We start from the raw sequence: 55,300 nt of genomic DNA, 5'->3' as shown, positions 1-55,300 counted from the left end.
GTCCTTATCTGTATTTTGTACAAAAGGCTTGTACATAATTCGTTGAAAACAAAATTAATATCCATACTTTTCTTTTTCCCTCTCATTTAGTACAATAAATTTGTACATCCTCACAGGAAGGACTGGCACGCTCATGCTATCTCAGCGCTTACGCACAGCTCGTAAGACAAAAGGTCTGACCCAGGAAGAGTTGGCAGAGCATGTCTGCACGACCAAGGGGACGATCAGTAACTACGAGAACAACCACAGCACACCCCCGAATGACATGCTGCGGCAATTGGCTGATGTGCTGGACGTCACGACCGATTGGTTGTTGGGCCGCACAGATGAAGTCACGGCCTATATTCTCCCAGCAACTGAGCAGACAAATCAACGTTCGTTGGACGAGCTCTTGCAGGAAAAGATCGATGACCCGGACGACTACTATTTCCTAGACGGGTATCTGGACGCTTCAGAAGAGGAGAAAAAAGAAATTCGCCGCTACTGGTACGACTTGAAGAAACAGTGGAAAGTCCGTAAAGTACGCGAGGAAAGACCTCCGTCTTTGTTTGACATCACGGAAGACATCAAAAAAAAATAGCCCCTGTGCGGGGTTTTCTTTTCAACGACAAACAGAACATACGTTCCTCACCATTCATTTAGGAGGTCCTTGATGCTTCACTCCCTTTTGAAAGAAATCTGCGAACCGCAAACATGGCTCGAGAGTCGCGTGTACTTGCTGCTTCAGCATCACGGCTTCGATTCGCCCGAACAAATCGATCTGCATCTGCTATGCGAGACATACGGCATCGAGGTCCATCGTATTTGCGGCAGGAGTCGTGCTCACGCGCATCCCTTTTTGCCGGGACGTTATGTCATTGCGGTGGATGAGCGACTCGATTTGGCTACCCAGCGGGTTAAAATCGCGCACGAACTCGGACATTTGCTCCTTCATGAAGGCATTCAACCCCAGAGCAGCGAATGGATGATTGACTGGCAAGAATCGCAAGCGAATCATTTTGCCGAGCACTTGCTGCTTCCCATTTACATGATGAGCCCCCTGCTTGCTGATTGTTCTCGATACAACGCTCCGGCTATGTTGGCTCAGCGCTTTCAGGTGCCGATGCCTCTTGCTCGTGCCCGTTTTGAGCGCATACTGAGTCGTCTGTATGCAAAAGGCTTTCCCGTCTATGAGTAATTTACGACGCTATTATGTAGGAGGTGATACCTGATGAAACGAGTCTTTATTGCCGGAGATGCATACACGACTCATTTTTTTGATCTTGCCTTGGACCAAGACGAGGAGCTGTCGCTGTTACCCTCCTTGCAGGTAGCCAGCTATCATGTGGCCCGCTTTGCTCTCATCATGCGAGATGACGGCCTTCGTGGTCTCGGCATATTTCCAGGAGACGCCCTCTTAATCTCAGACTTTTCGATGGAACCTGTAAAAGACAGACCTGTGTTGATCCGACAGGAGGGGCAGTTCCTTGTGCGCATCGCAGCAGACGTCAATCCATTGGAATGTCTGTTTACAACCACACGCGAGCAAGACACCCCCATGCTACTCCCCTCGGAAAACATTCGCATTACTGGTGTTGTATCTGGTATTATTCCACGTTCCTCATCGTAACCTCATTAAGCAGCCAATCCTTGATTGCTGCCACCGTTTGCTGCCACTGCTCCTGCGGGGTAATGGCAGCAGGCTGGTCGCCCTCCTGCGATCCATAGCTTCCGAACTGGGAGTGATTCCCCCCTTCTATGGACATGTACACGGTACGCTCCGGCAAATATTGCTTGCTCTCCTCAAACTTTTCCATATTGATCACACCATCTCGAGACCCGAGCAAAGACAGCACAGGCAAATTCACGTTCTTTAAGTTCCCCTCGCTGTCCGGATAAGCTCCCAGTAAAAACACACCATTGATTCGATCCGGGTGGTTTACTGCGAATTCAGCTGCCATTGTACCACCAAGCGAATGCCCTCCGATGACAAACGTTTTATTCGGGTACGCCTTTAATACTTGTGTGGCTCGCTGCATATCACCTATAGCCAAGTTCAGCGGCATTCGTGCGAGAAAAACATGGTAGCCGTAGCCAGCAAGGGCACGGGCAATCGGTGCATAGCTCTCCGGTTTGACCAGTGCTCCTGGATATAAGATGAGTCCCGGTTCACGTGACTCCCCGCCTTGGAAAATAATCCAGTCATTCGTATCCATGACCGTAATCCCTTCACCGCCTTGCATGGCTGTTAACGCTGCCTGATCGGGCTGATAGGGTTGCAAATACCATATAGCCAGACAAATTGCTCCAAGTGTCACCAATACGAGTGCCTGAAACCATTTTTTGCGCGCTTGACTCATCCTACCCACCTCGTTTCCGTTCCCATGTATAGTTCTATATATTATGTCTCAAACCTAGAAAAAAACCGTCAGAGACAAAATCCCGACGGTCGTTGGTAATGGCTCCTTCAGCCTTTTTCCTTCTGTCGCTCACGAAAGCGGCGCACCTTCATCAGGTTTCCGCACATTTTGTCATCACACCAGCGGCGCACCCGGTTGCGGCTTTCATCATAAAACACCCAGCGGCAATCCTCGTTGTCACATATTTTGATTCGCTCCAGATGCTCCGGGACAAGCAACTCCGCGAAAGAAGCTGCAATTTGTGCCATGACGAGGGGCCAGCCCTCTGTTGAGCTTGATTGCCTTTGCCTGTAGCCGCCCTTCTCATCTACATACAACACCTGCATATGAAAAGGAGCCAGAGCCAAAGCTCTGTTCAATTCTGCAAGGTCCCCCTCTTGGATTCGGTCTCCACGGACAACGGCTTCCAGCATACGTCTCAATCGTTCGCGCAGCTGCAAAAGTGACGCGGCACACTCCTCATTCATCGGCAATGGAGCAGTTAGCTTGTATGTTTGCAAAAAGGATGCCAGCCATTCCTGGTTCTCCAAGCGATTTTCCCAACGACCAGAACCACGCCAATCCCGCCAATCACTATTTAAAAAATCGATACAAAGCCAGTCCATGCAATCATCTCTCCTGACGAAACCCTTCATTTTCTCTCTTGTATGACCATACAGGATATGGTAATCTCTATTTGTAACTATCGTAATAGAATTAACTGGTTACACCTTCATTTCTTACTGCTATTATAGCGTTTCATCAATCTGTTTCACAGACGAGGGGGAAGCGTATGAATCGGAAGGATTTGCTTTTGCACGGATGGGAATGTACGTATGACAAGGAAGACTGGTATCCACCCTTAAAAGAAGCGCTTTCCGGAGTATCAGCAGCGGAAGCTAGCTGGCGCCCTGTGGGAGAAGCAGCCAACACAATCTGGGAAAACGTCAGCCACCTTCTTTATTACAAAGAGCGCCTGTTACATCGTCTATTGGGCACCGAATTTCCTGGCTCTGCTGAGACGAACGATGATACCTTCATCCCGTCCGGCGGTCCGGATGACGAAGACGCTTGGCAAGCTACCATCATGCAAATGGAAAGCGTCCATCGCAACATTCGTGAAAAGCTTTCCTTGCTGACGGATGAGGAGTTAAACCAGACGGCTACCTATACACCCATTTACCAAACCGTGATGAGTCTCGTTCTGCACGATGCGTTTCACACAGGCCAAATCGTCCAAATTCGCAAGCTGCACGGCTCTTGGCCTGCCAGACGATCATATGAATAACAAAAATTCACATTGATTAATCACAGACAATCCTTTATATTTGATGAATCACATAATTTCATACATGTTATCCTCATCTTTCACGGTGAGGATAGAGGTCGCGGCTTTTATATCATCCTGTACGAGATTCAGAGAAAATCAATGACTCCAGGTAAGGAAAATCCGCCGAAGCTCATATCGCGTCTCTGTGCGATTGGGTTGGGGCTGTACTCGAAAGGGACAGAACTGTCACGTTTGCATGCCAAGCAAGCGTGGTGAGCTATCTTCAGTGAAGGCTTGGTGGGGATTGGATGATACCGCCCTATGCCATTTTTTTGGCTATGGCGGTTTTTTCGTTTCCGACCTTCCTTCTCAAAAATCTAGAAAGGTCGTGCAAGCAGCTTATGTCACAAAATCAATTGCAACGTGGTTTAAAAGCCCGACACCTGACGATGATCGCCATCGGCGGCTCGATTGGGACGGGATTGTTTCTAGCGAGCGGAGGCTCGATTCATTCGGCCGGACCTGGTGGAGCTTTAGTCGCCTATCTCGCCATTAGTATCATGGTTTACTTTTTAATGACCAGCTTGGGGGAAATGGCGGCCTTCATGCCTGTTTCCGGTTCGTTTTCGACGTATGCCACACGGTTCGTCGATCCATCTCTCGGCTTTGCTCTCGGCTGGAACTACTGGTACAACTGGGCCATTACCATTGCCGTCGAGCTTTCAGCTTCCGCACTCATTATGAAATATTGGTTCCCGGATACCCCAGCGATAGTGTGGAGCGCTTTGTTCCTCGGATTGCTGTTTGCCTTGAATCTCCTGTCTGTGAAAGCCTATGGAGAATCTGAATATTGGTTCGCCTTGATTAAAGTAGTAACGGTAATCGTCTTTATTATTGTGGGTGTGTTGATGATTTTTGGCATTATGGGCGGCCAAGCAGTCGGCCTCCAAAACTTCACCAAAGGCGACGCACCATTCAATGGCGGCTTCATGGCCCTGCTCGGTGTCTTTATGATTGCCGGATTCTCTTTCCAAGGGACAGAGCTGGTTGGTGTCGCAGCTGGGGAGAGCGAAGACCCTGCCCGCAACATTCCGAAGGCCATCCGTCAAATTTTTTGGCGCATCTTGCTCTTCTACATCCTCGCTATTTTGATCATCGGGTTGTTGGTTCCATACGATAATCCAAATCTGATCAGTGGCGATATTACGGATATTGCGATCAGCCCGTTTACGATTGTATTTGAAAATGCCGGATTTGCTTTTGCAGCATCCGTCATGAATGCCGTTATTCTCACGTCTGTATTGTCTGCTGGTAACTCCGGCATGTACGCCTCTACACGCATGCTGTGGAACTTGGCCAAAGATGGAAACGCACCAAAATGGTTCGCAAAAGTAACAGGTAACGGCGTACCGATCAATGCCTTGATCTTGACTGCGCTCATCGGCGCCCTTGCTTTTCTGTCCTCTCTGTTTGGGGAAGGCGAAGTGTATGTCTGGCTTTTGAATGCTTCCGGTATGTCAGGCTTCATCGCTTGGCTGGGAATTGCCATCAGTCACTACCGTTTCCGCAAAGCTTTTATCGCTCAGGGCCGTGACTTAAGTGAATTGCCTTATCGGGCAAAGTGGTTCCCGTTTGGACCGATTTTTGCCTTCATCATTTGCTGTATCGTTATTTTGGGGCAAAACTACTCCGCATTTATGGGTGGAACGATCGACTGGTATGGCGTCATGGTCTCTTACATTGGTCTGCCACTCTTCTTAATCATTTGGCTCGCTTATAAAATTACCCAAAAGACCAAGCTCGTCCCTCTAGAACAGGTAGACTTCAGCATGGATGAACACACGAAATAATCGAAGAAAAAATTACGGACTTCCGTTATCTGAACGGGAGTCCTTTTTCATATTTTCCAGCATATAAAAAACTGACCAAAAACAGCCGATAGTATAGACAGAAGCAATTGAGATCCGTTTCCTTCCGTTCTCACAACTCATCCCAGTCATCTGATATAAGGTAACCAGATCTCCTGCCATCACGACTGAACATGAATCCATGTGAGGAGAGTAGAACATGCATATCCAATCGAATACCCGCTACCTAACCCCCCAGCTTCCAGCGAACCAACTTGCACCCAAAATGGTGACAGGAACTCGTCTAGGATTGCCCCGATTGCCAGAGCACGATACAGTTGACCTTCGTTCTCACAAGGCACGCGAGCTACCTGCTGGTGTCATCGAACATCACAGCGTCCAATTTTTCTTTAGCACAGAGATTAATGAGCGTTTGGATAAAATTTTCGCAGATAAACCACCCGAGGCTCGGAAAGCCTTTGACCACATCCTGGAGCAAAATTTTTTCAACGCCCAATCCACCTACACCGCTGAAGAAAGATCTGCTCTGGTAGAAGTCGGTTTAACGCAAGGCAAATATTTGGCAGACCAATTCATGGGTAAGGAAAATGCTGCTGAGTTTTTGGATACCCTCCATCTGCTCGCTGGCGTTGCCAAAACGCGAAAGGTTGACCCTGCAACTGGCAGTGTCAGTTACGTAGAGCTTCCGCAAAAACCACATGGGGCGCCGAACGACTATGTTAATCCGTCCAAGCTGATGGAACGGTACGACCCGGAAGCCTACAAAAAAATGCAAGCGGCCTCAACCAATCAAACTGAGAAAGTAAGCATGCTGATTCAATTTGTCAAAAAGCTGCAACATCGTCCAGACTGGATCGCACAATACCGGAACGAACAAGCCACACTTCTGTCCGATTTAAAAAATATGAAAATCGCTAACCGCTTTGAGAATGTGAATACAAAGGACACCACTGAATTTGTTCGTCAAATAAATACGCTTGCTGAAAATGCTTCCTTTCCTGCCTTCACACCATTGCTTCAAACGAATCTTGCCTCTTTTATGAAGATCTTGACCAAGAAAACGAGTTAACTGCACAAAGATGATGGTTACAGCCTCCACCCTGACTTCCCTGGGACTGGGGCTGTTTTTTCGTATGTCGTACAAGTCTCTCTCCTTCTCTGTTAAGGAAATTGACAAGCAGTTGATGGACATACTAACCCGTAAAGGAGGAGACGAACATGGATGACAATCGCGAAAACGACCTGCCTGATTTCAAACAACTGGATGACAGACTGATCGCTCAACCTCCGACTAGCCCAATATTCGCAATCCGTACCAATCTAGACAAGGAACCAAATGACGTCGACAATCCGTATGTTCAGCAAGACTCTAAACCCACTGGACAAAATAAGGGGGAAGCAAATGACTGATCGCATCTCAAAGGAAAAGCCGGACATGGGTTATAACGGAAGCAATATGCATGGTTATTCTCTTACACCAAAGGGAGGGACATTGGACCAAACTGCCAAGGCGGCTGCGGAAAACAAAGAAAACAGGGACAAAGAATAGTTCTTTTCCCATGACGACGAAAAAATCCCCTTTGGGGAAACAGGCAGATGCTCACTTTGCCTTTTTCCTGAAGGGGATTCCTTATGGATTTTTGACAAAGAACATATGAAAAAACATTTTTTTATTGACGAAATTCTATTGGAAATATATACTTTTCATGGATTTGATAATGAGAATCGTTATCAAATTCTTGTATATATGATCAGGAGGTTGCCCCATGAAATCCAGGCTCTTCAAACACATTTACAGCACAACATTAGCTACTTCTCTACTCACAGGTGGCGCCCATTTGGCTCTGGCCGCTCCATTCGTGGCCACTGCTGAACAGACGGATGTTTCCCCTTTGTCAATTAATTTTGCAGTTGAACAGGCACTTAAGAACAGCGTTGATCTGGAGCTGCTTCGGCTTGAATTAGATATTACAAAGTACGAAACATCCATCACACTAAGAGAAAAAGAAGAAATCAAAAAAGCCGACATCATGTCGCTGGCTGATGCCAAAAAGAAATTCGAAGACGCTGCCAAAGCGGTCAAAGAAGTGGTTGTCGATGAAGTCGCCCTGAATACGCAAAAAAACACCATTCAATTGCAAGTGCAAAAAGCATTCTTCGAAGTCCAATCATTAGACGCCAAAATCAAAGCGCAAAAGAAAAGCTTGCAAAGACAGTACTGGTTGGACTCCCAAGAAACAGAAGCTCACAAAAATCTTGCTGCCCTTGAAGCCAGCTACAAGCAATCATTGGCCAAGCTCAACGATTTATTGAATGAAAAAGCGGACAGACAATGGAAAATGATCGCCACTGATCTGACTCAGCACGAGCTGCTCTCCCTGGAACAATTGCAAGCAAAAGCTTATGAAAAACGTCCTGAAATGCTCAAAGCACAAGCAGAAATAGACTTTGCCCAAGTAAGAATTGATTACACGGCAGAGTATTCCGCACTCAGTACACATAAAGGTACAATCGCAAAAAATGAGCACAAAAAAGCGGAACTGCAAAAACAAAAAACCCAAAAGAAAATCGGTCAAGAAGTAAGTGACAACTATACGAAGGTACTGGCAGCGCAAAAGGCATTAGAGGAAAGTACAACAAAGAAAGAAAACGCATTGGAGCGCTATCAGGCAACCATCGATCAATATAGATTAGGAAAAGCATCGATGAAAGAACTGATGGAAGACGAAGCAAACCTGTTTGACTCTGAAACAAAAGCAATCGAATCGGTTTATCAATACAATCTCGCTGCTACCACCTTGAATCAGTCGACTGGCTATTAATATTTCGCATCACGAAGGATATTATTTATTCATTTCAAATAAAGAAGGCTTCATCCCACAGGGTGAAGCCTTACTCATTGATTAGCCTCTCAAAAACTCCCGGCATCCCCAAACGACCACCATCTATACCAAAATCCTCTATGAACCACCAAGCCGATAGCACACTGTGGCAATACGCCCACGCCAACACTCTCTCTTTTTGCAAAGACAGCGCCTTCGTCAGCCCATCGACCCGCTGTTTCGTTATTTCTTCTACCTCATCCTCTGGCAAATGGTTCAGCAAAAACGGAATCACCTCATAAGCCGTCTCCCCAATCAGCCCCTTTGGATCAATTGCCAACCACGACTCTCTTTCTGCGCGCAAAATATTTTCATGATGAAGATCACCATGCAGCAGACACTGTTCTTTTTGTGTGGAGAGAAGCTTTTTGTACCATTTCATGGCCCGCTCCACCATTTGCTCGGGAATCGGTCCTGTCCCCCCTTGGTAATGAGGGCGAATCTTTTCCAGTCCTACAGCCCAATCCGCGATCGTCGGAAACGTAGACGCAAGCTTGCCAGCTCTCGAAACGGGTGTATACATTCTTTTGATCACGTCCGCCAAGCATTGAATTCGCTCGTCTTCGCTACTCAGCTTGTCCAGTGTCTCTCCTGGCATGATGCGCTCCAAAAGCATGATGCCTTTTTCCTCGTCAGCATCGAGTAGCTGCACCATTCCCCGCCCTGCAAAAGCCCGAATCGCCGTCAGCTCTCTCTGCCATTCCAGTCCAGGCACGCCCAGCTTCAGCACTGCGTTTCTCCCATCCTGGAACACAACAGGTGCGACAAAGTTATAGGAGAGTGGAAATGGCTCTAGTACCTTTAGAGACCACCGTACTTCGCAATCGGCAATTAGCTCATCAAAGGAATCGAGCCAGAGACGACCTGCTTCTTTATGAACGCCCACAACGGTTTGGGTAAATTGGGTTGGCAGTGAAATCATTAGGAATCTCCTCCTAAAAAGCTTGTGGAATGAAAACTTCTCGAACTACCTTCAAAGCATCCTCTTGCATTAGCTTTCAAGCTGTTCCCTTACGACAGCCGCGTAAGAAGAAGCGCATTTCCAGTCAAGCGCCTCTGGAGCCCATCCCAGCTCAGGAAAAAATGGCGGGGGTTTTCAGCTTCACTTATGAAACACTTCACCGAAACTTCTACGTTTGAAGCGCTCCTGCCATTTTGCACTGCCCCCTGTCAAGTAGACAGTATGTAGAGAGCAACTCTAAGCGACCTGAGTCCGATATTCATATGGACTTAGGTTGTTTAATTTTTGTTGAAAGCGTTCATGATTATAAAAATGGATGTATTCCTTTACAGCATGTCTTACTTCCTTGGCTGTGCGGAAAGAATACCGTGAAAAGCATTCTGATTTGAAGTGACTGAAGAAGTTCTCCATACTTGCATTGTCCCAACAGTTCCCTTTTCGAGACATACTGGGTATGATTTTGTATTTCGTAAGTAGAAGATTATATTGACGAGATGTGTATTGAAACCCCTGGTCGCTATGTAGGAGGATTCCTTTCACGTCTCGTTTCTTTTTCGCTTGGTTGAGTGTATCGATTACTAATTTGATATCATTATTTCGACTGATCTGGTATGCAATAATTTCGTGATTATATAAGTCTTTTATTACGGACAAATACAGCCTTTGTCTGTTAAAAATAAGATAGGTAATGTCCGTCACCCATTTCTCATTTGGATGGGAAGCTTGGAATGCTCTGTTTAGCAGGTTTCCTGAGACAACGTACGCTTCTTTTTTACCATAATAAGGCCTTTTCTTCCGAATAACGGCTTGCAGCTGCATTTCGTTCATGCAACGTTGGATTCGTTTGTGATTGATCGGTAAGGGGGATTTCTTCTCTAGCCATATCTTAACCCGTCGATATCCGTAAATCCCCTTTACTTCTTTATGGCATTCCATAATTCTTCTCTTGATCTGTTCGTCTTCCAGTTGCTTGGGAGTAATCGTTTCCCTTTTCTTTATCCATTTGTAGTAGCCACTTCTGGAAACTTGCGCTTGCTGACATAAAAGGAGAACGCTGTGTCCGCTCTTGGCAAGCTCCTCAATAACTGCAAACCGCTTCTTGTAAGGTACTGATTTCATCCCACCCTTTACATCTGTAACAGCTTTTTTAGCAAGGCATTTTCCGCTTCCAGCCTCTTTATTTTTGCTTCAGGGTCTTCGGGTCTTATTTTGGGTCTCCCTACACCAATTCCCCTTACTTTTCCTCGTTTTTCTTCCAGTCCAGCTATCCCTTCTTTTTGGAAATGATTCACCCATCGACGCAACATCGTCGGATCAATCCCCAATTCTTTTCCGCATCTTCTGTATCCCATACCCGTTTTTATATAAAAATCTACTGCTTTTTTCTTAAACGCTACGTCATACGTCTTTTGGATATTCCCCATTGAAATCTCCCCCCGTCAAAGACAGAATACGTTGCGCTCTTTTTTCTGTCTACCTAAAGGGGATCATAACTTTTTTTCCGAAGCGGACAGTGAATCCCCCTTTGCGGGGCGTAGGCCGAAGTGCAGACTGGAAATGCGCTTCTTCCCCCACAGTCACTCGTAAAAAAAGGGAGCAGCTTAAAAGCCACCCCCCTTTATTTCCCGGAAAATGTTAGGACAGTCGTCCCATCAAGCTCTCCATACGTTCCAGCGCCTTCTTCAACTGCTCGATCGATGTTGCATAAGAACAACGGATGTGCCCCTGTCCACTTTCGCCGAACACATCTCCAGGTACGACAGCTACCTTTTCCTCCATCAGCAGCTTTTCCGCAAACTCAGAAGAGCTGAGACCTGTAGACGTCACAGACGGGAATGCGTAGAATGCGCCGTCCGGTTCGTGGCAAGTCAATCCGATTTGACGGAATCCATCTACCACATAATTGCGGCGCTGACGGTAGCTCTCGATCATTCGTTCCATATCAGAACGTCCATGACGCAGGGCCTCCAATGCAGCCATCTGGGCCATTGTCGGTGCACACAGCATGGTGTACTGGTGGATTTTCAGCATGCCTGCGAGCAAATCAGGCGACGCGCAGACATACCCCAGACGCCAGCCGGTCATCGCAAACGCTTTGGAAAAACCGGAGATCAGGATCGTCCGATCTTTCATCCCTGGCAGAGCTGCGATACTATCGTGCATTCGCCCGTAAGTAAGCTCCGCATAAATCTCATCGGAGATCACCATGAGGTCGTGCTTTTCAATGATCGGCAAAAGTGTTTTCCACTCTTCAGCCGTCATAGTCCCCCCGGTCGGGTTATTTGGATAGCAGAAAATGATTGCTTTTGTACGCGCGGTGATGTGCGACTCCAGCTCTTGCGGTGTCAGCTTGAACTGGTTTTCCATCGTTGTTTTCAGGAAAACCGGCACCCCTCCAGCCAAGCGAATGACTGGTTCATAAGAGACATAGCAAGGCTCCACGACCAATACTTCATCACCCGGATCGAGAATGGCACGCAGTGCGATATCAATCGCTTCGCTGGCACCAACCGTCACGAGAATTTCTGTCTCTGGATGATAGCTGACAGAAAATCGTTCTTCCAAGTATTTCTGAATTTCCACGCGCAATGGTAGCATACCTGCATTGGATGTATAAGCTGTGTGTCCACGCTCCAGCGAAGAAATCGAAGCTTCTCTCATGCGCCAAGGAGTGACGAAATCAGGCTCCCCTACACCTAAGGAAATGACTCCCTCCATCGATGCTGCCAAATCGAAAAAGCGACGAATGCCTGATGGCTTCAACGATTGAACTGTATTGGATAAACGGTTTTTGACTTTGACTTGTGTACTCACGGCGTAACCACCATCCTGTGATCTTCGTCACGATCTTCCAGCTCAATGCCATCGTGCTTGTATCGTTTCAAAATAAAGTGTGTAGCTGTTGAGACAACCGAATCGAGAGTGGACAGCTTTTGCGAAACAAAAGTGGCTACTTCTTTCATCGTTTTGCCTTCCAAAATAATCGACAAGTCATAGCTTGCACCAGACATCAAGTAAACAGCCTTCACTTCTGGGAAACGGCAGATTCGCTCCGCCACTTCATCAAAGCCAACGTCGCGCTTCGGCGTCACTTTCACATCAATCATGGCGTTCACGTACGGATGATCATCCACACGCTCCCAGTTCACCAGCGCTGGATATTTGACAATGACCTTCTCGGCTTCTAATGCTGCAATCGTCTGTTCAACAACCTCGGTCGGCTCCCCGATCATTTTTCCGATTTGCTCAGCGCTCATGCGACTGTCTTCTTCCAACAGGTGCAACAGCTCTCTTTGCTTCAAGCGATCCATGCCCCACCACTCCAGTTTTCTCTTTATTTTTGTACATAAGTCCGTGTTCAAGTAGTCGACTTTTTGAACGACGGCATAATGCAAAAAGCCTCAGCAACCAGACTCATGATTTCCATGAATCGGTTGCTGAGGCGAAGGTATCGCGGTACCACTCAGCTTTTTTGCCTCTCTCACAAAAGGCAAACTCGTGCTGTCTACGTAGACATTCGCCCCATAACGTGGGCCATCCGCTGCTTTCTACTTGGCATTTTCAAAAGCAGAGCTCCAAGGTGGCTTTCAAAAAGAGTTCGCGGCTGCCCTCTCAGCTAACAGGCAACTCTCTGGACGTCAAAATCCCTTTTTTACTTTCCTTTTCACGGCTGTGTTGGTTGTTTTATTGAATGTCTCAGATTATAAATGACGTTTTCTCTCATTGTCAACCGACAACTTCTGTCTTCTGGACCTCTTTCGATCCGTTAGGCAACCAGACACGAAACACAGTCCCTGTTCCCAAGCTGCTTTGTACGTCAATTTTTCCCCGATGATTTTCTACGATGGATTGGGTGATCGACAGCCCCAAGCCAGCTCCTCCGCTTTTGCGTGCCCGTGAGGATTCAATCCGGTAGAAACGGTCGAATACATGCGGGACATGCTCTGGTGCGATTCCAGCCCCATTATCTCTGATCGTCAGTTCGATCCCATTGGAAATCTTGCCCAATGTAAGCTCGACCTCACCGTTGACAGGGTCAGTATGCTGCACCGCATTTTGAAACAAATTGAGAATGACTTGTTTCATTCCGTCACAGTCGAAAGTAGCCGTAACATTCGGTTCTATGTGGAAATGAACGTTTCGGTCACCCGCCAGGACCATGAGCTGCGATTCCATACTGTGCACGACCGCGTCCAACTGACCTTCTTGCAAAAGGAAAGCCGGTTCCCGATCCATCCGAGCTAGGTACAGCAAATCGTTGACGAGTTTGTTCAGCCGCTCTGTCTCGCCGTACATGCTTTTCAATGCCTTCTGCAAATGTTCGGGATTTGCCGCAGCACCTCGCAGCAGCACCTCCAAAAAACCGTGGATGGATGTCAGCGGTGTTCGCAACTCGTGTGAAGCATCTGCTACAAAGCGTCGCATCCGTTCTCCAGCTTCTTGCTCGATTTTAAAGGAGGTTTCCAACCGCTCCAGCATTCCGTTAAAGACCGCCGATAATTGATCAATCTCCATTTGGCCTTGATCCATCGGCAGTCGCTCATCTAAATTACCCGCATTGATCCGCTCAACTGTAACCTCAATACGCGAAAGGGGGTTCAGCGTACGGCGGAGCACAGGCACATAGGTTAACAAGCCAATGAGCAAGGCGAGTGCAGATGCAGAGAAGAAAATGATCAACTGTGGAAATAGCACTTCCCGCATCGAGCCGACAGGTGTACTCAGTTGTACGATTCCTTGCAGCTGTTCAGGTGATTTGATAGGTGCCAGCACGACCAAATAATCCTTCCCAGTGCTACCTTCCAAAATTTTGTATTTAAAAGTGCATACGCCACTAGCTAAGATCTCGCGGTATAGACTCTCAGGAAAGCGCGGGGAATACCCTTCGCTCGGATTCGCAAACAGCTCCGTCACGTTGGCGTCGTTGTCAATAAAGGCATACTTGATATCGGGTGTACGCAAGGAAAGCAACGCGCTGACATACTGATCGTTTTTCGGGAGCGTTTCCGTGTCTTCCAAGACCTGATAAGGAACGGTAACTGCCAGATTTAACAGGCTTTCCGCTTTGCTGCGATACAAGAACTGCTCCATCAATAAATATTGAATCATGCCGATTAGAAGCAGCAACCCGGATAAGATAAATAACGAACGAGACAACAGTTGATAACGTAAAGAGTTCGGTTCTAGGAAGGAGGCCCATTGATTGTTTCGATTCATCGTCATACAAAATCAACCCGATAGCCCGCACCGCGCAATGTGCGAATAATTCGATGCTGACGATCGTTCAGTTTGTCACGCAGGGAGCGGATATACACCTCGACAATGTTCTCCTCCCCACCGAAATCATAGCCCCACACGTTATCCAGAATCATGGGTTTACTCAACACCAATCCGTGATTCGTCACCAAATATTTCAGCAAAGAGTATTCCGTTGGCGATAGCTCCAGAAGCGTGTCCTCGTAGCTAATCTCCTTTCGCCTGTCATCGATTTGGAAGGGGCCGAGATGTACCTTGGAGAGTAGATGTGGGTAATGATTGCGAATGCGCGCATGGATACGGGCAAGCAGCTCCTCAAAGCTAAACGGCTTGATCATATAATCATCGGCACCGAGCGTCAGCCCTTTTACCCGATCCTCCACGTCTTCTCTGGCTGTCAGCATGATCGTTGCTACATTCTGTATCTTTTTCAGCATCCGGCATACCTCGAAGCCGTCCATGCCTGGCATCATCACATCGAGAATGACGACATGGGGCTGATGCTCCTTCACCATGGTCACCGCGGTCATCCCATCTTGTGCCGTCAATACTTGGAAGCCTTCATTTTCAAGACCCATCTCCAAAAATTGCAGGATGGTCGGTTCATCATCGACAAGCAATATTTTAATGCCTTTGTTTAGGCTCATTTCTTTCACCTCATCTCCATTTTACCTGAACAGGCCAAGAGTAGCTGAAAGTTTGCTGAATATGCCCTGAGTACGAGCTGAAAGCTTTTTGCAGAATAATAAACCAAAAAATGTAAATCAAACATAAAATACGTTGATAATTCTCTTGCCATTGCACTTTCAACAAACTTTCAGCCAGCTTTCAAGCCCCACTCAGCTTCCTCTCTCATAATGATCCCTGCGTAGTCAAATACATACGACTCAAGCCTGAACACTTCAAATACATGGAGGTTATACAAAAATGAAAAAGAATTCGGTTATCCTGACAGCTTCAGTTGCCACGCTCGTGGTCGGTATCGGAGGCTACATGCTCTATGACTATTTCGTGGGAAACCATGTGGAGATTCAGCCTGCAGCTGCAGTAACAACAGCCTCATCTACCGCTTCATCAACGGCTCTGACAGCAGATCAACTGAATAAAAAATGGAAGATCAATGACCAGTCCAAAGTCTATTTCTCCGTTACTACGTCGAAAGAAACAGTAAACTTTGAAATGGACGGCATTACTGGTAGCTGGGACGTGAACCTCTCTGCACCAGATCAAATGAAAGCAACGGCTTCCGCTGACTTGAATCAGCTAAACTCCGGTAATGAAAAGCGCGACACCCATATCAAATCTCCTGATTACTTTGATACGGCCGTGCATCCAGCTGCTACCTTTGAAGCGAAATCTTTTGAGAACTGGCCAACCACATGGACAGAAGGACAAAAGGCTTCGTTCACCATCAATGGCGTCCTGACTGTAAAAGGAATTGCCAAAGACGTGAAAATTAATGCTGACGCGATTTATTCCCAAGGCAAGCTGCAATTGGAAGGAACGTCCGTCGTAACGTTTGGTGACTTCGGATTGACCAGCCCTCATACGATCGTAGCCAAAACGGAAGAAAACATTAACATTACATTGCGACTCGCGCTGGATGCTGTTTAATCAGTCGCTTTTCGCAGGAATTGCTTCGAGAGACGTCTGACATTCACAGACGTCTTTTTTCACAGTTTTTTACATTGTAATATTGACATTGTTAAAACGATATCATAATATAAGAGCATGATAACAGATTCGAGCAAACGGAAAGGATGATCTTGTGAGTACGTCTCCCCTTCGAGCCAAACGCATCCACTTTCGGACCAAAAAGTACCGCTCACCGGATGGACTTCCAACAGATATTTGCCTCTTTACGATCCTTTCCATCCCGCGTCAAACAAAAACCAAATCGCTGCCACTCAAGCAATTGGCCGTTCTTCTAATCAAGCGAAAAAGCGATACCTTTGGAGAACAATGGGCCTTGCCTGGCGGATTTTCCCATGAATCGGAGACACTGGACGAATGCGCCTATCGTGAGTTGAAAGAAGAGACGAATATTGACCGCGATGTACACATCGAGCAGTTGAAGACGTACTACAAGCCGGGAAGAGACCCACGTGGTTGGATCCCGAGTGTTGCCTACGTCTCCCTCGTTCATGAAGATTTATTGAAGCACGCACAGGCAAACGACGATGCATCGGACGCGCAACTGTTTCCGATTGAAGAAGCTTTTGCTCTCAACCTTGCTTTTGATCATCGTGAAATTTTGACTGACGCCTTACAGCGAATTCGTGAGCAGATGCTGCAAACAACTATCGCCAAAGCGTTTTTGCCAGATGAGTTTACCTTGAGCGAACTGCTGCAAGTGATCGAGACCGTCGTTCCATCCTTTTCGGCAAAAGATCGCGGCAATTTTGAGCGGCGCCTGCTTGCGACAACCAGACGGCAAGGACTTCTCGAGCCAGTTCTATCGGCTGACGGGCAGCCTGTCTACTCGACCGAGTTTTCGAATTCGCCAGCCAAGCTCTATCGCTTTACAGGCTTTACCCCGACTGCCATGATTTACTGAAAAAGTCCACATTCAGGAGGTTTTTGCCATGAAAGCTTTGATTGTGATCGACTACACGAATGATTTTGTCGCGCCAGATGGTGCATTAACTTGTGGAGAGCCTGGCCAGGCTATTGAAGGACGCATTGGAGAATTGATCCGCGACTTCCTCGCAGAAGGCGATTTTGTCGTCATGGCAGTCGACGCTCATCGAGAGCAGGACCCGTACCACCCTGAGACAGGACTTTACCCTCCGCACAACATTATCGGTACGGCTGGCCGGAATTTGTATGGCAGCATTCAAGACATTTACGAGGAATTCGAAGATACGATTCATTGGATGGATAAGACACGCTACAGTGCTTTCCAAGGCACCGACCTTGCCTTGTTGTTGCGTACGAGAGGTATTACAGAGATTCATCTGGTAGGTGTCTGCACAGACATTTGTGTGTTGCATACAGCAATTGAAGGCTTCTATAACGGCTTTTCTGTCGTCATCCACGAGGATGCAGTAGCGAGCTTTCTTCCCGAAGGTCACAAATGGGCTCTCGGTCATTTTCAAAACCAGCTTGGCATGACTGTTCGAAAAAAATAACAGGCTCATGACGATAGGAGGCAATTTTTATGCGAATCGGCATTTATGGCAGCAGCTTTGATCCCATAACGTACAGCCATTTGTTCACGGCTGCGACCGTCGCTCACCGAAGACGATTGGACAAAGTCATTTTCGTACCATGCTCTTCGAAGCGTCATGATAAAAAATTGCAGACAGAGGACGTCCATCGCTTGCACATGCTCAAACTGGCTTTGGCAAGCAGTACACACAAAACAAACAAGTATGGCGAACCACTTTTCGAAATTTCTACAGTCGAGTTGGATGCCTTGCCAGGTGAAACCTATACGTATGATACGATGATACACATGAAAAAGAAGTATCCGAACGACGAGCTCTTTTTCATCATGGGCTCGGATTTGTTAGAGGGACTGTCGAACTGGGGCAACGCTGAAAAGCTGGTCGCAGGCTTCAACTTCATCGTGATGTCGCGCGAAGGCTACCCGACCGCTGACCTGATCGCAGAGGACGCGCTGCTGCGCAATCACGACGAGCATTTTCTCATTATGAGCAAGGGCATCAACATGGGAATCAGCTCTACCTACATCCGAGACGAAATCCGCAAGGGCGGCGATCCCAGCTTCCTGTTGCCGGATGCTTGCCTTCAGTACATTTATGAAAAGGGAATCTACAAAGAGCCCTACGTATAAATCCAAAAAGAAAAACAGCCGAACCTGTGAAGTGTCGGCTGTTTTTTGTCGTCTCCATCAACGATTGAGAGTATTGGCAATGACAGGCTTTTGTATCTTTTTCTGATAGTTCACCAAGTAAATACTGCACACGATCAATACCAGACCGGCGATGAGCGAATACGTAACCGGCTCGTCCATGAAAATGGTGCCAGTGACGACTGCGATGAGCGGCACGAGAAACGTAAAGGCGGCCACCTTGCTCGCTTCGCCTGCATTCACGAGCCCAAAGTAAATGACAATAGCAATCGGCACGCCAAATGTAGCGCCATAGCTGAGACCGATCAGATACGGAACATTCCAGACAATGTCGGACCAACTTTCTACACCTGTCCCCAAAAGAGTTAAGGCCGCGCCACCAATAATGCATTGCATGGCAACCATCCACAGCGAATCTACCTTGGCACTGACTTTTTTCACATAGATCACGCCCAGCGCCCACGTAAGAGCCGTCAACAAACCTAAAATGACGCCCACGATGGAAACCTGTCCAGTCAGTCCATCTGCACTGACCGCAAGTATCCCGAGGAATCCCATGATCAGCCCAATGATCTTGAGCACCGTCATATTCTCACCCAGCCACAACCAGGCAAAGAGTCCAATCAAGATTGGCTGGAAATAAACCAACACAGAGAATAATCCACCTGGCAAATACACGAGTCCAACCGTCTGAATGCCGTAAAAGCACAATGTATTCAGAAAGGCAGATATACAATAGCGCAACCAGTTTTCACGCCAGTTGATCTTTTTCCATTTCGGTAAAATGAATAAAGCGAGCAGAAGTCCGCCAATCAGCGAACGCATTCCTGCGAATAAAATCGGTGGAGTATAGGCGAGTGACATTTTGTAAATCGACCAGCTTAATCCCCACATCAACACCAAACTTGCAATAGCGACTACCGTCCTACTCGAAAACTTTCCCACGAGGGGCCTCCCTTTCTAGCTGCACAGTTGCTCTTATGTTTTTGTCCGCCTCTTATAGTACCACACAAAAGAAGAAGCCGGATGTTCTCACCCGGCTTTGCTTCCTGCCATATTATTGCTGCTCTTGACGCAAAAACTGGTCGAAAGCATCTGTCGGAAGCGGCTTGCTGAACAGATAGCCTTGACCGTGGTCGCAGCCATTTTCCTTCAAAGCCGCTACTTGATCATGCAGCTCAATTCCCTCTGCGATGACATTCATGTTGAGGCTTTGCGCGATCGTGACAATTGCTTTTACAATCGCTTGACTCTCTTGGTTGTGATGAATGTCGCGAATAAATGAGGCGTCAATTTTGATCGTATCGACTGGCAAGCTTTTAATATAACTAAACGAGCTATAGCCTGTCCCAAAATCATCAATCGAAATTTGGATGCCGATGTCCCGAATCTGTTGCAGGACTGCTGTTGCCTCTTCCATTTTGACAAAAATACTCTCCGTAATCTCAAGCTCCAGCCAATCAGGAGACAGATTTGTTTCCTGAAGAATATCCTTGATCATCTCAACCAGATCTTTTTGATAGATCTGTCTCGCTGACAAATTCACAGAGACCTTCAGCGTATATCCTTGATCGTGCCAGATTTTATTTTGTTTGCACGCTTGTTTCAAAATCCATTCACCGAGTGCCAGAATCATCCCTGTCTCCTCAGCGATTGGAATAAAACGATTCGGCGGAATGATGCCCAGCTCTGGATGCACCCATCTGACGAGCGCCTCCATGCCTGTCATCGCGCTTGTCGCGATATCGATTTTAGGCTGGTAGTAGATTTGGAACTGCTCTTGTTCAATGGCTTTCCGCATCTCATTTTCCATCAAAATGCGCTCCAGCGACTTCGCCTCCATCGTCGGATCGAAAAAATCATAGCCATTCTTCCCGCGTGATTTCACTGTATATAATGCCGTATCGGCCCGTTTCAACAAATCTTCGGGGTTGTCCCCATCCTGCGGGTACAAGGCGATGCCGATGCTGCACGACACGTTGAACACATGACCATCCAATTCAAACGGCCGTTGCAGCTGATTCATGATCTGCTCTGCCAATGCAGTCGCTTCACTTCGATCTTGCAGCTGATTCTGCATAATCGTAAATTCGTCTCCACCCAACCTGGCCACGACATCTCCTGGCTTGAGGCATGCCTGTAGACGCTTTGATGCTTCGATCAGTAACATATCCCCTACGTCATGTCCGAACGAATCGTTCACATCCTTGAAGCGATCCATGTCCAAAAACAGCACAGCCAGATTCGATTGGAAACGCTTGGCCTGCATCATTTCCTTGCTGAGCTGTTGAACATACATCCGTCGATTCGGCAGGTCTGTCAACGCATCGTGATAAGCCAAGTGATGAATCGTCTCTTCGGACTGCTTCCGGTCTGTGACGTCACGGGTAACGAGGAGCAGCTTGGTCACATTTCCTTCTTCATCCGTGATCGGATTGATTTTGCTTTCTGTCCAAATAACATCGTTTCTTTGAGTATTAATCCGGCATTCTACCATGTACTCTTTACGCGTAGAGAAGGCATGCTGAATCGCATAAGCAAAAATATCTCGGTCATCCTCTACGATCCACTCGAACAGGTTATGGATTTCCTCATCAGGAACGGTATGCTCCCACACATGCTTGTGAGACGGGGACAAATAGAGAAAATCCCCATCCAGGTTGATGATGCTGATGATATCCGACGTGTTTTCCGCGATGATGCGATACTTTTCTTCACTCCGCTTGAGCTCGTCTTCCATCTGCTTGCGAGCTGTGATGTCACTGCGAATGGAAAGGTACTGATAGATTTCGCCCGCTTGATTCTTAAAGGGCACGATGGTTGTATCGACCCAATAATAGCTGCCATCTTTTGCGCGATTGCGAATTTCCCCCCGCCAGACCTGGCCAGATCGAATACAGGACCACATTTCTTTAAAAAAGCCTTTCGGATGGTAACCCGAATTAAGAATACGATGGTCCTTTCCAATCAATTCGCTTCGTTCGTATTTCGATATGCGGCAAAATTGCTCATTTGCCCGCAAAATAATCCCCTTATGGTCTGTAATTGCCAAGATCGTGGATTGGTCCAAAGCGTATTTGACATCTGCCAGCTCATTCACAACCATGTTCAGCTCACCATCTTTTTCACGTAGTAGCCCTGCCCAATCTTGGGGTGTCAGTGAAGATATCATTTGGTTTTTCATTTCCATCACCTGCTTTGGATACAGTCAAAAAAAATGATCCTTACAGAAGGATCGTAACGTTCTGAATACAAGTTCGTTCCATTTTACCATGTTTTTCCGAAAGATCAACGAGAACAGCTCCGGTAGAACCAACATTTTTGCAAACTTCTTGGGGTGTTCATGCGAAAAAAATGAACCAGTGCACGTAGCCTGGCTCACTTTTTTCTTCCCTTACAAGCGGGCAAGAATACTGCGATTGAGGTCTGCGACAGAATTGCTGCCAGACAGCGCCATCGCGACGTCAAATTCATGGATGAGTGTATCTAACACACTCGCTACGCCTTGCTCTCCGGCAACAGCCAGTCCATACAGGAATGGGCGACCAATCAGGATGGCATTGGCACCTAAAGCAATTGCTTTCACGACATCTGCTCCTGTACGCACGCCACTGTCGAGCAAGACAGGTATTTTGCCAGCTACCACCTCGGCAATCGCTGGCAACGCATCCAGCGTAGAAATAGCGCCATCCATCTGCCGCCCACCGTGATTGGAGACGATGATTCCATCTACACCATGCTCTAAAGCAAGTCGCGCATCATCCGGATGCAAAATGCCTTTTACCAAAATCGGCAGACGAGTATGCTCACGCAAAAAGGCGATATCGTTCCAATTCAGCGCTGGATGATAAATATTTTTCAACACTTCCTCCACTGCATTCTCCGGCGTTACCTCGGGGAGTCGCGAGCAAAAAACAGGGTCTGTCAAGTAATTCGCCAGTCCTCTTCCTTCACGCAGTGGCGAATACCCGTTGCGGAAGTCTCTGCGCTTCCACCCCAGCATGACGGTATCTACCGTCAGGACAATGGCAGAATATCCAGACTTTTCCGCTCGTCTGACCATGCTAGCAGAAACCTCTCGATCATTCGACCAATAGAGCTGGAACCAGCGATAGGCATCGCCCATCACTTCGGCAATCTGTTCAAGCGAATGAGCGGAAACCGTACTGGCTACGAACGGCACTCCAGCTGCTGCTGCTGCCTTGGCAGACGCCAACTCCCCGTCGGGATGTGAAATCGTCTGCATGCCTACAGGTGCCAAAAAGATCGGTGTGCGCAACGCTTGATTGTACATTGAAATACCAAGGGTGCGATTCGTCACATCCCGCATCATCCGTGGAATAATTGCCCAACGGGAAAAAGCTGTCCGGTTTTCTACCAGTGTTTCCTCTGCCCCTGATCCCCCGGCAACGTAATCAAATGGTCCATCCGGCAAAACCTCTCGCGCCCTTTTCTCCCAATCCTCAATGGAAATCGGCAGTGCCTGCGTGCCCTTGTTCACACGGGTAAATAAGAGTGATTCCTCATTTGTTTTCGTCATCTGGTTTGCTTCCTTTCTGTGATCGTCTTTCATCTTTTTTATCTCAATTCTCATAAATTCGCAATAGTCTTAATCTCAATTCTATTATCGAGCTTGTCCACTTTCACACACGCCTTTTTCAAGGCTACTTTTTCTTTTTGCCTTTTCGGGCTGCGCGACGGACCCGTTTCTTTGGCTTCACTGTCTTCATCGTCTTCATTCCAGCGACTCCTGAACCCACCCATGTATTGGTTTGGCTATGTTCATTGATGACCTTCACGACGTTGCCACTATTGTTTCCACCCGAACCGGAAAACGCTTTGGTTACGCTTTTCGGAGAGTTGTTTGCCGTATCGCCAAAGTTGATATTCCCGACATTATTGGTAATGGTCACCGTGCCCACAAAAGTCGGCAAAACTCCTCCCTCCCCGTTGCGAAATAGCTTATTCCCATCATATTCGAACGGTTTTGCGCCCGCTTGGACGATGGTTGAGGGCATTTGTCCGATGTGGTCTTGCCAAAAAAAATCTCCCCGAGTAGATAATTCTACGCGAGGAGAAAGACCTTTTTTTATTGCGCGGTATATCCGCCGTCGACCAGCAGGCTCGTCCCTGTGACGAAGGAAGCATCGTCGCTGGCAAGGAACAGAACAGCCTTGGCGACTTCTTCTGGTTTACCCAAACGTCCCATCGGATGCAACCCGATCAGGTGCTCATTTAAGGCTTCATTGCGCCCAGCAATCAGGGGTGTATCAATGTAACCCGGGCAGACCGCATTTACGCGAATCCCTTCCTTTGCATACGTAAGTCCCAATGTCTGGGTCAGGAGCTTCACGCCGCCTTTTGCAGATGAGTATGCCGTTACGCCTGCTTTCCCCGCATGGCTATGGATCGAGCCGCAGTTGACGATCGCGCCGCCAGTCCCTTGCGCCAGCATTTGCTCGATGACGTATTTATCGCACAAGAACACGCCGGTCAGATTGATATCAATCGTTCTTTGCCAGTCATCCATGCTCAACAGATGACCAGGTGCGTCTTTCGCGATACCCGCATTGGCAAACAAAATGTCTACCTTTCCGTACTTTTCTACAGTGGCGCTCACCATGTTTTTCACTTCGTCTTCTTTCGTTACGTCCGTTTTCACGAACAACGCATCGAAGCCTGCTTGATTCAGCTCTTCCGCCAATTCATGTCCACGTGGGGAAAAATCAGCAATTACTACTTTCGCCCCTTCTTTTGCGAAGAGACGGACGGTCGTTTCCCCGATTCCACTTGCTCCACCTGTTACGATCGCTACTTTATGTTCCAATCTCATGGATAACTCCTCCTATTTTCGAAAATGGTATTCATACCGTTTTATCTCGCTGTTGCGCCGCCATCGATGACGAATTCCGCCCCTGTGACATGGGAAGACTCGTCAGAAGCGAGGAACAGCACCATATTAGCTACATCCTCGACAGTACCAAGTCGACCTGTTGGAGTGGCTTGTGCCAACTCAGCTTTGGAATGCTTTGTCGTTTCCGAAGCATAGGACACCATGTTTGTATCGATATAGCCAGGGTGAATCGAGTTCACACGCACACCGTGTGCCGCATACTCCATGGCTGCATCCTTAGACATGATGCGAACCGCTCCTTTGCTCGCTCCGTACAAGACGTGACCCGGCGCACCAAATAGCCCTGCGATGGAAGAAGCATTAATGACAGAACCACCTTGTTGTTTTGCCATGAGTGGCATCACATGTTTCATTCCCAAAAAGACCCCGGTTACGTTAATCGCCATGAGACGATTCCATTCCTCTACGGTAATCTCCGCCAACGGTTTAATGATATAAATGCCTGCATTGTTGAACAGGATATCTACTTTCTCGTATTGTTCTACGGTGGTTGCCACTACTTGCTGCCATTGCTCTTCACGGCTTACATCATGCGCAATCGCGATGGCTTCTCCACCTGCATCCTTGATTTCCGCTACCGTCTGAGAGGCACTGTCCAGATTAATATCGGTAACGACTACTTTCGCACCTTCCTTGGCAAAGCGGATCGCCGTTGTTTTCCCAATCCCTGTTCCTCCACCGGTAATAATCGCTACTTTTCCTTCGAGTCTTGCCATTGCAAACGCCTCCATTTCGCACGTCTTTTGTACCTGATCTCTTGCCTTGCTTTCATTATAGGACTCTTTTATTTTTAAAATATGTAAACATACTTACCCTTCCTTAAGTACGACTAAAGGATGTGATGTTACCAAATGCATCTGGAACAACTGGAATATATCGTAGAAATAGCGAAGGCAGGCTCCCTAACCAAAGCCGCTCAGAACAAGCATGTGACCCTCTCCGCCATCAGCCAATCGCTCTCTAGTCTGGAAGCAGAGCTGGGCGTTACTCTTTTTTCACGTTCGCGCCTTGGAACGGTACCGACCCCGGAAGGGCGCATCATCATCAAAAAAGCATTTGAAGCCTTGGGCAAGATTCAGGAAATATGGGAAGAAGCACAAAACTACACGAACACGTTGACGGGTGAGCTGAGACTCGCCACGATTCCTGGCCCCATGAATCTTCTGGTCGATGCCGTCGCGAGCTTTAAAAAAGATTATCCTTACATCCGTACCGAAATTGCAGAAAAAGGCACGCAGGAAATATTAGAGGACATTCTTCAGGACAAGCTGGACATTGGTCTGGTCATTATCCATGAGAACCTGCTCAAAAAGAGCGAGGGCCTCGGCTTGGTGTTCGAACAGTTGCTAGAGGGAAAAATGGTCGTAGGTGTAAGCAAAAACTCGCCACTTGCCTACCAGGATTCCGTCACACCCGAAGAGCTTCGCAAGCAATCCTTCGTCCTGTACAACGACGACTACGTCAAATGGTTCGTAGAGGATTTTGCCGCTACATACGGCCCTGTCGACATTTTATTTACGACGAACAACACAGACGCTCTTCGCAATGCAATCCGGCAAAATCTCTCCGTAACCATCGGATTGGACTACTCTTTTGTTCATGAACCTCATTTGCAAGACTCCGATTCAATCACTCTTGATTTGGATATTCCTTATCAACAACCTGTCTATTATGGGTGGGTGCGCTCGGAGGAACGGCATTATTCCCGTATTTCGATGAACTTTATCAATCGACTCCAATACGATTTAAAAAGCAAGAAATACCCACCCACTCCTTAGCAGAAAAAAGGCCGCCGCTTCGTTTTCGCGGACAGCCTTTTTCAAATCGTTCCTACTCCGAAGGTGCAAGGAAGGTTTGTTTATCGTTACCGTTGATGATCAGCGCTGATCTGGCCTTCACCACTTGCCCCTCGTACGTGAAATCTTGCTCAGAGAAGTTGGCGATCACTTGCAGATCATCCCCGTAGACTGCCTTCTGCACGAGCCTGTCTTCGGACAACACACGATAATCAGCCATCTCGTGCTGCACCGCTTTTTTGTGGAAGGGAGACCACACCTTCAAATAGTTCGTGATCAATTGTTGTTCAGCATCCCACATCTTTTTATCCAAATGATAGAGTGGCGGTACATTGTAAAGCAGCTCCTTGAGCATACGGGTGCCGACTTCACCCTTGATCTTCAGGCTGGCCCACTCCCAGTGATGGCTCGTGATCACCGTGTTATTGTACACCAGCTTGTACAGCGGCAATGAATACGCAGGATCAATGTATACATGGCGATACTCTTCCTTGATTGGAACCTGTTTGGTGTATCGTTCCGGAATCTCGCCCGCCGGGGACCAGTAGCCTCCTACATAATACGGGCTTTGCTTGTTTTTTCGCATGTCAGGATCTGCCCATTTGATGACAGGCGTCTCAATGCCATGAGCAAAGGCGATACTTCGGCTGGCGAAGTCATTTCCAGTCTCAGACCCAATGACCAGTTCCTTTTCATCGCGAATAAGGTCCATACGCGCGAGCTTCGCCCTCATATCCTCTGCCTCAGTCGTTGTGTGCTGTGGCGAATAATCATCGTTGAAATCTCCTGCTGCATCCACATCAATAAACCACGAGTTAAAAGCGACATCGTTACTCATGATTTCCTCCATGCGCTGTTTGACACTTGGCAGAGATAGGGTTGGATTCAGCAATCTACCCTGCTGGAGAAAACCAGCTTTTTTCTCTCCATTTTTCTTCGAGATTGTCGCATTCTCATACAAGCTCTTGTCCTTGAAAATAGCCGTGTTCCAATCTGGATTTTCTTCTTTATGAATGGAATGGTAGGAATCGTAGCTGGCGATCAAATAGCCTGTCTCATTCGCCTGTTGAATGAATGCTGGCTTCATGTAGGCAGCCGTCCAATCCGGCAAACCGATCCATGCTTGGTCAATTCCTGCCGCTTTCATTTCTTTCAAGAGATCAGTAGAATCGGCATTCCCCCACTGTTCCACAGGTGGAACGACATTCTGCAGCACACTTTTCAGCAGTCTTTTGTTCAAATCGTAAAGCTGTGATTCGGTCAACGAGCCGATCCCTTTTCCGATGAGTTCTTTTGCCTTTTCATCCACGTTCGTAAACACCTTCGGATTATACAACTCACAGGAACGCATAGCGTAGTTCAACCCGCTTAGGATCGCTTTCTTTTGATAATCCGCGACGTAATCCTGCTTCTGAATCTCGCGGAATTGCTGGATGCTCTCTTTTCCATCCTCACCATTGGAAGCCAAGATTTGCTCAAGTGCCCTGATGAAGTTCTCATTCAGTTTCGTTTTCAGTGCATTCCATTTCACATCATCGACCGATAGGAAGCTCTTGTTCCATAAGTAAAAATGCGGAGCGCCGTAAAGCTTTTCGATATTCGGATTGGCTTTGGCCTTTTCCGCCAGGGTCAGCAGTTCTCCCTGCTCCTTGACATATCGCTTGTAAACACCCGCTACGCTAACCGGATCATTGTCTGTGACATACAAGCGGAACCCGTAGGTCTTGTCCGGATTTATCGTAGGGAACTCATGCGAAAACGTAAACGCAATCGTCGGATCAACGGCAAAATCCACAGTGTTGTTAAACAAATTGTCCACGACGTACATCAGCGCATACTCGCTCTTGTTCACAGCAAAAAAGCGCATGGAAAAAGACTCAGCAAAGCTAAGACTCTCTTCTTTTAAAAATGACTGCCACTTGCTGTCATCCGCAGGAATCCATTTCCCCTCTCCCAAAGGCAACATGTAGCTTGATCCTTTTACTGTCGGCCAGGAAAAGCTCTCTGTTCCTGTGGAGATCAGGGTGATTTGCAAATGCTCCTCTTTCTTTTTGATCGAGACATCCAGCTGATCGTCTGGGTAGCTCCAGGTAATCTCTTGTTCACCTTTCTGTACATTCGTTACCTTTCGCGCAGGCATCGGCTCCGAAGCACTTTCCTTTACTCCGTCTCTCTCGACGAACACTTCGAAGGTCTCCGGCTTCACATCAAAAGTAAAATCTGCATACTGCTTCGTCTGCACCTGCTCGGTAGTCTTGTTGCTCTCACAACCAACGACGACTTGGAGCAGGAGAACAACTACCATGATGAAAATCGCTGTTCGTTTCATAAAAATCCCCCTAAATCGTTTCACTATGTATATCGCATCACGATGTACACATCCAAAAAAAATGACCAAAACCTTTGCCAAGGCCGCCTCACAGCTATGCGACCCCGGTCAATCAAAAGGCTTTTACGACACTTGTCCTACTAAGATGATGTGGCTGACAGATCGTCATCGAAATTGCTGCTTTTCCGTCGCCTGTAGATGAGCGCCGCCCCTACTCGAAACATCCCGTAACCAATCAATCCGCCGAGTACATTTAACAGCAGATCATCGACATCAAAGCTACCTAACGAAAACAATAGCTGCAAGGTTTCGATGATGAGACTGGCCGAAAGCGTGAGAAAAAACACGCGATGCACGCTTTGAAAAGACATAAATATTAGCGGCAGCAAAAGCCCGAGCGGAACAAACAACATGACATTGCCAATCAGGTTATACATCACAGTGCCAAAGCTGTAATTGTCATAATGAAAAACGTAATCCACCAAAGTTTGAAATGGTTTCGTATTTTGGAACAGATGCGTATATTGCGGAACGCCGTATTCCAGCATCCTTTGCTTCCATTCCACGGTAAAAGCTCTGCGCCGGAAGCGATCCGGTGACAACAACAAGAGATAACTGGAAATAGCTACATACAAGAAAAACAAGGACAGGAGCCATTTACGGATGTATTTATCAATAAGCGGCATGGACTCAGACAGTTGCCGACTGATTGCTTTCGTTGTACCAAATCGTTGAATGGTCAGTAAAACGGCTTTCTGTTCTTCATAACCTTCTTCGACCAGCTCACTTTTTATGCTGTTCAAATGATCCATCAGCTCATCTTTGACATCCTGCTTTTCCCATTTCGAACACGGCAAACGACTGACAACCTGCTCTGCATACTCTTCGAGCTTCATTGGTTTACTCACTTCCCTCATTACAAAGCAAAATGAGTCTGCTCAAGCTCTGCCAATCCTTCATTTTGTCTTGAAGAAGTCCCTGTCCGGTCTTGGTAATTCGATAATATTTGCGGCGTCCGCCTTCGTTGGCTTCCCCCCAGTAAGACTCCACTGCCTTTTGCGTCTCCAGTCGCTTTAGGGCAGGGTATAATGTGCCTTCACCGATTTCATACAGCTCATCGCTTTTATCGCGAATCTTCTTGGCCAACTCATAGCCGTACTGATCTTTCTGCGCGATCAGCGAGAGAAGCAATAGATCGATACTTCCTTTCAACAACTCCTTGTTCACAAAAGCATCTCCTCCCCATGACATGCCTAGAGATTATCACACAATACCTCGTGATACAAGGTAGATCACCAAGAAAATTCACGGAAAGTATTTTTAGTGCTATGTAATTATTGACAATAATAAAATAGGTAATATAGACTATATTCGACAACGTTTTTTATGAGTCGACATACTTTCGGATGATCATTCTCTTCTACACACAACCAGATCATAGGCCCATAGAACGAAGCAAAAAGAAAATTTTCACTTTTTTGGAGCAGGTTACTTTTCATTCGTGACTTCATTCTCTCTAACAGGAGGCACTTACATGCTTGCCGACTTTCCGATGATCGTACTGAATACGGTTCTCTTAGCCTATTTTGCAATCGGTGTGCTATTTTTGTATTCCGAATCCAAATTTTTGCGTAAAATGAAGACTCGTAGAAATAGATAAGCCGATTTTTCGATAAAGGAGTTTGCACGTACATTGAGATCTTTTTTCCGCCAATTTCTGCCACGTCAGAATCAACCCCAAGAAGTTACCTACAAGGAACTGGATTCGAAATTGATCAAAGCTGCTCGCTACGATCTGGCTGCAAGCCACCTCTACATCCGTTTTCACGATGGACGCGAGGTCGTTTACTGTCGGGTCACTCCTTACGCTTACAATGCGTTTTTAAATGCTGACTCGTTTAGCGATCATTTTCATGCGTTCATCAGCCAACGGTACTTGAACTATTAGGTGATGTAGCCTGCCTATACAAAATGCCCTCAATCTGTCTTCTGGACACTGAGGGCATTTGTTGTTGATCTTCTCTATTTCAATGCGCGATGCAAAAAAGATTTGGTCCGCTCAAATTTGGCGTTTGTAAACAATTGCTCAGGTGTCCCCGACTCTACGAATTCCCCGTTGTCCATAAACATGATTTGGTTCGCTACCTCGCGCGCGAATCCCATCTCATGCGTCACAACCATCATCGTCATATGCTCCTGGGCAAGCTGCTTGATGACTTGCAGGACCTCACCCGTCAGTTCGGGGTCGAGCGCAGACGTAGGCTCGTCAAACAACAAGATTTGCGGATTCATCATCAGAGCTCTGGCGATCGCCACACGCTGCTTCTGTCCACCTGAGAGCTTCGCCGGATACGCGCCTGCCTTATCAGACAGGCCGACCTTTTCCAAGAGCTCTGTACTCTTTCTGTGGATGTCCTGAGACGCCTCACCTTTGACTACGCGTGGTGCGATCTCCAGATTTTCTTTTACTGTGAGATGAGGAAACAGATTAAAATGCTGAAAGACCATGCCCATTCTCGATGTGATCTGCTTGATTTCCTGGTTGCTGGCGTAAACGCCGTCCCTCACCAAATAATCATCCTGCACACGAATGCTGCCACCATTCACCTGTTCCAGATTGACCAAGCTGCGTAGCATCGTGCTTTTGCCGGAGCCAGAAGGCCCGATTACTGCCACGACTTCGTTCTTTTTCACTGAAAACGAGACATCTCGCAAAACTTCCTGATTGCCAAACGATTTCTTTAGATTCGATACTTGAATGATATCCATGCAGCGCCAGCCCTTTATTCGAATTTGAATCTTCTCTCCAACCACTTAAAAAACAACGTCAACAATAGCGTCATCAACAAATAAATGATTCCGGCAATAAAAAATGGAACGATGGTAAAGTCACGATTCACAGCCGTTTGTGCAAAATGAAGCAATTCTGGGACGGCAACCGCATAGAGCAGCGCTGTGTCTTTTACGAGGGTAATTGATTCATTTGCGACGGCAGGCAAAGCCACGCGAAACATTTGCGGCAAAATAATCTTGTTGGTCGTCTGCCATTTGCTAAAGCCGAGGACCTGCGCCGCCTCGTACTGTCCTTTGTCGATCGACAGCAGCCCTCCACGGAAAATCTCCGCGAAATACGCTGCGTAGTTCAGCACAAAGCCGAGGCATGCAGCTACGAATCGATCCATAACCAAGTATTCTCCGATCACTGGCAAGAGGGGGAGGCCAAAGACAAAAAACAATAGCTGTAATAATAGAGGCGTTCCACGCATGACATACACATAGGTGTGCGCGAACCAAGACAGACCTCTGTTGCTGCTATTCGCCATTAAGGTAATGAGAAATCCCAATGGGATTGATGCCAGGATAGCGATGAGGAACAGCAACACCGTCATCTGCGCCCCTTCTAGCATAGGCACGGTAATGGAGATAATATAGTCTAAGCTCATCTGGTATGCTCCTAATCCTTATAATAAAGCGTGGCTTCGCCAATCATTCGGCGAAGCCATCGTATCTTCCGTTTATTTCAACACGCGATTTTCGCCAAACCATTTTTCCGATATTTTAGCTGCTGTTCCATCCTGATTCATGGTATCCAACGCTTTTTGCAGTTCGTTCAATAACGCCTCGTTCCCTTTTTTGACGCCCACTCCATACTCCTCAGGTGCAAGTGATTCTTCCAACAGCTTAAAGCTTCCAGGTTCTTTTGCCATGTAGTAATCGGCTACAATCTGGTCGATGACAACTGCTTCCACGCGGCCAATCTTCATATCGCTCAATGCTAGTACATTATCGGGATACTCTGTAATTGATTTGACCTGATTTTTCATGTCACTTGCATTGACAGCATCAGCTGCGGAAGACAGCTTTTGCAAACCAATTCCTTTACCAGCCAAGTCTGACAGCTTGGTCAAGCTGCTATTTGCCATCGTGACAACTACTTGCGCGTTTTTCAGATAAGGCTTGGTAAAGAGAACCTTCTCTTTTCTCTCATCCGTAATCGTATATCCATTCCAGATCAAGTCAATACGACCGCTATTTAGTTCAGACTCTTTTGCACTCCAATCGATTGGTTGAAACTCGACTTGTTTTCCCATCTTTTCACCGGCTGCACGCGCATAATCAATATCAAAACCGACTAGCTCATTTTTTTCATCCCGGAATCCCATTGGTGCGAACTTATCATCAATTCCGATAATCAGCTTGTTTGCGTCAGCGCCAGTGTTTGCGCTGGAACAACCCACTACCAATGAAACCATCGCACTCAACAACAATGACATCCATGCTATTTTCTTCATCGTGATGATCCCCCTCGTTTTCCCTACTCTATATTTTACTCTGATAAAGTGGTAATACGTTAACAAGGTATCATGATAGCACATTAGCAAGGAATAGTCGATACTTTAGTAAACAAAAGCACCTTAGAAATATACGCCAAATGAATGAGTAAAATGCCCGACTAGCAGATGCACGTCTTTTTCTTTTTTCCGACACTCCCTCGTTCCTCTATCTTTTTGATATACTCCGTAGCCAACGGAACCTTGCACGCTGTCTGTCCGACGTCCACATGTACTTTGCCAATCGCTGCGGCCACTTCCAACGCTTCCTGATGAAGTTCCGGTACATACGCGCCGACTGAAATAATGAATTGATTCATCGTGTACCGTACGCGATTTTGTTCCTGATGAATCGTTTCCTTCACTCTCATGAGGAGCCGCTTGATTTCTGCTTTATCTAGCTGTTCATCGGGAGTAATCGACAAGTAGTTTGAATAGGTATTCCACCCACATGTGGCTACCATCTCTTCCTTTGACTCGATCCATTCTCTCGCCAACTCCATGGCAAAATAGCTCTCAGCGGCTACACTCGCAACCGTATATTCGGCGGGCGCGTACCAAGAGGCTTCCTTGACCCAAGCCTGCAGCCGCTCTTTTGTCATGCTCTTCGGATCAACCGTCAATCCGGCCAAGTACATGGCGTCGTAGTTTCCCGTATCATACAGCGCCAAGACGAGCTGCTGATCACGCTTTACCTCCTTGACCAGCTTTTTCATATCGCCGACTCGCACGCCAAACAAAGGCTCTTTCGCCCCATGCCGTAATAACGTTTTTTTCGTCTGTTCTGTCCCCATCGCTTCGAGCTTCTGCATGACTTCTTCCAGCGTCATCTGGCCACCCTCCTTTTTTCTTCTATTAATAGGATAACCAGCAGCTAATAGGATAACCAGCAGCTAATAGGATAACCAGCAGCGCTACCTCCAACACGAAAAAGCCCTCCACATTCAAAGGAGAGCTTTTTCGTATTGGAGCTTGCCGCGCTTTTCCTATCCTTACGCCTGACTGCGTACTTTGATATACGAAACATTTCTGACGTTGATGACAACATCATCGTACTGTAGCCATCCACCGTCTTGATTAGCGACCATTTGAATGATCTCTTCCGGTTCCGTCGTTTCGATGCAAATCGTTTCACCGCCTCCGGAAAAGTAAAATTGAATCACCTTTACTTCCTTCATAAAATCCCCTCCTATTCCTTCTAGTTATCGGATGATTGGAAAATTTTTGTTACGTTAGATTTTCGGGAAATACTTTATGAACAATTAGTATCTTTTCCCTACCAAAACTTGACAAGAGTATATCTTTTGGCTTATATTTTCCATAATTATATCCAGCAAAATTCGACACATATTTACAAATTTTGCTAAAGGTTGCAAAAGGCAAAGTCATCGAAAGGTGGCGACGCAAAACCACGGGTCTACAGTCTAGTCTTTGACCATGATAGCCGGGTTGCCATCATCTTGAGAATCATTTTTTTGATGTTGGTAGCTTCGGTTGTTCCATTTTGATGGAACGGCCTTTTTTTGTGTTTACTTTTTTGAAAGGAGGATGAAAGCATTTTCATTTTCATAACGGATGGAAAAACATAACTTTTGAGACGTCAAACTTACACAACATGATTCAATCAGAGAAAATGATGGAGTGGAGAAGTTATGTACAAACAAGTAGAAACCGTACAAGAGTTAGCAAAATTTCATGAAATCAAAGAAACAGTATGGACAAGCATGGGCTTCGAGATGGAGTACGCGAAAGAAGGCTCCGCTCAGTTCCTTTTAATTGCCGAAGATGGTGAAGCAGGTGGAACATTTGAGATGACGCCCTTTTCCAAATCAAGCGCTTATATGAAATCACTTTTTCAGGATGTTGTTACAAAAGATATGAAAGTAATGGAGGTAGACAGTCTAGCTGTTTTGCCGAAATACCGCGGACAACTGGGGCAAAAAGGAATTTGCCTGATGATAGATTACGCTGAAAAGCATGGTTATACCCACGCAATCGGGGTAGCAGATCCGACCTTTTTTACGTTCATCAACAAGAAATATCAAGTAAAGGCAACTCAGACCAAGGATATCGTCTTTTACAAAGGGGCCGATGCTATTCCGACCCTCTTCCATCTAAAAGATGTCTATGACAATAAGCACGACCCGAAATATTCCTGGTACAATTCGTCGTCGTCCAACCAAGTAAAAGTCGAGGTAGGTGGGTAACATGGATAACATTGAGAACATTGATTTATTGAGAAGAAGAAACAATTGGGTCGTAATCGTATTCGCAAGTATTATTACGATTGTTCAGGTCTTAAACCTCTTTCTAGGCGTATCGTACACATTCGTTTTCACGATACTGGGTATTTTGTATGGCGTGCTGGCACCTTTTGCTTACATCTCCAATCGCCCGAACTTCCGTGAAAAAGCTGCGCCCTTCATGAAGTTTTTCAACTTAGCCGTAATCGGGATCTTCATGTTCGTTGTAGTTGGACTGGACCCGCATATGATCAATATCATGACCATTATGTTCTTTGTAGCAGTCATGGGGATTTATCAAGACCGACTCATTAATATTTTGACGATTGTATCAACATTGGGTATTGTCTCTTATTACTTCCTGACACAGAGAGAAACGATTTTCCATTCGACAAACAATATTGATCTGATGTACTTCCTGCTTACCTTCTGCTTCGTCTCTATCACAAGCATGATGCATGCTGTATTCAATAACAAGCTGCAAGAGGAAAGTGAGCAACAAAAACAAGAAGCGATTGCCTCGAAGGAATCGTTGCAACGTGTTCTGGATCAGATCAATGAATCACTCACCTCTATGCAAGACTATCAAGAGAATTTGAACAAGGTGACGGACGGTGTAAATGTTCGCGCCGTGGAAACCGTCGCTTCCCTGCAAGACATTATGGAGTCCTTTACCGTCCAAACCAACAATACGGACGAGCTGCGCCGGGAAATGAGCTCGACGAATCTGCAAGTTGAGGATATGACCCGCTCTGTTACGGAGATGCATGAGTACGTAGAATCGACCAAAGAAGCCACTAACGAGAGCGGTAAACGCATCGGTAACATCGGCAATGACTTTGAACGATTCATTAAGGACATCCAAGGTACGAACCAGCTGATTCAAGAGCTCAATAAAGAAACCGAATCGATTGGGAAAATCATTCAAACCATTTCCGAGATTTCTGCACAAACCAATCTGTTGGCACTCAATGCGACGATTGAAGCGTCTCGTGCAGGCGAACACGGCCGAGGATTTGCTGTCGTAGCGGATGAAGTACGCAAGCTGGCCGAATCCTCCAAGCTATCCTCTGAGTCGATCTCGAGCCTGCTCATGACCATTCGCGAAAAAATGAAGCTCGTATCCGATATGATTTCCGAGTCACAGACTTCTTTTGAGAAAAATAGCGAGGGCATCCTCGAAGTACAAGAAATGTTCACCAATGTGGACAACTACATGCAAAACTTCGCGGATAAAACGAAAAACCTGCAAGAGTTCATCGTCCATGTTCACAGCATGATTCAGGAAGTCGGCGCAAAAGTTGAAGTCAACGCAGATATTACCGACAAGAACAAAGAGAGCCTGGAAGAAGTGCTTGTTCTCGTTTCTGAGCAAAAAGACGAAGTCGTTAAGGTTTCTGGCGGCTTTGAGAGAATCGAACAACAGATGCGTGGTCTCCATATGTAACCTTCCTGCAACCGCCTTTCACGGGCGGTTGTTTTCTTTTCTCATTTTGTAACCGAATAGATATATAATGGAAATATTCTGATATTTATAATCTTATACAATGAAAGGAGGCACATCATTAATGGATGCACGAATCGAAACAATAACGATTCAGACCGATCGATTGCTCGTTTCCTACCTGACAGCAGGCGTACCGGAAGGAGAACCGCTTCTCCTCATTCACGGCAATGCATCAGCCAACTTGTTCTGGGATGATACCATTGCGGCTCTATGTGACCAGTACCGTGTGTATGCACCTGATATGCGTGGCTATGGAGCAAGTGAAGCATTGCCCATCGATGCGACACGCGGTTTGCGAGACTGGTCGGATGACCTTCATTCCTTTATTCGGGCATTGGACTTGCCAACACCTGTCCATCTTGCCGGCTGGTCTTTGGGTGGAGGGATCGTGATGCAGTTTGCCATCGATCACCCGCAGGAAGTACGCTCCCTGATTCTAATCGCACCCATGTCTCCTTACGGCTTTGGTGGAACCAAGGATATAGCTGGCACTCCGTGCTACAGCAGCTTCTCAGGCTCGGGTGGAGGAGCCGCCAACTCCGAGCTGGTCAAAAGGATAGCAGCCAAAGATATGAGTAATGAATCTCCCTCCAGTCCTCGCAATGTCATGAATCAGCTTTATTTCAAGCCCCCATTCCAAGTTGCCTCAGAGCAGGAAGACCGTTATGTGAGCGCGATACTTTCTACGAGAATTGGAGAGGACTTTTACCCTGGTACCTTTGAATACGTAAACGATTGGCCCGGTGTTGCTCCTGGAACGACAGGAATTACGAATGCAATTTCTCCTAAATACGTTAATTTGTCCCGTATTGTCCGGATTGAGCCGAAGTGTCCGATTTTATGGATTCGCGGTACGGATGATGCCATTATCTCGGATCAGTCGCTTGCTGATTTCGGTACGCTGGGAAAGCTTGGCTATGTTCCCGGATGGCCGGGGGAAGACGAATATCCCCCGCAGCCGATGGTCTCCCAAATTCGTGACGTGCTCGAACAATATCAGCGCGCTGGTGGTTCCTATCAGGAGATTGTCATGGAAAATGTGGGGCACGCTCCACACATCGAGAAAGCAGAGGAGTTTGTACAGCTCATTCGAAAAACCGTCAGGGCATGACCCTGGCGGTTTTATTTTGCAATCCATTGGTTCCCCGATAGCTGCATCCCTGTCCAATTTTGACCAAATTGAATCAATCATGGGCTTCTTTTATCAGCCATTCTTCCATATGTAACCAGGGCTATTTCGGCGTTTCTTTCTCCGCTTTCGATACCTTCAAGTTAAATTCTCTTTCCTGCTCCTCAATAATCGCTCGATCCTCTGCATTATCTCTCACTACTTTTTGCGTCAAAATCGATCCAACTGCTACCAGAAGCATACATGCGATATAGTACCCCTTTTCGTGCAGCTGAAGACCTGTTGCATTGTATAAACCGATGGAAAATAGCAGTACACCTACACCCAATGTAAAGTATGCCAAGAAAGTGAAGGCTCCCGTGTTGCGCATCCGATGCTTTTGTGGATACATAGTAACCCCCCTCACATAAGTCAACCGGACGATTTCTCGCCCGGTTGCTTCTATCGATTACTTCACAGCTTCCTTCTTGCCAAAGAAAGTCCGCAACGCCTTGTATACCTCGCCCTTTTCCCGAATGACACAATGCATGAATTTCGGCTCTTTGATGTGGCGATATGCTGACATGAGGGTTGAATGGCGATTATACTGATTCACTTCGCCATAGCCGAACATGTTGCATCTCTCCATGAGCTCTTTCACCAGCTTTACGCAACGCTCATTGTCAGACGTGAGGTTGTCGCCATCGGAAAAATGGAACGGGTAAATGTTGTACTGCGATGTCGGGTAGCGACTATCGATGATCTCCAACGCCTTTTTGTAGGCTGAGGAGCAGATCGTCCCCCCACTCTCCCCTTTCGAGAAAAAAGTGTCCTCCGTCACTTCCTTCGCATCCGTATGATGGGCAATGAAGACAATCTCGACTTTTTCGTACTTGGTGCGCAGAAAACGTACCATCCAGAAGAAAAAGCTGCGGGCGATATACTTTTCAAACACACCCATCGATCCGGAAGTATCCATCATCGCAATAATGACAGCATTGGAATGAGGCTTGATGATCTCTTCCCATGTCTTGAAGCGCAGGTCATCATCGGTGATCCCCAGCTCCATATCACTGTAGCCTGCCAGTGCATTTCGGCGGATGGCCGCAATCAGCGTACGTTTTTTATCAATGTTGCCCATCAAGCCTTTTTTCCTGACATCATTGAACCGTGTCTCTTCCACGACGATTTGTTCCTCGTCTTTTTGTTGAAGGTTCGGCAGCTCCAGCTCGGCGAAAAGCATCTCCTGCAATTCTTCTACGCTGATTTCAGCCTCGTAGTAGTCTACACCTGGCTGATCACCCGCTCCCTGACCCTTTCCTGGCCCTTGCGCCGGATCGCCGTCACGGGCTACGACATCGCCTACTTTACTGTTTCCTTTACCTTGACCGCCATGTTTTCCCTTTTGGAAGTTAAAACGCAATCGGTATTCATCCAGGGAGCGAATAGGGATCTTAATGACTTCCCGACCATTCGACATGATAATATTTTCTTCGCTGACGAGATCGGGCAGATTTTTTTTGATCGCTTCTTTCACTTTTTCCTGGTGTCGATTTTGGTCCTGGTACCCTTTGCGGTGCAGCGACCAGTCTTCCCGGGAGACAATGAACGATGATTCATCTTTCATGCCGTCTCCTCCTAGCAACTGGCGCAATCTGCGCCGAATATGACGTGCTCCTCATGTCGCCAACGTTCTGTCATCTGTTCAACAGGCTACCCACATAGCGCAGCAGCTCATTTGCGCAAACTGGGCAATATTGATGCTCTTCGATAAGACGCTTGGTGACCTCATTAATCTTCTTGAGCTGATGCTCATCCGGCGTTTTGTTCGAGGTCGTAATCTTGACGACATCCTTCAGATCGGCAAACAGCTTCTTCTCGATAGCTTCCCGCAGACGATCATGTGTGCTGTAGTCAAAACGCTTCCCTTTACGCGCATAGGCCGAGATACGGATGAGAATTTCTTCGCGGAAGGCCCGCTTGGCATTTTCCGAGATGCCGATTTGCTCCTCGATGGAACGCATCAGGCGCTCATCTGGATCCATTTCCTCACCTGTAACGGGGTCACGGATTTTGTTCATGTTGCAATAAGCTTCCACATTGTCCAAATAGTTATCCATGAGCGTTTTTGCCGACTCTTCATAGCTGTAGACAAACGCCTTCTGCACTTCTTTTTTCGCCAGCTCGTCGTATTCCTTGCGCGCGATAGAGATGAAGTTCATATACCTCTCCCGCTGCTCCTTGGTGATAGATGGATGCTGGTCAAAGCCTTCTTTAAGTGCCCGAAGAATATCAAGTGCATTGATGCACTCCGTATCGCGGCGGATCAGTGCACTGGAGATACGGTTGATGACATAACGCGGATCAATCCCAGACATTCCTTCATCGGCATGCTCGTTTCGCAGCTCTTCCAGATCGGCTCCTTTGAAGCCTTCCACCGATTCACCGTCATACAGCCGCATCTTTTTCAGCAGATCGGCCCCTTGTTTTTTCGATTCTTTCAGACGGGTCATGATGGAAAAGACTGCTGCTGACCGGAGCGCATGCGGCGCAATATGCACATGCCCCAAGTCGGATTGCTTGATTAATTTCGAGTATATTTTTTCTTCGTCACTAACACGCAGATTATACGGCATCGGCATGACGATAATCCGAGATTGCAGTGCCTCATTTTTCTTATTCGCAATAAAAGACTTGTACTCCGATTCGTTCGTATGCGCAACAATCAGCTCATCTGCAGAAATGAGGGCAAAACGACCTGCCTTGAAGTTTCCTTCCTGTGTCAGCGACAGGAGATGCCACAAAAACTTCTCGTCGCATTTCAGCATTTCCTGGAATTCCATCAATCCGCGGTTGGCTTTGTTCAACTCCCCATCAAAGCGATAAGCACGAGGGTCCGACTCAGAGCCGTACTTCGTAATCGTCGAAAAGTCGATGCTCCCCGTCAAATCGGCAATATCCTGTGACTTCGGATCGGAAGGGCTAAACGTACCGATCCCGACCCGGTTGGCTTCAGAAAACAAAATCCGGTGAACAGGGAAATCCTCGATGCACCCTCCGAATTCGTTCTCCAACCTCATCCGGTTATAGGGTGTCAATTCTCCTTCAATCTTGATTCCCAGCTCTTCTTCCACCTCTGGACGCAGCTCGTGCGGGATAAGATGAAGTGGTTCTTCGTGCATGGGGCAGCCATCAAGTGCATAGATCGCTCCGGCTTCCGTCCGTGAATACTCTTCCAATCCTCGCTTGAGCATCGTCACGAGCGTAGACTTACCGCCACTGACAGGTCCCATCAAGAGCAAGATGCGTTTGCGAACATCCAGACGACGTGCAGCCGAGTGGAAATATTCCTCCACTAGGCGCTCAACAGAACGATCAAGTCCGAAGATTTCTCGACTAAAAAATTGATACGAACGTGAGCCGTCCTCGTTCTCTTCAACCCCCGCGCTTTTAATCATGTTGTAGACGCGTGAATGCGCCGTCTGGGCTATTTGCGGATTTTTACGTACAAGATCCAAATATTCGGCGAATGTTCCTCTCCACATCAGGTTTTCTTCGCGGGCCCGGTGCTCAGCGATCCGTTTTAAAATGTCCATGTTCGACACTCCTCCCTCTTAAGCCCTCTCTCTTCCCAACGACAATGTACTCTCATGTATATGTCCGCCTGCGGTCACGCATTCACGTGCAAGCCGTTTTCTCCGGTTGCCAACAGGCTCTTACAGCCTTTACATATGTGTATGCGCGACATCAGCACAAGTTTCAGCAATCTTCCCATAAAAATACGGCACACTGCTTTTTAACGGCTTGGGAGATTACGGAATTGTAAGGTTTAACGAGCGTAGCTGTAAGCTGATTCGATGGTTTGTAATCCCTACTCCCCTGTAAAATACAATCATAAGCAACATACACGGAAAGCCAATATGGATTGGCTTAAAATAACGGGAGGAACGAACATGGAAATCCAAACAGAACGCATTCAAGTGAAAAAAGGACTTTATTTGACTGGCATCGCGGCCTTGGTGATTCTTTCGGTATTTATTTACCAAGCAGTGACAGGAATGGAACTCGATACGGGAGAAATACTGAGTGTGCCGATATCGCTTACTGCTTTCTTAAAACTCGTGAATGACCATCGAAAATTGTCACTTACTTAAGGGCACAACAGCTTTAATTCGTTTGCAAAGTGGGCAGGCTACGCTATAATGGGAGTAGTTTGTTTACGAAAGGAGCTGTCAAACGTGGGTACATTTATCGTAGCATTGGTCTTCGGAGCTTTTCTGTTTTTCATTCTGACAGCTGGCTACAACGAGGACAAAACCTGGAACATGTAAGTAGCATTCAGGGAAAAAAGCAGGCTGCCTACTGTGGCAACCTGCTTTTTTTGTTTTCTTGTTATTTCTTATTCTCTTTCTTTTCTGCTTTCTTCACTTCGATTTCAGCCTTGATTTGTTTTGCACTCTTACCTGCTGTGTCAACGCCCCACTTGGCTGCCTTTTCTTTCAGGTTCTCGAGCTGTTCTTGCTTCTTTGCTTCTTTGGCTGCCTTTTTCACAGCGCCTTCTGCTTTTTTTGCTGCTTTTGCTTCTTTAATAGCCGCTTTTACTTCCTTCGCAGTCTTACCTGCCGTATCAACGCCCAGCTTCACAGCTTTTTCATTTAGCTTGGCGAGTTGTTCTTGCTTCTTCGCTTCTTTTGCCGCTTTTTTCTCAGCGCTTTCTGCTTTCTTTGCCGCTTTTGCTTCTTGAATGGCTGCTTTTACTTCCTTATTTGTTTTATCCGTGGTTTCGACGCCCCACTTGGCAGCCTTCTCATTCAGTTTTGCTCTGTTTTCTTCGTTTTTCTCCGCTTTCGAGTACGTAGCTGTAGAATCCGCTGCTGTATCCGCCGCAGTCACACCAGAGATACCGCTAAATAGCAAAGTAGCCATCACCAGAGACGAAACAAGTTTTTTCATGCAGGATTTCCTCCTTTATTATGTAAAACGTGGTCGTACACCCCTAGCCTACCTGATGATTTTGGGAAAAGTATGTGAAAAAGCAGGCTTGACCATTTTTTCAAACGGACAGCCTGCTTCTCGTCTATTCTTTCATGCACATTTGTTAACGCGCAAACACACCGCTTTTTTCAGAAATCGCCGTACACAGCTCTTCTAATGATCCCCGCTGATCTACCTGATACTGAGGCTCACCACGGTCTTCCATCCAATTGGTTACCAGAAACGTTTTCATCCCCAGCTTGGATGCGACCATGTCCTCCTGCATATGATTCCCGACCATAACACAGTCTATCGGCTCAACCCCAAGCTTTTGGCAAATCTCATTATAATAACCAGGATTCGGCTTCGTAAAATGCGATTCCTCGTAGACGGTGACTAGCTCGAAATCATCCGGTGACATCCCGATCCAAGCGAGGCGATGGTGAATCGCATCACGCGGGAAAACAGGATTCGTCGCTACTGCAACCCGAAATCCTTGCTCTTTGGCAGCAGCAATAATCTGCTTTGCCCATGGCGAAGGATACGTCAGGTGAGAAAGTGTCGGAAACACATCGCGATAAAACGAATCGAACAGAGGCCATATTTCTTCCCGCTCCCACTCACTGTGTTCCATAAAATGTTCGATAAAAACCTGTTCGTTCGTCTTGTCAGGCTCTTGGTTCATGATCATTGCCTTGGTCGCATCCCAAATCAGCGCCAACAACTTTTCGGTATCGTACTTATCTCCGACATGACGGCCTACTTCAACCAAGTAACTTTTGACAAAGGGTTCAGTCTGCATCTCTAATAGCGTACCGTCCAAATCAAACAGGATGGTGTTCACAGTCATAATGGATCTCTCCCTCCCAAATGCCTTACGATAGCGATGGAAAACCTAACTGACGAAGTCCCTCAAACAAGACAATAGCTGCACAATTGGACAGGTTCACAGAACGGGTCGCACCGCTCATCGGGATACGAATAGTCTGTTCCCGATATTTTTCTGTCAGCTCTTCCGGCAAGCCCGTCGTCTCCTTGCCCAAGATAATGTAGTCGCCATCTCGGAAAGAAACGTCCGTATACAACTTTTCCCCCCAGGTCTCCACAAAGTAAAAGGTGCCCGCACCTTCCCCTTGAGCCGCAGCAAAATGCTCAAAGCTCTCATGATGGTGAACATTTACTGCATGCCAATAATCGAGACCAGCCCGCTTCAGGTAACGATCGTCCGTTGAAAATCCGAGCGGATGAATCAAATGCAAATGCGCTCCTGTCGCTGCACATGAACGAGCGATGTTTCCCGTGTTGGCCGGAATGAGCGGCTCATGCAAAACAATATGTAACGGCATATCTGAAAATCTCCTTGTAAATTGCGAACTTGATACCTGTACACGTCCTATTATACCACCGTGCCCAGCTTCTGTAACAAATGGAGTGCCTGCTGCATCTAATCAGAAAACTTTGGCTATCGAAGGAGTGATGATTAGATGGGGACACCCATATCATTTGGGCGACGCCTTGTCGCACATGTGAGCATCCTGAGTTTGATCCTGCTTGGCACCAGTTGGATGTGGACTGATTTTTCTTCGTTTCCTGCTTTTGAAACATGGAGCATGATTCTCGGCTATCTCTCATTTATTTTGATTGGCTGCACCTTACTAATTGGTCCACTCCAGTCCTGGCTCCCTGCTAGCTGGATGGCTGTCAGCTTGTCCATTCGCCGAGATATCGGTATATGGGCTGGGCTAACTGGACTGCTGCACGTCATTCTTGTGCTCGTCCTTTTTGAAAATGAGCCTCGCCTGATGATCATAGATGACAACCGTTCTGAAAAGGCTGATGGCTGGCTGGGTCTGTTCTTTTTCTGTTCCTCTGATCCAACGATGTGGCCATCTCCCAACTGGACCCTCACAGGCGTTGCGAACTATCTTGGGCTGCTTGCTTTTTTCATTCTACTGGCCCTGTGGCTGACTTCTTCTGCACGCGCAGAAAAATGGCTGGGTGGCTCCAGTTGGAAAAGGCTTCATCTCGCCAATCCATGGCTTTTTGTCATCGTCTTGTTCCATGGCTTGATTTACATCCAATCCATTAAAGGAGAACCGCATACCTTTTCAGACATGCTCGTTTTCGCAGCAATGATTTGGATGATTCGCAGTATCGCTTTTATACGAAGAGCTTTTTTTCGCAAGAGGTAAGTAATTATACCCCTCTTATATGAAAGAAGGCATAGCGCATTTTGGGCGTATAGGCTGTGGAATCCTCATATGCCCAATAACGCATGCTGCTATCTGTCGTATGGGCATTCACTAACGGCATCTGATTCCCGTCTTTTGCGACCACGATCGTATTGTGCTGAAAACGCCCATCCCCGTTAAAATCATAACAAATGATATCACCTGGGACTAATTCAGCCGCAGAGCTTTTCATAACCGCCCGCATAGGTGGTCCACCCGATTTCAAAAGCAAATACAAGCTATGCGCTACCGTCCAGCTATAACTCCAAGAGGCGCCTTTTCCCGTGCGAATCCACCAGCCCTTGCCCATCTCTTTCGACATCAGCATAGGGATTCCGCCAGCGTGTAAACATTGCGAAATAAAATTCGTGCAGTCATCCGTAAAACGAGGATACACGGGATTGGTCGTGTTCCAGTAGCGTTCCGCATATGCGACTGCATTTGCAGCGTTGTAACCCCCCGCTCCATGCACCATCAGCATAGGTTGGTCAATGGCATCCTCGACACCTGACACAACGATGATAGGCTCCTCCTCTTCATCGACCACCAATTTTTGATCACCATTCGACTCCCTTGCCCCGATAATCGACCACTTTTCATTCGTTTTGATCAACTGGAGCTGGAACAATCTTCTATTTGCCTCTTTAAACTTGGTATGCTTGATCCCTAGAGTTTTCTTTTCTTGCCATTGAACCGTTATTTCCATGGTTGCATCAGTATCTACCCAGCACATGGGGGTTACTTGTCCCTGGACAGCCAATAATTTGACTCCCCGCTCCTCGATTTTCCGCTTCTCTCGATTCAATCGATCCCATTCTTCCTGTACGCCAGACTCACCTGCGCAATAAAAAGGCAGCAGCCGCTCATACTTTCCGTCCATAGATGACTGGTGAACTGCTTGAAAGTATTGCTGAACAAATTCACGCCACTCCACTTTCCCCTCCTCCTTTCCGCCTCCAGACTGCGACATAGACCCATGAACCGTTCATCTCAATGAAGAATATGTCACTCGTGGAGCATTCAGAAGAAAAAGAAAAGCTGCCCGAGCAAGCAGACAGCTTATTAGGAAGAAGCGTGAGCAAAAAGTGGACCTTCTTCTAAGGACAGCAAATATTCTTTAATGGATAAGCCACCGCCGTATCCGACCAAGGCACCATTCGAGCCAATGACACGATGGCACGGTATAATGACAGGAATGGGATTCCGATTGTTCGCACCGCCAATGGCCCGAACAGCTTTCGCCGCTCCAATAGCCAAGGCAATATCTTTGTAAGAACGAGTTTCTCCATAGGGGATGTTCGATAGCTCATTCCATACAGACTTTTGAAAGGGAGTTCCGTACAATATGGTTGGAACATCAAACGTCTTTCGCTTGCCTGCAAAATACTCTTCTAATTGTTTTTTTGCTGACTTATTGATCGCATCGTTGCGCGTTGGGGTAATTCCTAAGAACGTTTTTTTGCACCAGCGCACAAGCGGCGCCAATCCGTCTTGTTCATTGGCAAACTGAATATAGCACAGCCCTTCTTCTGTAGAAGCCAAGAGCAATGGTCCAATCGGTGAATCCATCATCGTATAGCCTAATTCCTTTGCCATTTTACGTCCTCCCTCTCACGTTCAAACTAAGCCTAAGCCTGTGCGCGAATCATGCTCATGCCTTTTTCTATCTCTTCCACCACTTCTGGTGACGCCTCTTTTGCTTTCGCGGAAATGAGCGCTTCTTGTGCCTGCTCTCCTCCGATTTTTCCAAGTGCCCATGCAGCAGTTCCACGAATGACTGGACGGGGGTCTTCGAACAAAAGACGCTCCAAATGAGGAACAGCCGTCCGATCCTTGAAATGCGCAAGTGCTAATATGGCATTGCGCTGAATGGGCTTTTTGCCCCGCCAAGATGAAGAGGATTGGCCGAACTTTTCCTTGAACTCCTTATTGCTCATCTGAAGCAGCGGAATCAACAATGGCTTTGCAATCTCCGGATCAGGTTGAAATTCAGCTTGATGGTCGTTGTCGATGCGACGATTCTTAGGACATACCGTCTGACAAGTATCGCAACCATACAGTCGATTCCCGATTTTCCCGCGGAATTCATCTGGAATAAAGTCTTTCACCTGTGTCAAATAAGCTACACATCGCTGTGCATCAAGCTGCCCGCCCTGAATCAAGGCTCCGGTCGGACAAGCGTCTACACATATATTGCAGTCGCCACAGCCTTCTTCGATTGGTTGATCGCTCGGCAAAGGAAGATTCGTTACAAGCTCCCCCAAGTACACCCATGATCCGAACTCCGGCGTTATGATGGCACAGTTTTTTCCTACAAACCCAATCCCAGCCCGCTCGGCAACCGCACGATCAGACAATGCTCCCGTGTCTACCATGGATTCGATCCGAGCTCCTGGCTCCAGCTCCATTATGAATCGAGTCAGCTTGTCCAGCTTGTCGCGCAGAACGTGATGGTAATCGGTTCCCCATGCAGCACGGCACAAGATTCCCCGATACGCACCAGGCTCTGACTTTGGTGGATTTTTGAGCTTGGATGGATAGGCCAGTGCTATAGAAATCAGTGAACGTGCCCCGTCCAACAACAGTTCCGGGTTCGTCCTCTTTTCTAAATCAGGCTCTTCAAATCCAGATTCATAACCCTTTTCCCGGTGTACTATAAGCCGTTCTTTTAAGGTCATGAATGGATCGGCACTGGCAAACCCGATCTTATCGATACCGATTTCCTTGGCATAGTCAATGATGGACTGCTTTGTCTGCTCCCAGTACTGCAAGTCGTTCACAGCTGTTTAATCGCTCCTGTCGCCAATTCGTCGCAGCGGTTGTTCCATTTGTTGTCGGCGTGTCCTTTGACTTTTACGTACTCTACCTTGTGGGTGTCCATCAATTGCAGCAGTTCTTTCCATAAGTCCTGATTTTCCACCTGCTGGCCTTTGCTGTTTTTCCAGCCGTTTTTCAGCCAGCCTTTATACCAGCCTTGTTTGAAACAGTTAACCAAGTATGCACTGTCGCTATACAGCGTGACCTTACAAGGCTCCTTCAATGTAGAGAGCGCCTTGATGGCCGCCAACAGCTCCATTCTGTTATTCGTTGTATGCGGTTCGGCACCGGACATTTCCTTGATGTGTTGGCCGTACATCAGTACAGCTCCCCAACCACCTGGTCCTGGATTGCCGGAACAAGCTCCGTCAGTATAAATATCAACCTCACGCATCGTCATCGTCAGGTAATACCTCCTTACGTTCTTTGTTTATCATGAAAGAAAGCTATACAATTTGTACGCTGTCTAGATAAGCTGCTCTTCCTGAAGAACCATTTTCGAGAGTTGCTGCAGTATGATGCTATTTCTATTGTAACGAAGCTTTGTCGCTTCCACAAAAAAATTTTGTTTGTTATACTACCCAAAAATAGGTTGAATAAGGAGTGACACATGATGAAAGTACAGCTGGACGCTTCTGTAACCGAACGCCTCCCTCAACTTTCCCTGGGCATTCTCCACTATAGCGGTGCTTCCGTCAGCGACTCCCCCAAAATGCTTCAAGGCCGCATCAATTACTTTGTGGAAAGCCTCCGTCTCGAACACGATCCTGCACGCTTGACTGAGATTGAGGGCATTCGCGAGTGGCGAGCTGCTTTCAAACAGGTCGGAACCGATCCATCGCGCTACCGCCCCTCATCTGAGGCGCTGCTTCGCAGACTTTTGCAAGGAAATGCATTTTTCTGGATCAACAGCGCAGTCGACATCAATAATTTCTTTTCGGTCCTCCATGCCCTTCCTTTTGGCATTTATGACCAGGAGCAATTAGTGGGAGATGTCATTTTGCGAATCGGCACCAGTGAAGACGTATACGAAGGATTGAATGGTCGTGAGGTCAACATGGAAGGCAAGCTGCTACTCTCAGATGACAAAGGAGCTTTTGGTAGCCCGATCGTTGACTCCAAGCGCTCTTGTGTCACCGAAAATAGCCGCAACCTCATGCAAGTGACCTTTTTCCACGAGCAAGTAGGCTCACAAAAGAGGGTCGAGATCCTGAACTCGGTCGGCCGGATGTTTACGGAGATCAATGGCGGCGATTTAGATAGCTCTTATATTCTCTCTGTCTAATAAAAAAACGGCCCGTCAAGCAGCGTGGCCGTCTTTTTTATTGTGATCATCTCCGCTCACTCGGAAAACGACATGCTCCAGTACTAAGCAGACGATAACTCCGAGCAGCAGGCCGTTCCCGAACAGGAAGCTGACGAGAGGAGGCAAATGCTGCCACGCGGTCGATGGCACAAACATCACTCCGATCCCCACCAGCAAGGAGCTCCCTCCAACCGTAATCGTCCGGTCGTCCAGTTTCACATTTGCATAATCCTTTAGTCCAAATCCGAGCAGCTGTGTGTAGGAAATGAACATGGCAGCATAAGCAACCGGTGTAGGGAGAGCCGCCAAAAAGTTCGAGACATAAGGCAATAAGCCTATGATCATGATGCCGACCATAGCCAACATAAAAGGTAAACGAGACGCCATTCGCGTCGTCTGAATGACCGCAGCAGCGAGCGAGAGGGGAATCATCCCGACTACTCCACCAAGCCCGGACAACAGATGGGAAACCCCTGTAAAGACGCCTCCGCGGTTGTACTGCTCCTCAGTAGGTACTGTGTCGGTCGCTTTGCCCATGACCACCATGCTCGTTACCAGATTGGTCAACAGCACGAAGCCCGTCAGCATGCTCGTCAGAATGACTCCCCAATCCCAGAGTGGAGGTCCCCAGAAAAAGAGTGACGGCCACGCAATCACCTGTTCAACAGGCCGGACAGGCTCAGTCCAACCCATAACGGCATAGAGCACCCATCCTGCCACCATTCCAAACAGAACCGCAAAGCTGGAAAAGAGCTTCGTCCGCATCACTACGATCACCAACGCAACGATCGCGATCGAGACAATCGCCACCTGCGGGATCACTTCTTTGGAATGTTGGAATCCGATCCCCAGCATCCCAGCCAAAATGTTGCTGCACAATGAGACAGCAAGCAAAATCATGTACGTTCCCGAAACGAGAGGCGTAAACCATCTCTGTAGCTTCCCGATCCATCCCATCAAGCCAAAGATCAGGAACAAAACCCCAGCCATTCCGAGTCCGATCTGAAAAGACTGCCCGATCTCACGTGGCTCTAACCCTACACTGGTTCCGATCTGTGCCAAAATAATAAAGATCCCCCACCAAAGCCCTGCTGGTCCTTCCAGCATGGGATATCGGTGACCGATCCATACCTGTAAAAGAGAAGCCAAACCAATAAAAAACATGGTCTGCTGCATCAAGTTACCGATTTCATCCGGCCCAAGACCGTAGACATCGCCAATCATCAAAGGTACCGCTACACTGCTCGATACGGCTACGATCATCCATTGGAGAGCGGACAAAATGGTTGTGCCTACTGGGGGTTTGTCATACAAACCGTACTTCATCAAAACCACCTCATTCTTGTTACAGACAATAGTCGCTCACGTCTTCACTATTCCCGAAAAGCATGCGCTATTCTACTGTCGATTGCTATTTCGATTGAGCCTGCCTCGAAAGTATACAATACCGTAAAGAATATCACCATCTGGTTTCCTTGAAAATAATTAGCTAGGCAACACTTCTAATGAGAATTCGTTGAGATCCAAAATTCGCAGGCGAATACATACGAAAAAGGCTCATCAATCACGATGACGTGATTGATGAGCCGATTTTGCTCCCGAGCGTTATTATTTCCTGCCATTATTCTTTCCGTTAGAAAGCCTATTTCATCATCTGCTTGATTAACTCACGGTTCCGGCTTTGAAAAATATCATTATGCGAAGAAACCATTCCGCTTTTATTCGCTTCAGGCTGTATATAAAGTTTAGCCTGGTTTACCGCATTCGCTGCATCTTGGAAAGCCCCTGCGATCAAATGCACTTTTCCCTCATACTTCAGAATATCCCCCGCTGCATAAATACCCGGCACTGAGGTCGCACTGGTAGCTTGACCGGCAATAAGATACTCTTCACTTAACTCCATCTTTACTTTGCTATTTTCCAACAGTGACCTGTCTCGCTCATAACCATGATTGATGATAACTTCGTCAATGTGTAGCACCCTTTTTTCACCTGTTACATGATTTGTCAGTTCAACTCGTTCAATCTTCTCGTGATTGGGAGAAGCAATCAACCTGGTAATGGAAGTGTCAAAAAAACATTTTACAGAACTGTTCATGAGCTGTTTCACTTGTGCTTCGTGTCCTGACAAAGTGTCCTTTCGATAAGTTAGATACACTTGTTGAGCGATCGGTTCAAGCTCGTTTGCCCAATCAATCGCCGAGTTTCCTCCGCCAGAAATGATCACTGTTTTATCCTTAAACCGCTTCAGTGATTTGACCGTATAATTTAGATTTGTCACTTCAAACTTATCTGCACCCTCCAAATCAATTTTTTGGGGCTTTAAGATTCCTCCACCTATCGCTAGAATGACCGTTTTTGTATAATGCCGTTCTCCTGAAGCAGTATGGAGCACAAATAATCCTGATTCGTCACGTTCCATCCATTCTACTTTCTGATTTAGGACCACAGTCGGGTGAAAGGTTTGTCCCTGCGCAACCAGTTGTTCAATTAATTTTTCTCCCAGAATGGGAGTGAGACCGCCGACATCCCAAATCATTTTTTCTGGATAGACATGGATTTTTCCGCCCAGTACTGGTTGATATTCAATCAGCTTGGTCTTCATTTCTCTAAGACCGCTATAAAAAGCGGAGAAAAGACCCGCCGGCCCTCCTCCGATGATCGTTACGTCATACCATTCCTCGTTTTTCATCATTTGACCTCTCCTCTGTTACAGACGATTCTATTTTGCCCGAATCTTTTCCATGATGGTTTTTACTCCAAGTTCGATCGCCAACGGTCCCCCAGCCGCAATCGAGCTGTCTAACGCGTACATGTGACCGTTCTTTATTGCGCCAAGCGAATTCCATACAGTATCACTTTCCAAATTTTTTAGGTAGCCCTCCAAATTATTCGAGGACCCTCCTATATCAGCAACAAACATGTAATCAGGGTTCATTGCTGCCAGTCCCTCCAAAGAAATCTGCTCTCCTTTTGTGGACATATCTGCATACTTGCTTGGTGGATGTAAACCGAGACCGCTTTCTTTGTTGAAAATAAACTGTGTCGTAAAGGCCCAAAATTGCTTGTCTCCCAGCATAATCAAACCAAAGGTTTTGGCGTTGTACGCCTGTAATTGCTCTTTTGAATCGGCAAGGAGTGTTTCAATACGCGCAATTTCATCCTCAGCTTTTTGCTCTTTGCCAAATATTTTTCCATATTCTCGTAACGCACCTTGCCAATTGTTTTCATTGGTATCCACGACAACAACCGGCGCTATTTGCTCCAATTTTTCTCCGTACTTCTCATACCGGTTCGCGACCACGATAATTAAATCCGGATCGACTTCCAGCAACTTCTCTAGATTGGGATTCGCTATTGATCCAAGATCCGCAATTTCGTTATCCTTATACGGCGCAAGGGATTGCCACTCATCAAGCACGTTGAGATCCGTAGCCGCTACAGGGGATTCATCAAGCAAAAACAAATGCTCAAAATTTCGAAAGAAGAGGAGGGCTACTTTCTCCGGCTTCTTTTCCAATACGATCTCACGGCCAAGAGCATCTACATACGTTCTCGGCCATTTTCCCGTTTCCTTATCCTTTTGTTCCAGTGTGCCTGTCTTCTCCGCTACGGAGGGCGTGCTGTTTGGTGCTGAACTGCTATTTGTCGTTCCAGCACAACCTGTCAAAATACCAGCCAAAAGTGCGATTGAGACCATTAGTCCCATGAGTCTTCTCATTATGACTCCTCCGATATGACTTTAGTTTTGCATGACTAGCTTGGTAAGGCCAGTGTAGCAAAACACATTTTATATAGGAATGGAGCTATCCTGAAAACCATATGGATTATTCCTGAATGTCGCCCGGAATTCTCCAGGAGAGACACCAAACTGCTTTTTGAATATACGACTGAAATAAAATGCGTCTGTGTAACCGACACTAATGGCAACCTCGCCTATAGGAGCATCGTTAGCCAACAAGCATTCCTTTGCCCGATTAAGACGATATGCCATTAAATATTTTCCTGGTCCCATACCAGTGTACTTCTTGAATACATAGAACAGCCTGTTCTCATTGATTTCATTTTGTTCCGCTAAGGCACGTACAGTTAGCGCGTCCATATAATGCTCATGTATGTATTTCGATATTTGCTCGAATAGTGCTTGCTCACCGTCGTTACTTTGGTTACGGACACACACGAACAGTTCTTCCAGTGCACAGCGGAACAACATTTCTGTCTGAAAGACGGGAATCCCGCCCGGCTGGCGAGAAACTCGCCACAGAAGCTCAAGGAGCTCCGTCAGGCGAGGGCTATGCCCTGGTGTAAGCTCAAAATGCGCTTTGGGCAGGCAAAAGCCTGCTGGCTCGGGAGCACAGATTCGATACAGCACAAGCAGATACTCCCATCTTGTATTGCCAACGACCTGTCTATCCAATTGCATATGTGCGCCACCGTGCACCACCTTCCCCGGAGCAAGCGTATAGGGCGTTCCATTAAAAACAAACTCTGCCTTACCTCTTAAGGGAAATACAAAGCCTGGAAAAGGCTCCGTATAGCCATCACAGCGCATTCCCGGATCACGCGCATAGCGACAGACTTGTTCCACCCGAAAAGAAGTATGCGCAAAATGCTCTGCAAGCTTATTGATATCGATTTTCATTTTTCGCACCTCCCATTGTTCCGAAGCTAATTACAAAATACTGATAATTATTTTCACTATTGCAGAAAGTAAAGCCTACTCGTCCATGTTTAATCTTACTTATATTGAGATTGATAATCAATCTTAATGTCGCGTTGTTTTGTTTTTGGAATATAGGGAAATCAGGCGACTCGTTCCAGTTAGTCATCGGCGAACCGAAACAATTAAGGGAAAACTGGCATCGCGCCCTATTCTCCTTCACCTAGTAATTGTTTTACGTATAAAAATAAAAAAAACCCTGAAATCAATAAAAATTGATGTTCAGAGCTTGCTTTTATGTATGGTGCCGGTGAAGGGACTTGAACCCCCACGGTTTCCCTCACGATTTTGAGTCGCGCGCGTCTGCCATTCCGCCACACCGGCAAATACTTTTGGAGGAGGCACCCGGATTTGAACCGGGGGTGAGGGTTTTGCAGACCCGTGCCTTACCACTTGGCTATGCCTCCATGATATTAGGTGAAACAATTTGAAAAATGGAGCGGACGAAGGGTCTCGAACCCTCGACCTTCGCCTTGGCAAGGCGACGCTCTACCAATTGAGCTACGTCCGCATTTTAATGGCTGGGGTACTAGGATTTGAACCTAGGAATGACGGAGTCAAAGTCCGTTGCCTTACCGCTTGGCTATACCCCAATAAGTAATCCCCAACTATGAATTTATGGGGCGATCGATGGGACTTGAACCCACGAGTGCCGGAGCCACAATCCGGTGCGTTAACCCCTTCGCCACGACCGCCATGATTACTACTATTTTCTTAAAAAATGGCAGGGGCAGTAGGAATCGAACCCACACCAAAGGTTTTGGAGACCTTCGTTCTACCGTTAAACTATGCCCCTATAAAGGTGGCTCGGGACGGAATCGAACCGCCGACACGAGGATTTTCAGTCCTCTGCTCTACCGACTGAGCTACCGAGCCTTATATCCATGCTTTACGCGCCAATTTCGTTTGATTAGAAATGGCGGAGCTGACGGGACTCGAACCCGCGACCTCCGGTGTGACAGACCGGCGTGAACTCCAACTTCACCACAGCTCCATATTTGGTTGCACCCACTGGGTACTCCGATCCTACTTGATCAAGAAGATTACTCGACGTAGAGCAAGTAGAAAATTTGGTTGCGGGAGCAGGATTTGAACCTGCGACCTTCGGGTTATGAGCCCGACGAGCTACCGAGCTGCTCCATCCCGCGATAGTCAGGACTATGTCCATTAATATTAGTGGTGGAGGCTGACGGGATCGAACCGCCGACCCTCTGCTTGTAAGGCAGATGCTCTCCCAGCTGAGCTAAGCCTCCAAATCACCTACAAATATGTAGGGATCATTCTAGGTGACCCGTAGGGGATTCGAACCCCTGTATGACAGCGTGAAAGGCTGCTGTGTTAAACCGCTTCACCAACGGGCCAAGATGGCGGATGGAGTGGGATTTGAACCCACGAGACGGTTCGACACCGCCTACACGATTTCCAATCGTGCTCCTTCGGCCGCTCGGACATCCATCCATATGGCTCCTCGGGACGGACTCGAACCGCCGACCGATCGGTTAACAGCCGATTGCTCTACCAACTGAGCTACCGAGGAACGTTGAAGGTTTGTTCCTTCAAAACTGAATACGCATGATTGCTAAGAATGTGTG

General features: G+C 47.1%; 59 protein-coding genes, 13 tRNA genes, 1 rRNA gene, 2 riboswitches and 1 other annotated feature (1 of these 76 running past the window's edge). Of the genes, 22 read left to right on the top strand and 51 right to left on the bottom strand.

Annotated features, from left to right (window positions below):
• Window positions 1–133 precede the first annotated feature (133 nt).
• The 3 genes from ACKKE8_RS06430 to ACKKE8_RS06420 all read left to right on the top strand — a co-directional run bounded on the left by ACKKE8_RS06430 (window position 134) and on the right by ACKKE8_RS06420 (window position 1,609).
• Window positions 134–580 carry a helix-turn-helix domain-containing protein gene (locus ACKKE8_RS06430; RefSeq protein WP_048031497.1) on the top strand — a complete coding sequence of 149 codons (447 nt, stop codon included), beginning with the start codon at window positions 134–136 and terminating at the stop codon, window positions 578–580.
• A 72-nt stretch (window positions 581–652) separates the two neighbouring features.
• A complete protein-coding gene (locus ACKKE8_RS06425) occupies window positions 653–1,177 on the top strand; it encodes an ImmA/IrrE family metallo-endopeptidase (protein WP_409177423.1) in 525 nt (174 codons plus the stop codon).
• A gap of 33 nt (window positions 1,178–1,210) precedes the next feature.
• Window positions 1,211–1,609 carry a hypothetical protein gene (locus ACKKE8_RS06420; RefSeq protein WP_017251977.1) on the top strand — a complete coding sequence of 133 codons (399 nt, stop codon included), beginning with the start codon at window positions 1,211–1,213 and terminating at the stop codon, window positions 1,607–1,609.
• Here the strand turns inward: ACKKE8_RS06420 and ACKKE8_RS06415 are convergent.
• Window positions 1,587–2,339 carry an alpha/beta fold hydrolase gene (locus ACKKE8_RS06415; RefSeq protein ID WP_409177422.1) on the bottom strand — a complete coding sequence of 251 codons (753 nt, stop codon included), beginning with the start codon at window positions 2,337–2,339 and terminating at the stop codon, window positions 1,587–1,589. The genes ACKKE8_RS06420 and ACKKE8_RS06415 overlap by 23 nt on opposite strands.
• 107 nt (window positions 2,340–2,446) lie before the next feature.
• Complete coding sequence (locus ACKKE8_RS06410) at window positions 2,447–3,004, bottom strand: CGNR zinc finger domain-containing protein (RefSeq protein ID WP_409177421.1); 558 nt, start codon at window positions 3,002–3,004, stop codon at window positions 2,447–2,449.
• 167 nt (window positions 3,005–3,171) lie between these two features.
• On the opposite strand from ACKKE8_RS06410, the gene ACKKE8_RS06405 reads away from it, so the two are divergent.
• From ACKKE8_RS06405 to ACKKE8_RS06380, 6 genes are all read left to right on the top strand, one after another.
• Window positions 3,172–3,666, top strand: a complete 495-nt coding sequence (locus ACKKE8_RS06405) for a DinB family protein (protein ID WP_409177420.1) — start codon at window positions 3,172–3,174, stop codon at window positions 3,664–3,666.
• Between the two features lie 84 nt (window positions 3,667–3,750).
• A riboswitch (Lysine riboswitch) is annotated at window positions 3,751–3,936 on the top strand.
• Window positions 3,937–4,049: 113 nt separating this feature from the next.
• Entirely contained in the window at window positions 4,050–5,498 is a 1,449-nt protein-coding gene (locus tag ACKKE8_RS06400; protein WP_409177419.1) for an amino acid permease, read from the top strand.
• A gap of 217 nt (window positions 5,499–5,715) precedes the next feature.
• A complete protein-coding gene (locus ACKKE8_RS06395) occupies window positions 5,716–6,585 on the top strand; it encodes a hypothetical protein (RefSeq protein ID WP_409177418.1) in 870 nt (289 codons plus the stop codon).
• A gap of 149 nt (window positions 6,586–6,734) precedes the next feature.
• Window positions 6,735–6,926, top strand: a complete 192-nt coding sequence (locus tag ACKKE8_RS06390; RefSeq protein ID WP_409177417.1) for a hypothetical protein — start codon at window positions 6,735–6,737, stop codon at window positions 6,924–6,926.
• The gene (locus tag ACKKE8_RS06385; RefSeq protein WP_409177416.1) at window positions 6,919–7,065 is read left to right on the top strand and encodes a hypothetical protein; all 147 of its coding nucleotides are present in this window, start codon (window positions 6,919–6,921) and stop codon (window positions 7,063–7,065) included. The genes ACKKE8_RS06390 and ACKKE8_RS06385 overlap by 8 nt, the downstream gene beginning before the upstream one ends.
• 217 nt (window positions 7,066–7,282) lie before the next feature.
• The gene (locus tag ACKKE8_RS06380) at window positions 7,283–8,338 is read left to right on the top strand and encodes a TolC family protein (protein WP_409177415.1); all 1,056 of its coding nucleotides are present in this window, start codon (window positions 7,283–7,285) and stop codon (window positions 8,336–8,338) included.
• Window positions 8,339–8,408: 70 nt separating this feature from the next.
• Here ACKKE8_RS06380 and ACKKE8_RS06375 read toward each other — a convergent pair whose 3' ends face one another.
• The 7 genes from ACKKE8_RS06375 to ACKKE8_RS06345 all read right to left on the bottom strand — a co-directional run bounded on the left by ACKKE8_RS06375 (window position 8,409) and on the right by ACKKE8_RS06345 (window position 15,262).
• Window positions 8,409–9,320 (bottom strand): aminoglycoside phosphotransferase family protein, encoded by a 912-nt coding sequence (locus tag ACKKE8_RS06375; protein ID WP_409177414.1) that lies wholly within the window; start codon window positions 9,318–9,320, stop codon window positions 8,409–8,411.
• A gap of 276 nt (window positions 9,321–9,596) precedes the next feature.
• Window positions 9,597–10,478 (bottom strand): IS3 family transposase, encoded by an 882-nt coding sequence (locus ACKKE8_RS06370; protein WP_409177413.1) that lies wholly within the window; start codon window positions 10,476–10,478, stop codon window positions 9,597–9,599.
• An 8-nt stretch (window positions 10,479–10,486) separates the two neighbouring features.
• Window positions 10,487–10,783: a transposase gene (locus tag ACKKE8_RS06365; protein ID WP_409177412.1), complete on the bottom strand. Its 297-nt coding sequence runs from the start codon at window positions 10,781–10,783 to the stop codon at window positions 10,487–10,489.
• 211 nt (window positions 10,784–10,994) lie between these two features.
• Complete coding sequence (locus ACKKE8_RS06360; protein WP_409177411.1) at window positions 10,995–12,173, bottom strand: aminotransferase; 1,179 nt, start codon at window positions 12,171–12,173, stop codon at window positions 10,995–10,997.
• Entirely contained in the window at window positions 12,170–12,670 is a 501-nt protein-coding gene (locus tag ACKKE8_RS06355) for an Lrp/AsnC family transcriptional regulator (RefSeq protein ID WP_007722565.1), read from the bottom strand. The genes ACKKE8_RS06360 and ACKKE8_RS06355 overlap by 4 nt, the downstream gene beginning before the upstream one ends.
• A gap of 124 nt (window positions 12,671–12,794) precedes the next feature.
• Window positions 12,795–13,036: a binding site (T-box leader), on the bottom strand.
• 49 nt (window positions 13,037–13,085) lie between these two features.
• Window positions 13,086–14,582 (bottom strand): sensor histidine kinase, encoded by a 1,497-nt coding sequence (locus ACKKE8_RS06350; protein ID WP_409177410.1) that lies wholly within the window; start codon window positions 14,580–14,582, stop codon window positions 13,086–13,088.
• On the bottom strand, window positions 14,579–15,262 hold the full coding sequence (locus ACKKE8_RS06345; protein ID WP_409177409.1) for a response regulator transcription factor: 684 nt from the start codon (window positions 15,260–15,262) through the stop codon (window positions 14,579–14,581). Before ACKKE8_RS06345 ends, ACKKE8_RS06350 begins: the two co-directional genes overlap by 4 nt.
• 280 nt (window positions 15,263–15,542) lie before the next feature.
• On the opposite strand from ACKKE8_RS06345, the gene ACKKE8_RS06340 reads away from it, so the two are divergent.
• The 4 genes from ACKKE8_RS06340 (at window position 15,543) to nadD (ending at window position 18,414) form a co-directional block, all read left to right on the top strand.
• A complete protein-coding gene (locus ACKKE8_RS06340) occupies window positions 15,543–16,229 on the top strand; it encodes a YceI family protein (RefSeq protein ID WP_409177408.1) in 687 nt (228 codons plus the stop codon).
• Window positions 16,230–16,383: 154 nt separating this feature from the next.
• Window positions 16,384–17,172 carry an NUDIX hydrolase gene (locus ACKKE8_RS06335; RefSeq protein WP_409177407.1) on the top strand — a complete coding sequence of 263 codons (789 nt, stop codon included), beginning with the start codon at window positions 16,384–16,386 and terminating at the stop codon, window positions 17,170–17,172.
• 28 nt (window positions 17,173–17,200) lie between these two features.
• Entirely contained in the window at window positions 17,201–17,746 is a 546-nt protein-coding gene (locus ACKKE8_RS06330; RefSeq protein ID WP_409177406.1) for a cysteine hydrolase family protein, read from the top strand.
• A gap of 29 nt (window positions 17,747–17,775) precedes the next feature.
• Window positions 17,776–18,414 carry a nicotinate-nucleotide adenylyltransferase gene (nadD, locus tag ACKKE8_RS06325; RefSeq protein ID WP_409177405.1) on the top strand — a complete coding sequence of 213 codons (639 nt, stop codon included), beginning with the start codon at window positions 17,776–17,778 and terminating at the stop codon, window positions 18,412–18,414.
• A 57-nt stretch (window positions 18,415–18,471) separates the two neighbouring features.
• Here nadD and ACKKE8_RS06320 read toward each other — a convergent pair whose 3' ends face one another.
• The 6 genes from ACKKE8_RS06320 to ACKKE8_RS06295 form a co-directional block, all read right to left on the bottom strand.
• Complete coding sequence (locus ACKKE8_RS06320) at window positions 18,472–19,377, bottom strand: DMT family transporter (protein ID WP_409177404.1); 906 nt, start codon at window positions 19,375–19,377, stop codon at window positions 18,472–18,474.
• Between the two features lie 112 nt (window positions 19,378–19,489).
• Window positions 19,490–21,616, bottom strand: coding sequence for an EAL domain-containing protein (locus ACKKE8_RS06315; protein ID WP_409177403.1), 2,127 nt, complete (start codon window positions 21,614–21,616; stop codon window positions 19,490–19,492).
• Window positions 21,617–21,826: 210 nt separating this feature from the next.
• Window positions 21,827–22,972, bottom strand: coding sequence for an alpha-hydroxy-acid oxidizing protein (locus ACKKE8_RS06310; RefSeq protein WP_409177402.1), 1,146 nt, complete (start codon window positions 22,970–22,972; stop codon window positions 21,827–21,829).
• Window positions 22,973–23,096: 124 nt separating this feature from the next.
• Entirely contained in the window at window positions 23,097–23,366 is a 270-nt protein-coding gene (locus ACKKE8_RS06305) for a spore germination protein (protein ID WP_409177401.1), read from the bottom strand.
• Window positions 23,367–23,521: 155 nt separating this feature from the next.
• A complete protein-coding gene (locus ACKKE8_RS06300; protein WP_409177400.1) occupies window positions 23,522–24,265 on the bottom strand; it encodes an SDR family NAD(P)-dependent oxidoreductase in 744 nt (247 codons plus the stop codon).
• Window positions 24,266–24,306: 41 nt separating this feature from the next.
• Window positions 24,307–25,062, bottom strand: a complete 756-nt coding sequence (locus ACKKE8_RS06295) for an SDR family NAD(P)-dependent oxidoreductase (RefSeq protein ID WP_409177399.1) — start codon at window positions 25,060–25,062, stop codon at window positions 24,307–24,309.
• A gap of 135 nt (window positions 25,063–25,197) precedes the next feature.
• Between ACKKE8_RS06295 and ACKKE8_RS06290 the strand changes: the two genes are divergently transcribed.
• On the top strand, window positions 25,198–26,124 hold the full coding sequence (locus tag ACKKE8_RS06290; RefSeq protein WP_409177398.1) for a LysR family transcriptional regulator: 927 nt from the start codon (window positions 25,198–25,200) through the stop codon (window positions 26,122–26,124).
• A 52-nt stretch (window positions 26,125–26,176) separates the two neighbouring features.
• Here ACKKE8_RS06290 and ACKKE8_RS06285 read toward each other — a convergent pair whose 3' ends face one another.
• The 3 genes from ACKKE8_RS06285 to ACKKE8_RS06275 form a co-directional block, all read right to left on the bottom strand.
• Window positions 26,177–28,471: a glycoside hydrolase gene (locus tag ACKKE8_RS06285; protein WP_409177397.1), complete on the bottom strand. Its 2,295-nt coding sequence runs from the start codon at window positions 28,469–28,471 to the stop codon at window positions 26,177–26,179.
• A gap of 140 nt (window positions 28,472–28,611) precedes the next feature.
• Complete coding sequence (locus ACKKE8_RS06280) at window positions 28,612–29,367, bottom strand: VanZ family protein (RefSeq protein WP_409177396.1); 756 nt, start codon at window positions 29,365–29,367, stop codon at window positions 28,612–28,614.
• A 4-nt stretch (window positions 29,368–29,371) separates the two neighbouring features.
• Entirely contained in the window at window positions 29,372–29,698 is a 327-nt protein-coding gene (locus ACKKE8_RS06275; RefSeq protein ID WP_012684822.1) for a PadR family transcriptional regulator, read from the bottom strand.
• 307 nt (window positions 29,699–30,005) lie between these two features.
• On the opposite strand from ACKKE8_RS06275, the gene ACKKE8_RS06270 reads away from it, so the two are divergent.
• Window positions 30,006–30,131 carry a hypothetical protein gene (locus tag ACKKE8_RS06270; protein WP_007726770.1) on the top strand — a complete coding sequence of 42 codons (126 nt, stop codon included), beginning with the start codon at window positions 30,006–30,008 and terminating at the stop codon, window positions 30,129–30,131.
• A 33-nt stretch (window positions 30,132–30,164) separates the two neighbouring features.
• Window positions 30,165–30,419 (top strand): KTSC domain-containing protein, encoded by a 255-nt coding sequence (locus ACKKE8_RS06265; RefSeq protein WP_409177395.1) that lies wholly within the window; start codon window positions 30,165–30,167, stop codon window positions 30,417–30,419.
• 74 nt (window positions 30,420–30,493) lie between these two features.
• Here ACKKE8_RS06265 and ACKKE8_RS06260 read toward each other — a convergent pair whose 3' ends face one another.
• The 5 genes from ACKKE8_RS06260 to ACKKE8_RS06240 all read right to left on the bottom strand — a co-directional run bounded on the left by ACKKE8_RS06260 (window position 30,494) and on the right by ACKKE8_RS06240 (window position 33,980).
• Window positions 30,494–31,240: an amino acid ABC transporter ATP-binding protein gene (locus tag ACKKE8_RS06260; protein WP_409177394.1), complete on the bottom strand. Its 747-nt coding sequence runs from the start codon at window positions 31,238–31,240 to the stop codon at window positions 30,494–30,496.
• A gap of 14 nt (window positions 31,241–31,254) precedes the next feature.
• Window positions 31,255–31,914, bottom strand: a complete 660-nt coding sequence (locus ACKKE8_RS06255) for an amino acid ABC transporter permease (RefSeq protein WP_409177393.1) — start codon at window positions 31,912–31,914, stop codon at window positions 31,255–31,257.
• A gap of 72 nt (window positions 31,915–31,986) precedes the next feature.
• On the bottom strand, window positions 31,987–32,763 hold the full coding sequence (locus ACKKE8_RS06250) for an amino acid ABC transporter substrate-binding protein (RefSeq protein WP_409177392.1): 777 nt from the start codon (window positions 32,761–32,763) through the stop codon (window positions 31,987–31,989).
• 161 nt (window positions 32,764–32,924) lie between these two features.
• On the bottom strand, window positions 32,925–33,632 hold the full coding sequence (locus ACKKE8_RS06245; protein ID WP_409177391.1) for a DNA alkylation repair protein: 708 nt from the start codon (window positions 33,630–33,632) through the stop codon (window positions 32,925–32,927).
• Window positions 33,633–33,794: 162 nt separating this feature from the next.
• On the bottom strand, window positions 33,795–33,980 hold the full coding sequence (locus tag ACKKE8_RS06240; protein WP_409177390.1) for a hypothetical protein: 186 nt from the start codon (window positions 33,978–33,980) through the stop codon (window positions 33,795–33,797).
• A gap of 190 nt (window positions 33,981–34,170) precedes the next feature.
• Window positions 34,171–34,259: riboswitch (cyclic di-GMP riboswitch) on the top strand.
• Between the two features lie 195 nt (window positions 34,260–34,454).
• On the opposite strand from ACKKE8_RS06240, the gene ACKKE8_RS06235 reads away from it, so the two are divergent.
• The 3 genes from ACKKE8_RS06235 (at window position 34,455) to ACKKE8_RS06225 (ending at window position 37,663) form a co-directional block, all read left to right on the top strand.
• Entirely contained in the window at window positions 34,455–35,009 is a 555-nt protein-coding gene (locus ACKKE8_RS06235; protein ID WP_409177389.1) for a GNAT family N-acetyltransferase, read from the top strand.
• On the top strand, window positions 35,002–36,492 hold the full coding sequence (locus tag ACKKE8_RS06230; protein ID WP_409177388.1) for a methyl-accepting chemotaxis protein: 1,491 nt from the start codon (window positions 35,002–35,004) through the stop codon (window positions 36,490–36,492). Before ACKKE8_RS06235 ends, ACKKE8_RS06230 begins: the two co-directional genes overlap by 8 nt.
• Window positions 36,493–36,613: 121 nt before the next feature.
• The gene (locus ACKKE8_RS06225; RefSeq protein ID WP_409177387.1) at window positions 36,614–37,663 is read left to right on the top strand and encodes an alpha/beta fold hydrolase; all 1,050 of its coding nucleotides are present in this window, start codon (window positions 36,614–36,616) and stop codon (window positions 37,661–37,663) included.
• A 121-nt stretch (window positions 37,664–37,784) separates the two neighbouring features.
• On the opposite strand, the gene ACKKE8_RS06220 is transcribed toward ACKKE8_RS06225, so the two are convergent.
• The 3 genes from ACKKE8_RS06220 to ACKKE8_RS06210 form a co-directional block, all read right to left on the bottom strand.
• On the bottom strand, window positions 37,785–38,072 hold the full coding sequence (locus ACKKE8_RS06220; RefSeq protein WP_409177386.1) for a YiaA/YiaB family inner membrane protein: 288 nt from the start codon (window positions 38,070–38,072) through the stop codon (window positions 37,785–37,787).
• 57 nt (window positions 38,073–38,129) lie between these two features.
• Window positions 38,130–39,287 (bottom strand): sporulation protein YhbH, encoded by a 1,158-nt coding sequence (gene yhbH, locus ACKKE8_RS06215; RefSeq protein ID WP_017251936.1) that lies wholly within the window; start codon window positions 39,285–39,287, stop codon window positions 38,130–38,132.
• 70 nt (window positions 39,288–39,357) lie between these two features.
• Window positions 39,358–41,256, bottom strand: a complete 1,899-nt coding sequence (locus tag ACKKE8_RS06210) for a PrkA family serine protein kinase (RefSeq protein WP_409177385.1) — start codon at window positions 41,254–41,256, stop codon at window positions 39,358–39,360.
• A gap of 357 nt (window positions 41,257–41,613) precedes the next feature.
• Between ACKKE8_RS06210 and ACKKE8_RS06205 the strand changes: the two genes are divergently transcribed.
• The gene (locus ACKKE8_RS06205; protein ID WP_409177384.1) at window positions 41,614–41,814 is read left to right on the top strand and encodes a hypothetical protein; all 201 of its coding nucleotides are present in this window, start codon (window positions 41,614–41,616) and stop codon (window positions 41,812–41,814) included.
• 238 nt (window positions 41,815–42,052) lie between these two features.
• Here ACKKE8_RS06205 and ACKKE8_RS06200 read toward each other — a convergent pair whose 3' ends face one another.
• The 3 genes from ACKKE8_RS06200 to trmL all read right to left on the bottom strand — a co-directional run bounded on the left by ACKKE8_RS06200 (window position 42,053) and on the right by trmL (window position 43,980).
• On the bottom strand, window positions 42,053–42,613 hold the full coding sequence (locus ACKKE8_RS06200) for a hypothetical protein (RefSeq protein WP_409177383.1): 561 nt from the start codon (window positions 42,611–42,613) through the stop codon (window positions 42,053–42,055).
• A gap of 145 nt (window positions 42,614–42,758) precedes the next feature.
• Window positions 42,759–43,484: an HAD family hydrolase gene (locus ACKKE8_RS06195; protein WP_409177382.1), complete on the bottom strand. Its 726-nt coding sequence runs from the start codon at window positions 43,482–43,484 to the stop codon at window positions 42,759–42,761.
• Window positions 43,485–43,509: 25 nt separating this feature from the next.
• On the bottom strand, window positions 43,510–43,980 hold the full coding sequence (gene trmL, locus ACKKE8_RS06190) for a tRNA (uridine(34)/cytosine(34)/5-carboxymethylaminomethyluridine(34)-2'-O)-methyltransferase TrmL (RefSeq protein WP_048031461.1): 471 nt from the start codon (window positions 43,978–43,980) through the stop codon (window positions 43,510–43,512).
• 138 nt (window positions 43,981–44,118) lie between these two features.
• Here trmL and ACKKE8_RS06185 point away from each other — a divergent pair, with 138 nt between their 5' ends.
• Window positions 44,119–44,826, top strand: coding sequence for a ferric reductase-like transmembrane domain-containing protein (locus ACKKE8_RS06185; protein ID WP_409177381.1), 708 nt, complete (start codon window positions 44,119–44,121; stop codon window positions 44,824–44,826).
• 4 nt (window positions 44,827–44,830) lie between these two features.
• On the opposite strand, the gene ACKKE8_RS06180 is transcribed toward ACKKE8_RS06185, so the two are convergent.
• From ACKKE8_RS06180 to rnhA, 4 genes are all read right to left on the bottom strand, one after another.
• A complete protein-coding gene (locus ACKKE8_RS06180; RefSeq protein WP_409177380.1) occupies window positions 44,831–45,799 on the bottom strand; it encodes an amidase domain-containing protein in 969 nt (322 codons plus the stop codon).
• Between the two features lie 128 nt (window positions 45,800–45,927).
• The gene (locus ACKKE8_RS06175; protein ID WP_409177379.1) at window positions 45,928–46,461 is read right to left on the bottom strand and encodes a methylated-DNA--[protein]-cysteine S-methyltransferase; all 534 of its coding nucleotides are present in this window, start codon (window positions 46,459–46,461) and stop codon (window positions 45,928–45,930) included.
• A 32-nt stretch (window positions 46,462–46,493) separates the two neighbouring features.
• Window positions 46,494–47,645 carry a tRNA epoxyqueuosine(34) reductase QueG gene (gene queG, locus ACKKE8_RS06170; protein WP_409177378.1) on the bottom strand — a complete coding sequence of 384 codons (1,152 nt, stop codon included), beginning with the start codon at window positions 47,643–47,645 and terminating at the stop codon, window positions 46,494–46,496.
• On the bottom strand, window positions 47,642–48,076 hold the full coding sequence (rnhA, locus tag ACKKE8_RS06165; protein ID WP_173630755.1) for a ribonuclease HI: 435 nt from the start codon (window positions 48,074–48,076) through the stop codon (window positions 47,642–47,644). Before rnhA ends, queG begins: the two co-directional genes overlap by 4 nt.
• A gap of 219 nt (window positions 48,077–48,295) precedes the next feature.
• Between rnhA and ACKKE8_RS06160 the strand changes: the two genes are divergently transcribed.
• Window positions 48,296–48,967 carry a B3/4 domain-containing protein gene (locus ACKKE8_RS06160; RefSeq protein ID WP_409179075.1) on the top strand — a complete coding sequence of 224 codons (672 nt, stop codon included), beginning with the start codon at window positions 48,296–48,298 and terminating at the stop codon, window positions 48,965–48,967.
• A gap of 15 nt (window positions 48,968–48,982) precedes the next feature.
• Here the strand turns inward: ACKKE8_RS06160 and ACKKE8_RS06155 are convergent, their stop codons facing one another.
• The 18 genes from ACKKE8_RS06155 to ACKKE8_RS06070 form a co-directional block, all read right to left on the bottom strand.
• The gene (locus ACKKE8_RS06155) at window positions 48,983–50,314 is read right to left on the bottom strand and encodes a purine/pyrimidine permease (protein WP_409177377.1); all 1,332 of its coding nucleotides are present in this window, start codon (window positions 50,312–50,314) and stop codon (window positions 48,983–48,985) included.
• A gap of 316 nt (window positions 50,315–50,630) precedes the next feature.
• On the bottom strand, window positions 50,631–51,680 hold the full coding sequence (locus ACKKE8_RS06150) for an NAD(P)/FAD-dependent oxidoreductase (protein ID WP_409179074.1): 1,050 nt from the start codon (window positions 51,678–51,680) through the stop codon (window positions 50,631–50,633).
• 30 nt (window positions 51,681–51,710) lie between these two features.
• Window positions 51,711–52,709, bottom strand: a complete 999-nt coding sequence (locus ACKKE8_RS06145) for an ABC transporter substrate-binding protein (protein ID WP_409177376.1) — start codon at window positions 52,707–52,709, stop codon at window positions 51,711–51,713.
• 69 nt (window positions 52,710–52,778) lie between these two features.
• The gene (locus ACKKE8_RS06140) at window positions 52,779–53,630 is read right to left on the bottom strand and encodes a helix-turn-helix domain-containing protein (protein WP_409177375.1); all 852 of its coding nucleotides are present in this window, start codon (window positions 53,628–53,630) and stop codon (window positions 52,779–52,781) included.
• A gap of 320 nt (window positions 53,631–53,950) precedes the next feature.
• A tRNA-Leu gene (locus tag ACKKE8_RS06135) sits at window positions 53,951–54,032 on the bottom strand.
• A 9-nt stretch (window positions 54,033–54,041) separates the two neighbouring features.
• A tRNA-Cys gene (locus ACKKE8_RS06130) sits at window positions 54,042–54,115 on the bottom strand.
• A 28-nt stretch (window positions 54,116–54,143) separates the two neighbouring features.
• Window positions 54,144–54,219: transfer RNA gene (locus ACKKE8_RS06125), tRNA-Gly, on the bottom strand.
• 7 nt (window positions 54,220–54,226) lie between these two features.
• Window positions 54,227–54,301 (bottom strand) — tRNA-Gln (locus ACKKE8_RS06120).
• 26 nt (window positions 54,302–54,327) lie between these two features.
• A tRNA-His gene (locus ACKKE8_RS06115) sits at window positions 54,328–54,403 on the bottom strand.
• A 27-nt stretch (window positions 54,404–54,430) separates the two neighbouring features.
• Window positions 54,431–54,504 (bottom strand) — tRNA-Trp (locus ACKKE8_RS06110).
• Window positions 54,505–54,511: 7 nt separating this feature from the next.
• A tRNA-Phe gene (locus ACKKE8_RS06105) sits at window positions 54,512–54,584 on the bottom strand.
• A gap of 41 nt (window positions 54,585–54,625) precedes the next feature.
• Window positions 54,626–54,702: transfer RNA gene (locus ACKKE8_RS06100), tRNA-Asp, on the bottom strand.
• Window positions 54,703–54,779: 77 nt separating this feature from the next.
• Window positions 54,780–54,856 (bottom strand) — tRNA-Met (locus ACKKE8_RS06095).
• A 29-nt stretch (window positions 54,857–54,885) separates the two neighbouring features.
• Window positions 54,886–54,961 (bottom strand) — tRNA-Val (locus ACKKE8_RS06090).
• Between the two features lie 34 nt (window positions 54,962–54,995).
• Window positions 54,996–55,069, bottom strand: a tRNA-Glu gene (locus ACKKE8_RS06085).
• Between the two features lie 4 nt (window positions 55,070–55,073).
• A tRNA-Ser gene (locus ACKKE8_RS06080) sits at window positions 55,074–55,166 on the bottom strand.
• A 3-nt stretch (window positions 55,167–55,169) separates the two neighbouring features.
• Window positions 55,170–55,245, bottom strand: a tRNA-Asn gene (locus ACKKE8_RS06075).
• A 52-nt stretch (window positions 55,246–55,297) separates the two neighbouring features.
• Window positions 55,298–55,300: ribosomal RNA gene (locus tag ACKKE8_RS06070) — 23S ribosomal RNA — on the bottom strand (it continues 2,926 nt past the right edge of the window).

The organism is Brevibacillus fortis (assembly GCF_046196545.1).
Taxonomy (GTDB): domain Bacteria; phylum Bacillota; class Bacilli; order Brevibacillales; family Brevibacillaceae; genus Brevibacillus; species Brevibacillus fortis_A.
The sequence above is the reverse complement of the archived record's forward strand: the minus strand, read 5'-3'. Positions and strand labels throughout refer to the sequence as shown.

Coding starts and splice junctions, on each gene's coding strand:
- ACKKE8_RS06430 (WP_048031497.1), top strand. CDS start 134: ATGCTATCTCAGCGCTTACGCACAGCTCGTAAGACAAAAGGTCTGACC.
- ACKKE8_RS06425 (WP_409177423.1), top strand. CDS start 653: ATGCTTCACTCCCTTTTGAAAGAAATCTGCGAACCGCAAACATGGCTC.
- ACKKE8_RS06420 (WP_017251977.1), top strand. CDS start 1,211: ATGAAACGAGTCTTTATTGCCGGAGATGCATACACGACTCATTTTTTT.
- ACKKE8_RS06415 (WP_409177422.1), bottom strand. CDS start 2,339: ATGAGTCAAGCGCGCAAAAAATGGTTTCAGGCACTCGTATTGGTGACA.
- ACKKE8_RS06410 (WP_409177421.1), bottom strand. CDS start 3,004: ATGGACTGGCTTTGTATCGATTTTTTAAATAGTGATTGGCGGGATTGG.
- ACKKE8_RS06405 (WP_409177420.1), top strand. CDS start 3,172: ATGAATCGGAAGGATTTGCTTTTGCACGGATGGGAATGTACGTATGAC.
- ACKKE8_RS06400 (WP_409177419.1), top strand. CDS start 4,050: ATGTCACAAAATCAATTGCAACGTGGTTTAAAAGCCCGACACCTGACG.
- ACKKE8_RS06395 (WP_409177418.1), top strand. CDS start 5,716: ATGCATATCCAATCGAATACCCGCTACCTAACCCCCCAGCTTCCAGCG.
- ACKKE8_RS06390 (WP_409177417.1), top strand. CDS start 6,735: ATGGATGACAATCGCGAAAACGACCTGCCTGATTTCAAACAACTGGAT.
- ACKKE8_RS06385 (WP_409177416.1), top strand. CDS start 6,919: ATGACTGATCGCATCTCAAAGGAAAAGCCGGACATGGGTTATAACGGA.
- ACKKE8_RS06380 (WP_409177415.1), top strand. CDS start 7,283: ATGAAATCCAGGCTCTTCAAACACATTTACAGCACAACATTAGCTACT.
- ACKKE8_RS06375 (WP_409177414.1), bottom strand. CDS start 9,320: ATGATTTCACTGCCAACCCAATTTACCCAAACCGTTGTGGGCGTTCAT.
- ACKKE8_RS06370 (WP_409177413.1), bottom strand. CDS start 10,478: ATGAAATCAGTACCTTACAAGAAGCGGTTTGCAGTTATTGAGGAGCTT.
- ACKKE8_RS06365 (WP_409177412.1), bottom strand. CDS start 10,783: ATGGGGAATATCCAAAAGACGTATGACGTAGCGTTTAAGAAAAAAGCA.
- ACKKE8_RS06355 (WP_007722565.1), bottom strand. CDS start 12,670: ATGGATCGCTTGAAGCAAAGAGAGCTGTTGCACCTGTTGGAAGAAGAC.
- ACKKE8_RS06350 (WP_409177410.1), bottom strand. CDS start 14,582: ATGACGATGAATCGAAACAATCAATGGGCCTCCTTCCTAGAACCGAAC.
- ACKKE8_RS06345 (WP_409177409.1), bottom strand. CDS start 15,262: ATGAGCCTAAACAAAGGCATTAAAATATTGCTTGTCGATGATGAACCG.
- ACKKE8_RS06340 (WP_409177408.1), top strand. CDS start 15,543: ATGAAAAAGAATTCGGTTATCCTGACAGCTTCAGTTGCCACGCTCGTG.
- ACKKE8_RS06330 (WP_409177406.1), top strand. CDS start 17,201: ATGAAAGCTTTGATTGTGATCGACTACACGAATGATTTTGTCGCGCCA.
- nadD (WP_409177405.1), top strand. CDS start 17,776: ATGCGAATCGGCATTTATGGCAGCAGCTTTGATCCCATAACGTACAGC.
- ACKKE8_RS06315 (WP_409177403.1), bottom strand. CDS start 21,616: ATGAAAAACCAAATGATATCTTCACTGACACCCCAAGATTGGGCAGGG.
- ACKKE8_RS06310 (WP_409177402.1), bottom strand. CDS start 22,972: ATGACGAAAACAAATGAGGAATCACTCTTATTTACCCGTGTGAACAAG.
- ACKKE8_RS06300 (WP_409177400.1), bottom strand. CDS start 24,265: ATGAGATTGGAACATAAAGTAGCGATCGTAACAGGTGGAGCAAGTGGA.
- ACKKE8_RS06295 (WP_409177399.1), bottom strand. CDS start 25,062: ATGGCAAGACTCGAAGGAAAAGTAGCGATTATTACCGGTGGAGGAACA.
- ACKKE8_RS06290 (WP_409177398.1), top strand. CDS start 25,198: ATGCATCTGGAACAACTGGAATATATCGTAGAAATAGCGAAGGCAGGC.
- ACKKE8_RS06285 (WP_409177397.1), bottom strand. CDS start 28,471: ATGAAACGAACAGCGATTTTCATCATGGTAGTTGTTCTCCTGCTCCAA.
- ACKKE8_RS06280 (WP_409177396.1), bottom strand. CDS start 29,367: ATGAAGCTCGAAGAGTATGCAGAGCAGGTTGTCAGTCGTTTGCCGTGT.
- ACKKE8_RS06270 (WP_007726770.1), top strand. CDS start 30,006: ATGCTTGCCGACTTTCCGATGATCGTACTGAATACGGTTCTCTTAGCC.
- ACKKE8_RS06260 (WP_409177394.1), bottom strand. CDS start 31,240: ATGGATATCATTCAAGTATCGAATCTAAAGAAATCGTTTGGCAATCAG.
- ACKKE8_RS06255 (WP_409177393.1), bottom strand. CDS start 31,914: ATGAGCTTAGACTATATTATCTCCATTACCGTGCCTATGCTAGAAGGG.
- ACKKE8_RS06250 (WP_409177392.1), bottom strand. CDS start 32,763: ATGAAGAAAATAGCATGGATGTCATTGTTGTTGAGTGCGATGGTTTCA.
- ACKKE8_RS06245 (WP_409177391.1), bottom strand. CDS start 33,632: ATGACGCTGGAAGAAGTCATGCAGAAGCTCGAAGCGATGGGGACAGAA.
- ACKKE8_RS06240 (WP_409177390.1), bottom strand. CDS start 33,980: ATGAAGGAAGTAAAGGTGATTCAATTTTACTTTTCCGGAGGCGGTGAA.
- ACKKE8_RS06235 (WP_409177389.1), top strand. CDS start 34,455: ATGTACAAACAAGTAGAAACCGTACAAGAGTTAGCAAAATTTCATGAA.
- ACKKE8_RS06225 (WP_409177387.1), top strand. CDS start 36,614: ATGGATGCACGAATCGAAACAATAACGATTCAGACCGATCGATTGCTC.
- ACKKE8_RS06220 (WP_409177386.1), bottom strand. CDS start 38,072: ATGTATCCACAAAAGCATCGGATGCGCAACACGGGAGCCTTCACTTTC.
- yhbH (WP_017251936.1), bottom strand. CDS start 39,287: ATGAAAGATGAATCATCGTTCATTGTCTCCCGGGAAGACTGGTCGCTG.
- ACKKE8_RS06210 (WP_409177385.1), bottom strand. CDS start 41,256: ATGGACATTTTAAAACGGATCGCTGAGCACCGGGCCCGCGAAGAAAAC.
- ACKKE8_RS06205 (WP_409177384.1), top strand. CDS start 41,614: ATGGAAATCCAAACAGAACGCATTCAAGTGAAAAAAGGACTTTATTTG.
- ACKKE8_RS06200 (WP_409177383.1), bottom strand. CDS start 42,613: ATGAAAAAACTTGTTTCGTCTCTGGTGATGGCTACTTTGCTATTTAGC.
- ACKKE8_RS06195 (WP_409177382.1), bottom strand. CDS start 43,484: ATGACTGTGAACACCATCCTGTTTGATTTGGACGGTACGCTATTAGAG.
- trmL (WP_048031461.1), bottom strand. CDS start 43,980: ATGCCGTTACATATTGTTTTGCATGAGCCGCTCATTCCGGCCAACACG.
- ACKKE8_RS06185 (WP_409177381.1), top strand. CDS start 44,119: ATGGGGACACCCATATCATTTGGGCGACGCCTTGTCGCACATGTGAGC.
- ACKKE8_RS06175 (WP_409177379.1), bottom strand. CDS start 46,461: ATGGCAAAGGAATTAGGCTATACGATGATGGATTCACCGATTGGACCA.
- rnhA (WP_173630755.1), bottom strand. CDS start 48,076: ATGCGTGAGGTTGATATTTATACTGACGGAGCTTGTTCCGGCAATCCA.
- ACKKE8_RS06160 (WP_409179075.1), top strand. CDS start 48,296: ATGAAAGTACAGCTGGACGCTTCTGTAACCGAACGCCTCCCTCAACTT.
- ACKKE8_RS06155 (WP_409177377.1), bottom strand. CDS start 50,314: ATGAAGTACGGTTTGTATGACAAACCCCCAGTAGGCACAACCATTTTG.
- ACKKE8_RS06150 (WP_409179074.1), bottom strand. CDS start 51,680: ATGAAAAACGAGGAATGGTATGACGTAACGATCATCGGAGGAGGGCCG.
- ACKKE8_RS06145 (WP_409177376.1), bottom strand. CDS start 52,709: ATGAGAAGACTCATGGGACTAATGGTCTCAATCGCACTTTTGGCTGGT.
- ACKKE8_RS06140 (WP_409177375.1), bottom strand. CDS start 53,630: ATGAAAATCGATATCAATAAGCTTGCAGAGCATTTTGCGCATACTTCT.